Source organism: Pantoea sp. C1E2, from assembly GCF_056491465.1.
The window spans coordinates 859,844-917,514 of record NZ_JBSZHT010000004.1 but is presented as its reverse complement, the minus strand read 5'-3'; the positions used below and the strand labels follow the sequence as shown (position 1 = coordinate 917,514).

General features: G+C 53.3%; 55 protein-coding genes (2 of these 55 running past the window's edge). 26 read left to right on the top strand and 29 right to left on the bottom strand.

Going from position 1 to position 57,671, the window contains the following annotated elements; genetic code table 11:
* From ACXI0A_RS25765 to ACXI0A_RS25755, 3 genes are all read left to right on the top strand, one after another.
* Positions 1-901: the 3' portion of an MmgE/PrpD family protein gene (locus ACXI0A_RS25765; protein ID WP_476146085.1), read on the top strand. 416 nt of this gene lie to the left of the window's left edge; 901 of the gene's 1,317 nt are visible here — the last part of the coding sequence; its start codon lies beyond the left edge, outside the window; the stop codon is at positions 899-901.
* A 66-nt stretch (positions 902-967) separates the two neighbouring features.
* A complete protein-coding gene (locus tag ACXI0A_RS25760; RefSeq protein WP_476146087.1) occupies positions 968-1,672 on the top strand; it encodes an HTH domain-containing protein in 705 nt (234 codons plus the stop codon).
* Between the two features lie 163 nt (positions 1,673-1,835).
* Positions 1,836-2,150, top strand: coding sequence for a YicS family protein (locus ACXI0A_RS25755; RefSeq protein WP_476146089.1), 315 nt, complete (start codon positions 1,836-1,838; stop codon positions 2,148-2,150).
* A 177-nt stretch (positions 2,151-2,327) separates the two neighbouring features.
* Here ACXI0A_RS25755 and ACXI0A_RS25750 read toward each other — a convergent pair whose 3' ends face one another.
* The 6 genes from ACXI0A_RS25750 to ACXI0A_RS25725 form a co-directional block, all read right to left on the bottom strand.
* Complete coding sequence (locus ACXI0A_RS25750) at positions 2,328-4,304, bottom strand: alkyl sulfatase dimerization domain-containing protein (protein WP_476146091.1); 1,977 nt, start codon at positions 4,302-4,304, stop codon at positions 2,328-2,330.
* 524 nt (positions 4,305-4,828) lie between these two features.
* Entirely contained in the window at positions 4,829-5,962 is a 1,134-nt protein-coding gene (locus tag ACXI0A_RS25745; protein ID WP_476146093.1) for a membrane-associated sensor domain-containing protein, read from the bottom strand.
* A gap of 73 nt (positions 5,963-6,035) precedes the next feature.
* On the bottom strand, positions 6,036-6,683 hold the full coding sequence (locus ACXI0A_RS25740; RefSeq protein WP_476146095.1) for an anti-sigma factor domain-containing protein: 648 nt from the start codon (positions 6,681-6,683) through the stop codon (positions 6,036-6,038).
* Positions 6,680-7,234, bottom strand: a complete 555-nt coding sequence (locus tag ACXI0A_RS25735; protein ID WP_476146097.1) for a sigma-70 family RNA polymerase sigma factor — start codon at positions 7,232-7,234, stop codon at positions 6,680-6,682. Before ACXI0A_RS25735 ends, ACXI0A_RS25740 begins: the two co-directional genes overlap by 4 nt.
* A 43-nt stretch (positions 7,235-7,277) precedes the next feature.
* Positions 7,278-7,841 carry a fasciclin domain-containing protein gene (locus tag ACXI0A_RS25730; protein ID WP_058961750.1) on the bottom strand — a complete coding sequence of 188 codons (564 nt, stop codon included), beginning with the start codon at positions 7,839-7,841 and terminating at the stop codon, positions 7,278-7,280.
* Between the two features lie 147 nt (positions 7,842-7,988).
* Positions 7,989-8,213, bottom strand: coding sequence for a hypothetical protein (locus ACXI0A_RS25725; RefSeq protein ID WP_100704068.1), 225 nt, complete (start codon positions 8,211-8,213; stop codon positions 7,989-7,991).
* Between the two features lie 159 nt (positions 8,214-8,372).
* Between ACXI0A_RS25725 and ACXI0A_RS25720 the strand changes: the two genes are divergently transcribed.
* On the top strand, positions 8,373-8,756 hold the full coding sequence (locus ACXI0A_RS25720) for a VOC family protein (RefSeq protein WP_476146099.1): 384 nt from the start codon (positions 8,373-8,375) through the stop codon (positions 8,754-8,756).
* Between the two features lie 37 nt (positions 8,757-8,793).
* Here ACXI0A_RS25720 and ACXI0A_RS25715 read toward each other — a convergent pair whose 3' ends face one another.
* The 5 genes from ACXI0A_RS25715 to ACXI0A_RS25695 all read right to left on the bottom strand — a co-directional run bounded on the left by ACXI0A_RS25715 (position 8,794) and on the right by ACXI0A_RS25695 (position 15,207).
* On the bottom strand, positions 8,794-11,082 hold the full coding sequence (locus ACXI0A_RS25715; RefSeq protein ID WP_476146101.1) for a molybdopterin-dependent oxidoreductase: 2,289 nt from the start codon (positions 11,080-11,082) through the stop codon (positions 8,794-8,796).
* A gap of 35 nt (positions 11,083-11,117) precedes the next feature.
* A complete protein-coding gene (locus ACXI0A_RS25710; protein WP_476146103.1) occupies positions 11,118-11,879 on the bottom strand; it encodes an ATP-binding cassette domain-containing protein in 762 nt (253 codons plus the stop codon).
* The gene (locus tag ACXI0A_RS25705) at positions 11,872-12,795 is read right to left on the bottom strand and encodes an amino acid ABC transporter permease (protein WP_166934186.1); all 924 of its coding nucleotides are present in this window, start codon (positions 12,793-12,795) and stop codon (positions 11,872-11,874) included. The genes ACXI0A_RS25710 and ACXI0A_RS25705 overlap by 8 nt, the downstream gene beginning before the upstream one ends.
* Entirely contained in the window at positions 12,792-13,688 is an 897-nt protein-coding gene (locus ACXI0A_RS25700; RefSeq protein ID WP_476146105.1) for a transporter substrate-binding domain-containing protein, read from the bottom strand. Before ACXI0A_RS25700 ends, ACXI0A_RS25705 begins: the two co-directional genes overlap by 4 nt.
* Positions 13,689-14,016: 328 nt before the next feature.
* Complete coding sequence (locus tag ACXI0A_RS25695) at positions 14,017-15,207, bottom strand: cellulase family glycosylhydrolase (RefSeq protein WP_476146107.1); 1,191 nt, start codon at positions 15,205-15,207, stop codon at positions 14,017-14,019.
* A 329-nt stretch (positions 15,208-15,536) separates the two neighbouring features.
* Here ACXI0A_RS25695 and ACXI0A_RS25690 point away from each other — a divergent pair, with 329 nt between their 5' ends.
* The 3 genes from ACXI0A_RS25690 (at position 15,537) to ACXI0A_RS25680 (ending at position 20,044) form a co-directional block, all read left to right on the top strand.
* Positions 15,537-17,714: a FepA family TonB-dependent siderophore receptor gene (locus ACXI0A_RS25690; protein ID WP_476146109.1), complete on the top strand. Its 2,178-nt coding sequence runs from the start codon at positions 15,537-15,539 to the stop codon at positions 17,712-17,714.
* A 214-nt stretch (positions 17,715-17,928) separates the two neighbouring features.
* Positions 17,929-18,852 carry a myo-inosose-2 dehydratase gene (gene iolE, locus ACXI0A_RS25685; RefSeq protein ID WP_476146110.1) on the top strand — a complete coding sequence of 308 codons (924 nt, stop codon included), beginning with the start codon at positions 17,929-17,931 and terminating at the stop codon, positions 18,850-18,852.
* Between the two features lie 10 nt (positions 18,853-18,862).
* A complete protein-coding gene (locus tag ACXI0A_RS25680) occupies positions 18,863-20,044 on the top strand; it encodes a Gfo/Idh/MocA family oxidoreductase (protein WP_476147132.1) in 1,182 nt (393 codons plus the stop codon).
* Here ACXI0A_RS25680 and ACXI0A_RS25675 read toward each other — a convergent pair.
* The 3 genes from ACXI0A_RS25675 to ACXI0A_RS25665 form a co-directional block, all read right to left on the bottom strand.
* Positions 20,041-20,955, bottom strand: a complete 915-nt coding sequence (locus ACXI0A_RS25675) for an alpha/beta fold hydrolase (RefSeq protein WP_476146113.1) — start codon at positions 20,953-20,955, stop codon at positions 20,041-20,043. The genes ACXI0A_RS25680 and ACXI0A_RS25675 overlap by 4 nt on opposite strands.
* A 218-nt stretch (positions 20,956-21,173) precedes the next feature.
* Positions 21,174-21,617, bottom strand: a complete 444-nt coding sequence (locus ACXI0A_RS25670; protein ID WP_476146115.1) for a GNAT family N-acetyltransferase — start codon at positions 21,615-21,617, stop codon at positions 21,174-21,176.
* Positions 21,601-22,146 (bottom strand): GNAT family N-acetyltransferase, encoded by a 546-nt coding sequence (locus tag ACXI0A_RS25665; RefSeq protein WP_476146117.1) that lies wholly within the window; start codon positions 22,144-22,146, stop codon positions 21,601-21,603. The genes ACXI0A_RS25670 and ACXI0A_RS25665 overlap by 17 nt, the downstream gene beginning before the upstream one ends.
* A gap of 118 nt (positions 22,147-22,264) precedes the next feature.
* On the opposite strand from ACXI0A_RS25665, the gene ACXI0A_RS25660 reads away from it, so the two are divergent.
* Positions 22,265-23,182: an EamA family transporter gene (locus tag ACXI0A_RS25660; protein WP_476146119.1), complete on the top strand. Its 918-nt coding sequence runs from the start codon at positions 22,265-22,267 to the stop codon at positions 23,180-23,182.
* 2 nt (positions 23,183-23,184) lie between these two features.
* On the opposite strand, the gene ACXI0A_RS25655 is transcribed toward ACXI0A_RS25660, so the two are convergent.
* A complete protein-coding gene (locus ACXI0A_RS25655) occupies positions 23,185-24,072 on the bottom strand; it encodes a MurR/RpiR family transcriptional regulator (RefSeq protein WP_200572759.1) in 888 nt (295 codons plus the stop codon).
* Between the two features lie 417 nt (positions 24,073-24,489).
* On the opposite strand from ACXI0A_RS25655, the gene ACXI0A_RS25650 reads away from it, so the two are divergent.
* The 4 genes from ACXI0A_RS25650 (at position 24,490) to ACXI0A_RS25635 (ending at position 29,339) form a co-directional block, all read left to right on the top strand.
* Positions 24,490-26,619, top strand: coding sequence for a TonB-dependent siderophore receptor (locus tag ACXI0A_RS25650; protein WP_476146121.1), 2,130 nt, complete (start codon positions 24,490-24,492; stop codon positions 26,617-26,619).
* Positions 26,620-26,668: 49 nt separating this feature from the next.
* Positions 26,669-27,769, top strand: coding sequence for an ABC transporter substrate-binding protein (locus ACXI0A_RS25645; RefSeq protein ID WP_476147133.1), 1,101 nt, complete (start codon positions 26,669-26,671; stop codon positions 27,767-27,769).
* Positions 27,770-28,005: 236 nt separating this feature from the next.
* Complete coding sequence (locus tag ACXI0A_RS25640) at positions 28,006-28,176, top strand: KGG domain-containing protein (protein WP_476146123.1); 171 nt, start codon at positions 28,006-28,008, stop codon at positions 28,174-28,176.
* A gap of 269 nt (positions 28,177-28,445) precedes the next feature.
* Positions 28,446-29,339 (top strand): SDR family oxidoreductase, encoded by an 894-nt coding sequence (locus tag ACXI0A_RS25635; RefSeq protein WP_476146125.1) that lies wholly within the window; start codon positions 28,446-28,448, stop codon positions 29,337-29,339.
* Between the two features lie 43 nt (positions 29,340-29,382).
* Here ACXI0A_RS25635 and ACXI0A_RS25630 read toward each other — a convergent pair whose 3' ends face one another.
* Positions 29,383-30,255, bottom strand: a complete 873-nt coding sequence (locus ACXI0A_RS25630) for an EamA family transporter (protein ID WP_476147134.1) — start codon at positions 30,253-30,255, stop codon at positions 29,383-29,385.
* 207 nt (positions 30,256-30,462) lie between these two features.
* A complete protein-coding gene (locus ACXI0A_RS25625; RefSeq protein ID WP_476146127.1) occupies positions 30,463-31,368 on the bottom strand; it encodes a LysR substrate-binding domain-containing protein in 906 nt (301 codons plus the stop codon).
* A gap of 132 nt (positions 31,369-31,500) precedes the next feature.
* Here ACXI0A_RS25625 and ACXI0A_RS25620 point away from each other — a divergent pair, with 132 nt between their 5' ends.
* Positions 31,501-32,250 (top strand): SDR family oxidoreductase, encoded by a 750-nt coding sequence (locus ACXI0A_RS25620; protein ID WP_476146129.1) that lies wholly within the window; start codon positions 31,501-31,503, stop codon positions 32,248-32,250.
* Positions 32,251-32,521: 271 nt separating this feature from the next.
* Positions 32,522-33,064, top strand: coding sequence for a carbapenem self-resistance protein CarG family protein (locus tag ACXI0A_RS25615; RefSeq protein ID WP_476146130.1), 543 nt, complete (start codon positions 32,522-32,524; stop codon positions 33,062-33,064).
* 13 nt (positions 33,065-33,077) lie between these two features.
* On the opposite strand, the gene ACXI0A_RS25610 is transcribed toward ACXI0A_RS25615, so the two are convergent.
* From ACXI0A_RS25610 to ACXI0A_RS25600, 3 genes are read right to left on the bottom strand one after another with little or no spacing between them, the layout of a single operon-like run.
* The gene (locus ACXI0A_RS25610) at positions 33,078-33,737 is read right to left on the bottom strand and encodes an alanyl-tRNA editing protein (protein WP_476146132.1); all 660 of its coding nucleotides are present in this window, start codon (positions 33,735-33,737) and stop codon (positions 33,078-33,080) included.
* 54 nt (positions 33,738-33,791) lie between these two features.
* Entirely contained in the window at positions 33,792-34,166 is a 375-nt protein-coding gene (locus ACXI0A_RS25605) for an NUDIX hydrolase (RefSeq protein WP_476146133.1), read from the bottom strand.
* A complete protein-coding gene (locus tag ACXI0A_RS25600; RefSeq protein WP_476146135.1) occupies positions 34,163-34,753 on the bottom strand; it encodes an NUDIX domain-containing protein in 591 nt (196 codons plus the stop codon). The genes ACXI0A_RS25605 and ACXI0A_RS25600 overlap by 4 nt, the downstream gene beginning before the upstream one ends.
* Positions 34,754-34,835: 82 nt before the next feature.
* On the opposite strand from ACXI0A_RS25600, the gene ACXI0A_RS25595 reads away from it, so the two are divergent.
* On the top strand, positions 34,836-35,585 hold the full coding sequence (locus ACXI0A_RS25595; protein ID WP_476146137.1) for a DeoR family transcriptional regulator: 750 nt from the start codon (positions 34,836-34,838) through the stop codon (positions 35,583-35,585).
* A gap of 154 nt (positions 35,586-35,739) precedes the next feature.
* The gene (locus ACXI0A_RS25590; RefSeq protein ID WP_476146139.1) at positions 35,740-36,630 is read left to right on the top strand and encodes an oxidoreductase; all 891 of its coding nucleotides are present in this window, start codon (positions 35,740-35,742) and stop codon (positions 36,628-36,630) included.
* Between the two features lie 78 nt (positions 36,631-36,708).
* On the opposite strand, the gene ACXI0A_RS25585 is transcribed toward ACXI0A_RS25590, so the two are convergent.
* From ACXI0A_RS25585 to ACXI0A_RS25570, 4 genes are all read right to left on the bottom strand, one after another.
* A complete protein-coding gene (locus ACXI0A_RS25585; RefSeq protein WP_476146141.1) occupies positions 36,709-37,233 on the bottom strand; it encodes a GNAT family N-acetyltransferase in 525 nt (174 codons plus the stop codon).
* Positions 37,221-37,511, bottom strand: coding sequence for a type II toxin-antitoxin system TacA family antitoxin (locus tag ACXI0A_RS25580; RefSeq protein WP_224932971.1), 291 nt, complete (start codon positions 37,509-37,511; stop codon positions 37,221-37,223). Before ACXI0A_RS25580 ends, ACXI0A_RS25585 begins: the two co-directional genes overlap by 13 nt.
* Positions 37,512-37,773: 262 nt before the next feature.
* Entirely contained in the window at positions 37,774-40,092 is a 2,319-nt protein-coding gene (locus tag ACXI0A_RS25575) for a molybdopterin-dependent oxidoreductase (RefSeq protein WP_476146144.1), read from the bottom strand.
* 130 nt (positions 40,093-40,222) lie between these two features.
* Positions 40,223-42,355: a TonB-dependent siderophore receptor gene (locus ACXI0A_RS25570; RefSeq protein WP_476146146.1), complete on the bottom strand. Its 2,133-nt coding sequence runs from the start codon at positions 42,353-42,355 to the stop codon at positions 40,223-40,225.
* Between the two features lie 186 nt (positions 42,356-42,541).
* Here ACXI0A_RS25570 and ACXI0A_RS25565 point away from each other — a divergent pair, with 186 nt between their 5' ends.
* The 5 genes from ACXI0A_RS25565 (at position 42,542) to ACXI0A_RS25545 (ending at position 46,973) form a co-directional block, all read left to right on the top strand.
* Positions 42,542-43,447: a LysR substrate-binding domain-containing protein gene (locus ACXI0A_RS25565; protein WP_476146147.1), complete on the top strand. Its 906-nt coding sequence runs from the start codon at positions 42,542-42,544 to the stop codon at positions 43,445-43,447.
* Between the two features lie 121 nt (positions 43,448-43,568).
* Positions 43,569-45,467 (top strand): FUSC family protein, encoded by a 1,899-nt coding sequence (locus ACXI0A_RS25560; protein WP_476146149.1) that lies wholly within the window; start codon positions 43,569-43,571, stop codon positions 45,465-45,467.
* The gene (locus ACXI0A_RS25555; protein ID WP_476146151.1) at positions 45,461-45,655 is read left to right on the top strand and encodes a DUF1656 domain-containing protein; all 195 of its coding nucleotides are present in this window, start codon (positions 45,461-45,463) and stop codon (positions 45,653-45,655) included. Before ACXI0A_RS25560 ends, ACXI0A_RS25555 begins: the two co-directional genes overlap by 7 nt.
* On the top strand, positions 45,648-46,568 hold the full coding sequence (locus ACXI0A_RS25550; protein ID WP_476146153.1) for an efflux RND transporter periplasmic adaptor subunit: 921 nt from the start codon (positions 45,648-45,650) through the stop codon (positions 46,566-46,568). The genes ACXI0A_RS25555 and ACXI0A_RS25550 overlap by 8 nt, the downstream gene beginning before the upstream one ends.
* Positions 46,569-46,586: 18 nt before the next feature.
* On the top strand, positions 46,587-46,973 hold the full coding sequence (locus tag ACXI0A_RS25545; protein ID WP_476146155.1) for a hypothetical protein: 387 nt from the start codon (positions 46,587-46,589) through the stop codon (positions 46,971-46,973).
* 12 nt (positions 46,974-46,985) lie between these two features.
* On the opposite strand, the gene ACXI0A_RS25540 is transcribed toward ACXI0A_RS25545, so the two are convergent.
* The 5 genes from ACXI0A_RS25540 to ACXI0A_RS25520 all read right to left on the bottom strand — a co-directional run bounded on the left by ACXI0A_RS25540 (position 46,986) and on the right by ACXI0A_RS25520 (position 51,784).
* Complete coding sequence (locus ACXI0A_RS25540; protein WP_476146157.1) at positions 46,986-47,756, bottom strand: 3-hydroxybutyrate dehydrogenase; 771 nt, start codon at positions 47,754-47,756, stop codon at positions 46,986-46,988.
* Positions 47,757-47,770: 14 nt separating this feature from the next.
* Positions 47,771-49,162, bottom strand: coding sequence for a GntP family permease (locus tag ACXI0A_RS25535; protein WP_224932965.1), 1,392 nt, complete (start codon positions 49,160-49,162; stop codon positions 47,771-47,773).
* A gap of 66 nt (positions 49,163-49,228) precedes the next feature.
* Positions 49,229-50,413, bottom strand: a complete 1,185-nt coding sequence (locus ACXI0A_RS25530) for an acetyl-CoA C-acyltransferase (RefSeq protein WP_476146159.1) — start codon at positions 50,411-50,413, stop codon at positions 49,229-49,231.
* Positions 50,410-51,078 (bottom strand): 3-oxoacid CoA-transferase subunit B, encoded by a 669-nt coding sequence (locus ACXI0A_RS25525; protein ID WP_476146161.1) that lies wholly within the window; start codon positions 51,076-51,078, stop codon positions 50,410-50,412. Before ACXI0A_RS25525 ends, ACXI0A_RS25530 begins: the two co-directional genes overlap by 4 nt.
* The gene (locus ACXI0A_RS25520; protein WP_476146162.1) at positions 51,065-51,784 is read right to left on the bottom strand and encodes a 3-oxoacid CoA-transferase subunit A; all 720 of its coding nucleotides are present in this window, start codon (positions 51,782-51,784) and stop codon (positions 51,065-51,067) included. Before ACXI0A_RS25520 ends, ACXI0A_RS25525 begins: the two co-directional genes overlap by 14 nt.
* A 146-nt stretch (positions 51,785-51,930) precedes the next feature.
* On the opposite strand from ACXI0A_RS25520, the gene ACXI0A_RS25515 reads away from it, so the two are divergent.
* From ACXI0A_RS25515 to ACXI0A_RS25495, 5 genes are all read left to right on the top strand, one after another.
* Positions 51,931-52,830 carry a LysR substrate-binding domain-containing protein gene (locus ACXI0A_RS25515; protein WP_476146164.1) on the top strand — a complete coding sequence of 300 codons (900 nt, stop codon included), beginning with the start codon at positions 51,931-51,933 and terminating at the stop codon, positions 52,828-52,830.
* 649 nt (positions 52,831-53,479) lie between these two features.
* On the top strand, positions 53,480-54,178 hold the full coding sequence (locus tag ACXI0A_RS25510) for a LuxR family transcriptional regulator (RefSeq protein WP_476146166.1): 699 nt from the start codon (positions 53,480-53,482) through the stop codon (positions 54,176-54,178).
* A 19-nt stretch (positions 54,179-54,197) separates the two neighbouring features.
* Entirely contained in the window at positions 54,198-54,740 is a 543-nt protein-coding gene (locus tag ACXI0A_RS25505) for a fimbrial protein (RefSeq protein ID WP_224932960.1), read from the top strand.
* Positions 54,741-54,800: 60 nt separating this feature from the next.
* A complete protein-coding gene (locus ACXI0A_RS25500; RefSeq protein WP_476146168.1) occupies positions 54,801-55,538 on the top strand; it encodes a fimbria/pilus periplasmic chaperone in 738 nt (245 codons plus the stop codon).
* Position 55,539: 1 nt separating this feature from the next.
* Positions 55,540-57,671 carry the 5' portion of a fimbrial outer membrane usher protein gene (locus ACXI0A_RS25495; RefSeq protein WP_476147135.1) on the top strand. It continues 403 nt past the right edge of the window, so only the first 2,132 of its 2,535 coding nucleotides appear in the window; the start codon lies at positions 55,540-55,542; its stop codon lies beyond the right edge, outside the window.

The following is a 57,671-nucleotide window of genomic DNA, read 5'->3' as shown; positions in this document are numbered from 1 at the left end:
TGCGACGCTGGGCACCATTGCCGCAGCGGCCGCACTGGCGCGCTTACTGAAACTGGATGTCAGTGAAACTGCCACGCTAATCGGGATCGCTACCACTCAGGCAAGCGGACTGCGCGCGCAGTTCGGTTCCCCTGTCAAACCGCTCCACGCGGGTTTTGCGGCGGAACGTGCGGTTACGGCAGCGCAGCTCACGTTGGCAGGTTTTGATGGCAAACAGGATGGCGTGATTGAGTCATTTCTTACTGCCAACAGCAACGGTCAGGCGCAGCCAGAGAAATTGCTCAGCGGCTGGGGCGATCCGTGGCGTATCGTTTCGCCGGGTCTGGAGTTCAAGCCTTTCCCGACCTGCGCCGGAACACACAGCGCAGCGGAAGCTGCTCGCATCCTGCGTCATCGCTGGCTCTCCGAAGGTCATTCGCTGGAAGCGCTACTGGATAACATCACCGATATCAGCGTAGCTTTCCCGCCAGGTGGTGATATCGCAGCCTCCGTTACAGTGCCCACCAATGGCATTGAGGCGCGTTTCAGCCTGGAATATGTCATCGCCGCGATGCTAATTTATAACGATCTGCGCCTGGAGGATTTCGCTGAGGGCGATCTCAATCACGCAGTGCTGCCGCTGGCGGCGAAGGTGCGTCGTACGCCCGATGACAGCGCACCGCCCGATGCGATCAATCCCGCATTGCGTTTTCATCTGGTTACCCTTACCTTGCGCGATGGCACGCAGTTGCAACAGCGTCGTACCCGTCAGCAATCACTGGCCGATGGCGTCGACGTGGAGAGTAAATTGCGCCTGGCGTTGAGTCAGGAATCGGGCGGGCGATTGCAACAGTTGCAGCAGAGCAGCGCATTGCAGACAACCGCTGATCTTGCATCGCTGCAGCAGTTATTACGAATTTAATATTAAGGGGCGGCGCGCGGGCCTGAACCGTCCCTCACTGCCCGACTCTTAGCTTAGGCACATGCAATGACCAAAACCCAGCGACTGATGGAGCTTGTACAATTGTTACGTTGTCACCGTTATCCGGTGACTGCGCAGCATCTTGCGGAGCAACTCAGCATAAGCGTGCGCACGGTGTACCGCGACATTATCTGCTTGCAACAGCAAGGTGTGGAGATTGAAGGCAGCGCGGGGTTGGGTTATTTGTTGAAATCAGATGGACATCTGCCGCCGCTGATGTTTTCGCGTCATGAACTCGACGCACTGGCGCTGGGGTTGGACTGGGTCAGTCGCCACACTGATGCCGAACTGAAATCTGCCGCACAACATGCGCTGGCTAAAATCCATGCCGTATTGCCGGAACATTTATCCCATGCGCTCGATCATCAATCACTGCTGGTTGCCACACGCGGTGAAGTGTTGTTTGAGACCCATCTGCCTGAAATTCGCCAGGCAATTCATACGCGCAACAAGATAATCTTACGATACAAAGATCTCAAAGAGGCCACTTCCACCCGGGTAATCTGGCCGGTGGTGCTGGGCTATTTCGATCGCGTACGCTTACTGTGCGGCTGGTGTGAATTGCGCCAGGATTTTCGTAACTTCCGCGTTGATCGTATTGAACAAATTCAGGCGAGTGACGAAGTTTATCCAGGGACGCGTTTTCAATTACTTAAGCGCTGGAAGGATTACCACCAGTTGCGGGAGCAGAATGGCTACCGTGAGGCATGATGTTAGAACCGCACAACGAGCAGTATTTCATTTTGTTTTGCGCGATCTCTGATAACCATGAAAAAAACTTTCGAAACCACTGATCATCGACCACGCTTCAATGCATAGCATCGCCGCAGCTTTAGCACACTGCTAAAGCCTCAGCACCCTCAACGGAGGCTCTATGTTCTGGAAAATTGGCTCTTGCTCATTGCTGGTCATGGTTTCATTTATTGCAGTGGCGAAATCACCCTACAGCAACCTGTCTTACGCGTTACGAGAGCAGCAGATCATCACCGATTTGCGCGCTCACTGTCATCTGGCGCAAGAGATACCTAATGAACGCATTAAGCAGGTGTTTCTGAGTAGCTCAGAGAATCACGATGCGATTGTGAACGCCGCTGATGCCCTGAAGAAGAAGGATCAGTCTGGCTACCACCAGCATATTGAGCAGGTGAGCTGCCCAAAACTGGCAATGTTCTCGCAAGCTAAACCCTAGTTTCACATAGCGTCAAGTAGAGGATGCTCTCTCTCGCACCTGGCAGGTGCGAGCTGCCCGCTATAATGTGTGACAATGCCAGCCCAGGCGGAAAGCCTAAATGTCATTGTAGAAAGTTATCATTTCAAAACGTTGAGTAGCACAGGTTGCAGTCGCAACCTGTGCCAATCCCACCAATTATGGCGTGACGATATTGAACCAGAAGTTGAACTTGTCCATGCTGCCGAGAAGCTCATCCACCTTTTGACCGCTTCCGGTGATTTTCACTTCTCCCTTATCCTGAGCCTGCTTAAGGGTATCCTCCTTGAGGATGATCTTATTCAACGTTTCACGTGACAGGGCGAGCGAAGCGTCAGCATGCTGGTCCTCTGCATTTGCCGTATGGTTAAGCACGCCGTTTTCCAGCTCAAGTTTGTATTTGCCACCGTCCCCGCCAAAGTCCACGTTCAGCACAGACTTAAGGTTGGCCGCTTTTTCGCCGTTGATGTGTAGTGCGAGATAGTCAAAGAACATTTCAGGCGTCATGGCGCGCACTGTATCCGGGCTGGCCGTATTGGGCGTCGGCAGTTGCTTCACACCGTTCCGCAGTTCCTGCGCACCCGACAGATAAAAGTTGCGCCAAGGGCCGGATTCGGCCTGATAGCCAAGTTGCTCAAGAGCATCCGCCTCAAGCTCTCGTGCCGCTTTATTTTCTGGATCGGCAAAGACGACTTTGCTGACGACCTGTGCAACCCAGCGGAAGTTACCCTGGTCATAGTCACCTTTGGCTTTTTGCAGAATACTGTCGGCTCCGCCCATATACTCAACAAACTTTTTAGCTCCCTCTTCTGGCGGCAGTTCGTCAAGGGTGGCCGGATTACCATCGAACCAGCCCAGATAGAGCACGTAGGTGGCTTTGACGTCATGGCTTACCGAACCGTAATAGCCACGGTTGGCCCAGGTATGCGCCAGCGCCTCAGGGAGTTTGAACATGGCTGCAATTTCATCGCGCGTATACCCTTCATTCGCCAGTCGTAACGTCTGATCGTTGATGTAGCGGTAGAGGTCGCGCTGGCTTTTGATTAAGGTGCGAACGTTCTCATTTCCCCAGGTTGGCCAATGGTGCTGCGCCATCAAAATTTCGGCTTTATCGCCCCAGCGGTTGAGCGCGTCGTTGAGGTATTTCGACCAAGGTAGTGGTTCACGGATTTTTGCACCGCGCAGCGAATAGGTATTGTGCAGCGTGTGGGTCACATCTTCTGCGGTCTGGATGGTTTTCTTCTCTTCGATGTACCAGAGCATTTCAGCTGGCGCTTCTGAGCCAGGCGCCATCATAAAATCGTAAGTCAGGCCATCAATAGTACGCTTCTCACCGGTTTTCGTGATGTAGTCGGTAGGTGGAATGAGCGTGACAGTTCCTGCCGATGTGGTGGTGCCCAGACCCGCGCCCACCTGCCCTTTTGGATCGGGCTGGAGCAGATTGCCGTACATATAACTGGCACGGCGGCTCATTACGTTGCCCGCCATGATATTTTCAGAGACCGCAGACTCAAGAAATCCGGCCGGGGCATAAACTTTGGTCTTGCCGGATTTGACGTCTTCCTCGCTGACCACGCCGCGCACACCGCCGTAGTGGTCAACATGGCTGTGGGTATAGATCACCGCAATGACCGGCTTATTGCCTCTATTTTTAAAATACAGATCCATTCCGACTTTCGCTGTCTCTGCAGATACCAGTGGATCCACCACAGTAATACCGTCCTTACCTTCGATAATGGTCATATTTGACAGGTCAAGATTACGTATCTGATAAATACCGTCAGTGACCTGGAATAACCCACTAATATTAATCAGTTGAGACTGTCGCCACAGGCTGGGATTAACCGTTTCAGGAGATTTTTCACCCTCCTTGATAAACGAATATTTATTTGGATCCCAGATAATGTTTCCTGCATCACCTTTAATCACCGCATCGGGTATCGCAGCAATAAAGCCCTTATGGGCATCAGTGAAATCTGTTTTATTGTCGAACGGAAGTTCCTGATATAACGCATTATTGGCTTTGATGGTTGCTGGCGCAGCATCTTTCTGACTGGCGTCAGCAAATACATATACGGGTATTGAAGTCAGTATTCCGCACAGCGTGAGGCTACGGACAAGGGGCTTGAGTTTCATTTGACGACCTCAGATTGTTGAACGAAAAAATTAAATTTAACGAATAAAATCATTGAGGCCTGTCAGCAGCGTCCGTAGTTCTGACAGGATATACGTGGCGAAATGGATGAAACCATTAACATTTCGAATTAACTTTAGCTAAATATTTACAGGCGGCAAGTTTGACTTAAGTATTTTTTTAAATTTCAAGTCATGCGTGGTAATCTTAAATCAAAAGAACTTATAAAAATAAAATTAAAGAAACTTAAAATCATGAAGTTAACGTCTAAAACAAGCACCACTCATATCCGCATCATTAATTTAATTAGTTATGTGAACTAATTTCAGCATGGTTGCCTTTCAGGATGATTAGTATGGATTAAACTGCAAGATATGGATTTAAATGCTATATCAATTAAGGTTACAGAAGGTGCTCATCGCCGTTCATTGAGAAATAGGTCAACTTTATTAAACCCTATACCTATTTGTTAAAAGCCGCTGTGGGGTTAAAAGATTCCACTTAAGCCCCTTTTTATAACGACTATTTATACAGAATACCCATTGCGCCCTGCTTGTTTGGCGCGATACAACGCCGCATCGGCTGCGGCGATAAGTGCCTTTGCCGACGTATGCCCTGTAGAGATGCTCACCCCCATACTAATGGTGACGAATGAACTGACTTCTGATGCAGTATGAGGGATGGCGGCTGCGGCTAGCTTCACTTTGATACGTTGAGTGACAGTTATTGCCTGAGCGAATGTCGCTGTCGGAAGCAACAACACAAACTCTTCGCCGCCGTAGCGCGCCACCAGATCTTCGGGTGTGCGCACTGAGATATTAAGCACGTTAGCGATCTGCCTCAGGCAGTCGTCGCCAGCCTGATGGCCATAGTGGTCGTTAAAGCGTTTGAAGTAGTCCACATCCAGCATGATCGCAGCCAGCGGCTTTTGCTGAGTCACCATTAATGCCAGGTAATCTTCCAGTACGCGTCGATTGGCGACCCCGGTCAAGGCGTCCTGCTGCGCTAACGTTTCCAGACGCGATATCAGCAACTGATTTTCGCTGTGGCGCTGCCAGGCCAACGTAAACCATCGTTGCAGCAGCAGACTGCCGGAGATCAGGATCAGACAAAAGAACAGCCAGATCAGTAAGAAATGGGTATTAACCCCCTGGTTTAGATGCAGACTTGCCAGCAGTAGCGCCCCTAAAATGGGAACAATAAACAGGAATAATGTGAGGGGGAAAACATACAGCGCAGCCATCGCGGACAGCATCAACATCACGCTAAACGGATAAGCAAACGGTAATTGCCACTCGGCAACGAACTGATAAGCACAGACTGACCAGAGCACACCTTGCCAGCATAACAATATGGCGAGAATGAGTTTGCTGGTGGCCAGGGGTAATCGTCGTCTTTTTACGATCAGGATTGCTACCAGTGCCAGGACAATAATGCACAGCATTGAGCCGTCCACTGCCCATAGCGTGTGATGACTGGCCGGGAGATTTTGGTCGTAGCCTGGAAACAAGCTATTGCGTAGCAGGATAATGATGGCAAAACCGATGTTAATAAATCCCAGCCAGAGCAAATTCAGCGACAAGGCGTGAGCAACCATCTCGTCGCGTGTGTGCCAATCCTGTTTATCCCAATCGTCTTTCCTGCGTTGCAATGGAACCATGGTGTTATTCCTGACGACCTTGTGCCCATTAAGTGTATGTCAGAAATAAGATAACGCGTGCCATCCCAAAGGATTAGAGTAAACCGCTATACAATACCGGTCCCGTTGGTAATCCCGTCGGTGAACCGCCTTGTGGTTCCAGACTGATAGCGATGGTGCTCCCTGACGCCAGGGTTTTATTGTCCAGCTCAATCCGGGTGGCCGCATTGTTAGCCAGTAAGCCTAATGATATTGGCTGCTTGCCAGCAGGAATCAGCCAGAGTTGCAGGCTATTTGCAGCGTTGAGAGCGACAGGTTTGAGCGGAGTGAGTTGTAATAACTGACTGTCGCTGCTGCGGCTCACGACCCATTGACCCTGCTGCTGCGCATCGCCAAGAATGATCAGCGGCGCAAACTCATCCGGTCGATGGTTGTAATATGACACCAGCGTGAATGCCGCAAGTCCCGCTGCAACCAGCCAACCGACGTAAGGATTGGCACGCTTCACCGGCGTTTTGGCGGGCAGACTTAAGGTGATTTTTTTCCAGACGCGTTCAGGTGGTGTTTGAGGCCGCAAATGCGTATCTAAGCCGGTTAACATCGTCTGCCAGCTGGCAACTTTCGCAGCGAGTTCAGGCTCCTGCTGTAGCCGCCGTTCAAAGCGCAAACGGGCATTGCCGCGCAGTGTTCCCAATGCATATTCGGCCGCGAGCGCGTCATCATGTTGCTTGTTGTTATTCATAGGCCCACGCACTCCCGAAGATGCTCCATCGCACGACGGATCCAACTTTTCACTGACCCTACCGGCTGCTGTAACCAGGCTGCAATATCGCTGTGCGACATCCCCTGATAGTAAGCCAGCGTCACACTTTGCCGCTGCTCACTGCTGAGGTGCTGCAAGCAATGTTGTAAACGGGCCGCCTGCGAATCATCGAACGGCTGCTCTGTATTATCAGTATCCGTTTCCTGAGTACTGTCACTGTATTCCTCTGACGCCAGCGCTTCACGTGCCTGCCCACTGCGCAACCAGTCGATACAGCGGTTACGCACAATATGCGTCATCCATGTCATGGGCGCGCTGAGTGCGGCATCATAGCTGTCGGCTCGGTTCCAGATGGTGAGGAAGCAATCATGCAGCACTTCTTCCGCCCAGGCTGGCTGACGCAAGGTGCGCAATGCAACTGCAAATAAATGCGGAGAAGTGAGTCGATACAGTTGTTCAAATGCCGGGCGATCGCCTTGCGCAATCGCCCGCAATAATTTCACCAGCTGTTGAGCCAAAACGTTATCCATGTTTTTCCCGGAAGGCATTGAAATGCCTTCCGAGTATAGACAATTACTTAGGCATCAGGACGGTATCGATAACATCGATCACACCGTTTTTCTGATTCACATCATAAGTACTGATATTGGCCACATTGCCCATACCATCCTTCAACTGAATATTGTGAGGACCGTTGCTCATAATCCATAAAGGCTGCCCGTTAACGGTTTTCAGTTCCGCGTGACCGCCACCTTGTTTGATTTTCATCTCCAGCGCTTTCATGTCGTATTTACCGGCCACGACATGATAGGTGAGGATGCTGGTCAACTTAGCTTTGTTTTCTGGTTTCACCAGACTATCCACGGTGCCCGCAGGCAATTTCGCAAACGCAGCATTGGTTGGTGCGAACACGGTAAATGGACCTTTGCCCTGCAGCGTGTCGACTAATCCCGCCGCTTTTACTGCTGCTACCAAAGTGGTGTGATCTTTAGAATTGAGGGCATTTTCAATGATGTTTTTCTGCGGGTACATGGCGGCACCGCCGACCATAACAGAATCAGAATTCATGGCTGCGAAGGTGGTGGCAGTGAACATTAACGCGCCTGAGATGACTGCAGTGGTGATTAGCTTTTTCATCATAAATCCTCGTTGTAGGGGAGCGAAGGAGTTGCTCACAACGGGATATACGTAAGGAGGGTCACAACTGGATGCAGGGTGGAGAAAATATTTTTAAAAAAATCACAAGACGGCCAAAACAGCCGTCTTGTGTGCAGTCACCTGCGGTTAAATCTGGTCTTCTGGCTCGAGCGCGTCCTGAATCGCATCCGCCAGGTTGGAGATCTCATTGGCAACCGCCTGAAGATCCCACGACGCTTTTGAACCGCTGGCAGAGGTTGAGGCACTGACGGATTCCTTCGCCACAGCTAAAGCGGCCGCCACAGCGATGGTCCGCTTGTGTTGTTCCGGCGTCATACCCATTGGGGGTGGTGCAAAGTAGTCATTGACCATTTCATCTCTCCGTTTACAGCGTTCAATAAAAATAAATCCTGCGTGCATTATCAGGAAATTGAGCGCGAGTGCGACTAAAAGTTCACGCAACTCTCCTGACAGTTTTTGTCATAGCTGTTTCGTAACATGCAGCGGTAAACACACAAGGAGAAAAAAACCATGTTCACCGCTGATATGACCATTATTTACGTGCCGAACGTTGTGAAGAGCGCCGACTTTTATGCATCGCTGTTTGATATCAAGCCAATTAATGTCGCGCCCACTTTTGCGATGTTTGTTTTTGAGAACGGATTCAAACTGGGTTTGTGGTCGAAATACACCGTTCAACCGCCTGTGGATACCCAACAGTTTAATGCCAGCGGCGAAATCACCTTCAAAGTGCAGCAGAAAGCGGACGTGGATTTCCTCTATAACGAATGGGGTGCTTTCCGCGAAATCACCATTGTACAGTCACCGACCGAGATGGATTTTGGCTACACCTTTACCGCCATCGATCCTGATGGGCACCGTTTACGCGTGATGTGGTTGCAGCTGGAAGATTGATGTTCTGGGGCGGCCACGCGGCCGCCCATACGAGAAGCTATACTTGCGGCGGGATAAACGCCTGCACCGGCGTCAGTTCTCCGGCGTATTTGCGTACCTGCACCACAGTGATCTGCCCACTGCAACCCTGAGTCAGCGACGACGTGCCAATATCCAGCGTCAGTACGTTGGGATTACCATGGCGACATAACGGCCGCAGCGCGGTGGGGTCGACAGGATCGTACCAGGCACCCGTGGGTAGCTGCACCACTCCCGGCATCACCGTGTCGGTCACGCGCGCGCTGGCGAGCACATGGCCGCGCTGATTGTATAGCTCGATAATCTCGCCGTCGTTAATCCCCAGCGATGCCGCATCATGCGTGTTCAGGCTGCACACCTCACGCCCATCACGTTTGCCGCTCAGGCTGTAATCACCGAAATCCAGCTGGCTGTGAAGACGCGTCGCGGGCTGATTAGCGATCAGCCAAAACGGATGGTCGGCATCGGGTTTTTGCTGTGGTTCTCGCCACACCGGATGTCCCGGACAGTTTTCATAATCAAAACTGGCGATAGTCGCCGAGTAGATTTCGATTTTTCCACTCGGCGTTGGCAGTGGTGATGCCTCGGGATCGGCACGGAAGGCGTTCATCATCCGTCCACCGTCTTTGAGCTGGGGCAATTCCAGCACGCCCTGCTGCCAGAATTGTTCAAAATCGGGGATTTCGACCTGATGCGTTGCCAGCTTTTGCTGCAACTGCGCGTAATGATGTTTTAGCCAGCCACGTGTATCACGGCCTTCGGTAAAGGCTTCTTCGCATCCCAACCTGCGCGCCAACTCGGCGAATATTGTGTAATCGTCTTTGGCTTCACCGTGTGGTTGTGCAACCTGCTGCATGGCAAACAGATGGCGATCGGTCGGCGCCCCACCCACATCCTCGCGCTCTAACGTCATGGTGGCGGGCAATACGATATCGGCATGGCGCGCACTGGAGGTCCAGGCAATCTCATGCACAATCAGCGTATCCAACTGGCAAAATGCCTGACGGAGTCGCGCCAAATCCTGATGGTGATGGAACGGGTTGCCGCCCGCCCAGTAAGCCAAACGGATATGTGGATAGGTTAAACGACGGCCGTTGTAGTCGAACGGTTTGCCGGGATTGAGCAACATATCCGAAATACGCGCCACCGGGATCAGACGATCAATGCCATTTTTGCCTTGCGGCAGTGCCGGGAAACTCACCAGGTTGTGGTGCTTACCGTAATGGCCCAACGCGCCCAGCGCATAAGTGTAACCGCCGCCCGGTAAACCCGGTTGTCCCAGCGCGGCGGCCAGCACCAGCCCGAGCCACACCGGTTGCTCACCGTGTTCCGAGCGTTGCAGCGCATGCGCAACGGTAACCAGAACGCGTTTGCCGGGTAGCTGGCGAGCAAAATCAGCGATAAATGCCGCGCTGACGGCGCAGATATCTGCTGCCCAGGCGGCGTCTCTTCGCGTGCCATCCTCTTCACCACAGATATAAGCGACCATTTCCGGCCAACCCACGGTGTAGCGACTGAGGAAGGCTTCATCCGTCAACTGCTCTTCAATTAATACGGATAAAACACCAAGAATAAAGGCGGCATCGGTGCCAGGACGCAAGGCCAGCCACTCACCTCTGGCTTCCTCAGGGAGATCACTTTTCAGCGGGCTAACTGAGATAAAACGCGTGCCGCGCTGTGCCGCCTGCTGCATAAAGCCACGCTCGGTGTGCTCACTTAATCCGCCGCTCGCCACCTGTGAGTTTTTTAATGCCAGACCACCGAATGCGATGACAATTTCACTGTGTTGGGCAATCTCTTCCCAGCTTACGCCGCGACGCGCAATCTCATTCATGTCGCCGACGATATGCGGCAGCAGCACCGATGCAGAGCCGGAACTGTAGCTGTTCACCGAACGCACGTAGCCACCCAGCGTGGTATTCAGGAAGCGGTGCACCTGGCTTTGCGCATGGTGAAAACGTCCGGCGCTCGACCAGCCATAAGAACCGCCAAAAATACCTTCCGGGCCATGAGTGTCGCCCACGCGCTTCAATTCACGCGCCACTAATTCATAAGCCTGTTCCCAGCTAACCGCAACGTATTCATCATTGCCACGGCGCTGATCCGGGCCGGGGCCATCTTCCAGCCAGCCACGACGCACCATCGGGCGCGAGACGCGTGCCGGATGATTAAGCGCAGTGCGAAAGTTTTGCAGCAGCGGGCTGGGATCGGGATCGCCTTTGAAGGGTTCGATAGTGAGCTGATCGCCCGATTGCTGGGCATGAAAAGCGCCCCAGTGGGCGCTGTGCATTACCGGTTTTTGCGTCATCACTGTTCCTGGCTGTCAAAAATGAAAAACGGTGCTTAGAGCACCGTTGCAATAAAGTTTCTTACGCGCCCGTTTTCCGGGTCGTCGAGGACTTGCTGAGTCGGCCCGGCCGCCACGATTTTGCCGTCTTCCATAAACACAATGTTATCGGCGACCTCGCGTGCAAAACCAATCTCGTGCGTCACAATCACCATGGTGATGCCGGAGTGTGCCAGCTGTTGAATCACCTGCAGCACTTCGCCCACCAGTTCGGGATCCAGCGCTGAGGTTGGCTCATCAAACAGCATCACGCCGGGATCCATCGCCAGCGCACGGGCGATCGCCACACGCTGCTGCTGTCCACCGGAGAGATTTTGCGGCCACTCATCTTCTCGTCCTGCCAGCCCCACCTGCTTCAGCAGCGACAGCGCTTTACTGGTCGCCTGTTGACGGTTTTGCTTTTTCACACGCATTGGCGCATCAACGATGTTCTGCAAAACAGTACGGTGCGGGAACAGGTTAAACTGCTGGAACACCATGCCAATTTGCGCACGCTGGCGAGCAATCTCACCGCTGCTTAATTCGTGCAGTGCCTGGCCTTTCTGTTTATAGCCAATGATTTCGCCACCGATGCGAATGGTGCCACCATCCAGCTTTTCCAGATGGTTGATGCAGCGCAGCAAGGTGGATTTGCCCGAACCCGAAGGACCGAGGATAACCGTGACCGAACCGGCGGGAATATCCAGATTCACTTCGTCCAGAATCGTGACGCCGGAAAAGCGTTTGGTGACTTTACGTAAGGCGATCGCTTCAGCCATTGCTCACGCTCCTTTCAGGTTTCTGCGCGCTAAAGCCCGGCAATGATTTAAACAGGCTCCGTTTTTCACGGCGCGTGACGCCACGGCCAAAATAGCGTTCAACATAGAACTGACCAATCGACAGCACCGAAGTCATCAGCAGATACCACAGCGTCGCCACCAGCAGCAGCGGAATCACTTCATAAGTACGCTGATAAATGATCTGCGCTGAGAACAATACGTCCTGCAAGGAAATCACTGACACCACCGCCGTGGTTTTTAACTGACCAATAATTTCATTACCGGCGGGCGGCATAATCGCGCGCATCGCCTGCGGCAGCACGGTATGACGGAAAATCTGCGCCGGGCGATAACCTAACGCACGCGCCGCTTCCAGCTGACCATTGCCCACGCTCTGGATACCGGCACGCACAATTTCAGCGGCATAGGCCGACTGATGCATCACCAGCGCGATCACCGCCGCACTAAATGGGCTCACCAGCGCATTAGATTGGGTGCTCCACAACTCGCCCAGGCCTGGGATTGAGAGTGAAATCGTTGGATACAGCGCCGCAATGTTGTACCACAGGAACAACTGCACCAGCATTGGCACGCCACGGAAGAACCAGGTGTAGAACCAGCTGACGCCCACCAGCACCGGATTCGATGAAAGGCGCATCAGCGCCAGCACCGTACCAAAAGCAAAGCCCAGCACCACCGAAATCGCGGTTAGCTGCAGCGTCATCAGTACGCCCTGCAGGATCGATTCGCCGGTGAAGTTTTCCGCAATCACGCTCCATTCGAAGCGTGGATTGTTAATCATCGAGTGCGCCATTGCCACGACGCACAACAGTACCACCAGCGCACTCAGCCAGCGTCCGTAGTAACGTTTGCCGACGATCCGCAGATCGTCGGTGTGGTCACGAACATCACTCATTGAAAGATTTCCTGGTTACGTTTGGATTCTTTGACTGCGCCAAAACCGATACCCCAGTTGTCGAGGATCTTTTTGTAGCTGCCATCTTTGATCAGCGAGTTAAGCGCGGCCTGTACAGCTGGCTCCAGCGCAGAATCTTTCGGGAAGGCGACAGAGACTGGCGCGTCATGCACGGTGATTTCGCCGCTCAGCGTAATAGGCTTAATCACCTTCGCCTGCCACAACAGACCTTCGTACGGGCCCAGGAACATCGGCACGCGTCCGCTAACTACGGCTTGCACACCGGCTGGACGATCCGGGAAGACTGACACTTTGATTGGTTTTTTACCCGCTGCTTCACAGGCTTTGCTGGCTTCTTCCAGGCGAGTCACCTGAGTGGTGCCTGAACCTGCGCCAACTTCCTGACCGCACACAGCATCCAGGGTTTTGAACGGTGCCACATTGGCATCTTTGCGCGAGATAATGCCCAACAGGCTGGCGTCGTAGTAGCTGACGAAATCGATAATTTTGGCGCGGGTCGCAGTGGCATTAATGTTCGAAAGCGCAACATCATAACGACCGGTTTTCAAACCTGGAATGATGTTGTCAAAACCGCCGGTGTCGCGCCACTGGACCTGAATCCCTAAGCGTTCACCCACGGCGTTCATCACGTCAATTTCACGGCCGGCCAACGTTTTGTTGTCTTCTTTATAGAAGGTCGTCGGCGGCGTGTTTGGGTTGGTTCCTGCCACGATATAGCCGCGCTTAACCACATCCTCAGGCAACAAGCTTTTCAGCGCAGGATCGGCCTGAACATGGATTGAGCTGTCAGTCGGAACGGATTGATCGGCGGCAAACGCGGTGTGCGCACTCAATGCAAGTGCAAGCAAGGTGATACCTTTGGCGAGTTTCACTGGAACCTTCTCCTGATATATATAAATGTTTCCCTGTTGGGAAAAGGCGTTGAGGTAGCGATGTATTTTTCTTCTTCCTCACCATTCGGTGGAAAGAAATTTTCATCCTCTGAACGTCCCGGAGCCATTCTCAGTAAGATGTGCAGCGATCACAAATGCGAAAAACGGATATCTATTGCCATATTTCGGGAATAGAACGTGGTGCCCGTGGTGACGGGGATGACCGCGCCAATGATGGCGCGGTGTCAGGTGAGGTATTCAGATTTAGTCAGGTATTCAACGGCCTGCTTTTACCATGGCTTATGATCGTTTTCTTATTAGCAAGACATTATCGTTCTAAGCGTTTGCGTATAGGCTCGAACTCTTTAGTGGCGTGACGCGGTACGGTATCGGGTAAGTTCTGCTCGGCAGCCTGCCAGTATTGCCACGGCACTTTTTTATCTCCCAATTCGTAATCCATGCCATCCCAGCTGTCTTCCCGGAAGCTATAGAACGCCCAGTGAGCCTGCTGCTGATCCAGCACCGTTAATACATCCTCCAGATACTGTGTGCAACCTGGCAAGGTGCGTACACAACCAAACTCCCCTACCACCATTTGATGGCGTGCCACGCCGTGCACTTTTGCCCACGCGAACGGCAGCGCTAAATATTCTGCCACGCGTTGCGCATCCCACTGTTGCTGGGCTCCTGCGTAAGGTACTTTGCCGGGATAAGGCCACGGTGTTGCCCGTTTAGCATTCGGTGCACTGGTGGCGGAATAAGGCTCGTACATATGCACGCTATACAACACGCGCTTGTCCTCAAGCGCCTTCGGCCAATAACTGAAGGCATCGGCTGCTGCATACCAGCCACTGTCCACCATCACCGGCGTTTGCTGATCGACTTCGCGGATAGCAGCGATCACTTCACGATAAAACGCGGGCAAATCGCGTGCGCTACCCTGATGCTGTTGATACCACGCTTGCATCGCTGTCGCGGAGGCGTGTTCGGCTAATCCACCCATTTTCTCCGGTGCTGGCTCGTTAATAATGTTGTAAGCCGCAATCGCAGGATGACCTTTCAACGCGGTGGCCAGATCGCGCCAGTAGCGCGCGCTCTGCTGCCAGAATTGTTTGTCCTGCCACAAACGATCGTCGAACTGGCCACCGTTGTTCTGCGACCAGCGCATGCCTGGCAACGACAGTGGCGTTATTACCACTTTTAGATTTGCTGCCTGTGCGCTATCCAGCACTTTCTTCAGCGTCGCAATGTCCTCTGTGACCAACCCTTGATACTCGTCGGCACTGCCGAGCAGGAAATCTCGCTGCTGCGTTGGCCATTTATCCCAGGAGAGTCGAACCCAGGAAGCACCGTAGGTGTGTAGAGCGTTGAAATAGGCGATGTCGGGTGGAATACGATTAAAGCTGTTACCGCCATGCTGAGGTTTAAGCCAGAAATCCATCTTTTCGGTGGCCCTTACCACCGGGTTAATCATCAAAATCAGCAGCAGGAATGTAAAGGTTTGTATGATCCGGCGCACACTTTCTCCTTAATTTATGCGAGTCCTTAGCACCCTTTTTGGTGCAGGCTCGAAACTAAACTGATTCTCATATAGTTACCGTGCGTTATCACTGATTTTAGCTGGCTGATTTGTAAGGATTTGATGACACTTTGATGAACGCTTTTCCTTCGCAACATTTTTACCCGCATACCTCACCCTTGCTTTACGTTTCTTCACGCTTCGCACGCATTTAGCACCAATCATGGAGAAAAAAAGGAGACGCTGATTTAGCGCATATACAATGAGAAACATTCTCATTATCATGCGCATTTGCTTACATATGTTAATACTTCAGGGAGAAGATTTAAGTGAATGTAACTTTATATGTCAGGAAACGCCCTCTTGCGCTGATTGTGGCGGCCTTGCTTACCTCACCTGCTTATACCGCGGAACCCACGGAAAAACTGGCTGACGATGAATCGATGATCGTCACTGCGGAACAGGGTTTGAAACAGCAGCCTGGCGTTTCCACCATTACCGCTGAAGACATCAAGAAAAGCCCACCGGTTAACGACCTCTCCGATATCATCCGCAAAATGCCGGGCGTCAACCTGACCGGTAATGGTGCCAGCGGCAGCCGTGGTAACAACCGTCAGATTGATATTCGTGGCATGGGCCCGGAAAACACCTTAATCATGATCGATGGCGTGCCGGTGAGTTCGCGTAACTCTGTGCGTTACAGCTGGCGTGGCGAGCGCGATTCGCGTGGTGACACCAACTGGGTGCCCGCCGAAATGGTCGAACGTATTGAAGTGATTCGTGGACCAGCGGCCGCGCGTTACGGTTCGGGTGCAGCGGGTGGCGTGGTGAATATCATCACCAAGCGCCCAACCAATGACTGGCATGGCTCGCTGTCACTGTTCACTAACCAGCCTGAGAATGATAAAGAAGGTGACACGCGTCGCGCCAACTTCAATTTAAGTGGCCCGCTGGCAGGCGATGCGTTAACTATGCGTCTGTATGGCAACATCAACCGCACTGATGCAGATGCGTTCGACATCAACACGGCAGAAAATGGTTCCTACGCGGCCGGTCGTGAAGGCGTGCGCAACAAAGATATCAACGGTGTGTTGTCATGGAAAATCACGCCATTGCAGGTGATTGATTTCTCATACGGCTACAGCCGTCAGGGCAACATCTACGCCGGTGATACGCAGAACAGCAACAGTAATGCCAGTGCCGATGGTCTGGTGGAATCGCTGTATGGTGCAGAAACCAATCGCCTTTATCGCCAGAGTTACGGTGTCACGCATAACGGTATCTGGGATTGGGGAACCTCGAAATTAAACTTCAATTACGAGAAGACCAATAATACCCGCCTGAAGGAAGGTACCGCGGGCCGTACTGAAGGAATGATTAACACCGATGAGTATGCGACCAGCCGACTGGAGAGCTACCGTGCCGGCGGTGAAGTCAGCTTCCCGCTGCAACTGTTGGTGGATCAAACCGTCACTCTTGGTGCGGAATGGAACCGTGATGAGCTGAACGATCCGGCTTCGATGCTCACGCAAACCGCGAACGGCGTGACGCTGCCAGGCAGTTCAGGCGATCCCTCTCAGCGCAGCAGCAAAAACGACGCGACCATCAGTTCTCTGTTCTTTGAAGACAATATCGCCGCCACTGATAGCACTGAGGTTATTCCCGGCCTGCGCTTCGATTATCACGATCAGTTCGGTGCGAACTGGAGTCCAAGCCTTAACATTTCTCAGGGCCTGGGCGACAACTTCACGCTGAAAGCCGGTATCGCGCGCGTGTTTAAAGCACCAAACCTGTATCAATCAACGCCGGGTTACCTGCTTTCGACACGCGGCAACGGTTGCCCAATCGGGCTAACCCAATGCTATCTGCTGGGTAATGGCGATCTGGATCCGGAAACCAGCGTTAACAAAGAGATTGGCATTGAGTTCAGCAACGAAGGCTACGTAGCGGGTATCACCTACTTCCGTAACGACTACAAAAACAAAATCGTCGCTGGCACCGATCCTGTTTATTCTGAGGCGGGCTACAACGTGCTGCGCTGGGAAAACGGCGGCAAGGCGATTGTGGAAGGATTGGAAGGTAATCTGACCATCCCATTAGTTGCCGATACGCTGGAATGGCGTACCAACGCGACCTATATGTTCCGTTCAGAAAGCAAAGACACCGGTAATCCGCTCTCTATTATCCCAGAGTTCACCATTAATTCTCAGCTGGAGTGGCAGGCAACGCAGGATCTGAGTGCGAACGTGAACTGGACACAGTATGGCCGCCAGAAACCGCGTCAGTTTGCGGAGACGAACACAGATGTGACCAACATGACCACCAAAGAGATCAAGCCATATTCAGTGGTCGGTCTTAACGTGAATTACGACATCACCAAAAATCTTCGCGCTAATGCGGGTATCACCAACCTGTTTGATAAACGTATCTATCGCGAAGCGACCGGTGCAATCACCTATAACGAACCGGGCCGCGCCTATTACGCTGGCGTCACCATGTCGTTCTAAACGCATGTGGGCGGCGCAGTCGCCGCCCACATCAATTCGGCTGTTCGCCACTCCGCTATCCCTCTGTTTACTCATCTATTTTCCCAATTAACATCACTCACTATTTTTTGACTTTTTACCTTCAAAATTTGAAGGTTTTACATCAAATAACACCTCGCTGCCCCACCTCGCATCCGGTAATTTCTTCGCTATCTTCCCTACAGGATCAAAGCAGATGATTAAAGATGCGTTTTACCGCACGGGGCATCCCGCTCCTCAACTTGGCGTCAGCCCGCTCTCCTGGGTGAACGAAGTGCTGCATTATCTCGGCGCAGGCACTTCCGCAAAGACCTGTTTAAGCGAGGCCAGACAAGCCGGATTTCAGGGCGTCGAATTGAGCCGCATATTCCCGCGTGAACCGGGTGCATTGAAGCAGCTGCTGTCAAAACATCACCTGCAGCTGGTGTCAGGCTGGCACGACGGATTCCTCACCGAACGCAGCGTTGAGCAGGAATTGGATGCGGTGCATAACCATGCCGCCCTGCTCCAGGAAAATGGTGCCAATGTGATGGTGTACGGGGAGTGTGGCTGGATGGCTGAAAACGCCTTGGATGTGCCGCTGAGCACCCGACGTCTGCTGCCGGAGAATCAGGTTTCCGCCTATGCCGATCGCCTCTCCCGCTTTGCCGAAGCGCTGTTTGACCAATACGGTTTACGCCTTGCCTACCACCACCACCTGATGATGGTGGCCGAAACGCTGCCGGAAATCCGTGCGCTGATGGGTGCCTGTTCGCCCGCGGTAGGTTTGCTGCTGGATACCGGCCACGCCACCGCCGCCGGATTCTCCTATACGCAACTCATCGATGAATTCGCCGAGCGCATTTGCCACATCCATCTGAAGGATGTGCGACTGGATCGCCTGCAACAGGTGCGAGCCACCGGCATGACCTTCAACGAAGCGGTGCTCGCCGGGATGTTCACCGTGCCAGGCGATGGCGGTATTGATTATCGGCCGCTGGCGGAGTTTATCACTCGCAGCGGTTATCAGGGCTGGATGGTGGTGGAAGCTGAGCAGGATCCGGCGAAAGCCCCGCCGTTAGAAACCGTGACTCGCGCACAACGTTTTGTTGACCAACACATTTTACCTGCAAACGCTTAAGGACCCGATGATGGCTGGAAAAACACTGAATGTTGGCCTGATCGGTTCAGGCTTTATGGGCCAGGCACATGCCGATGCGTGGCGTCGCGCGGGTTTACTGTATCGCAACCTGGCGCTGCAACCCGTTCTGCATACCCTGGCGGATGTCACGCCTGCACTGGCCGAAGAAGCGGCTCGACGCTACGGTTTTCAACACAGCACAGCGGACTGGCAATCGATGGTGAACAATCCTGAGATTGATATTGTCGATATCACTACGCCTAACAGCATGCACTTCGACATGGCGTTGGCCGCGATTCGTTCGGGTAAACACGTTTACTGCGAAAAGCCGCTCACCGTTTCGCTGCAGGAAGCGCAAACCTTGACGCAGGAAGCCGAGCGCGCTGGCGTGAAAACCATCATGGCGTTCAATAACATCAAAACGCCCGCAGCGCAGTTGGCGAAACAGATGATTGATCGGGGTGATATCGGCACACCGACCCGCTTCCGTGGTTGGTTCGATCAGGGATTTTTCAACGATCCTGAGCTGCCGTGGAGCTGGCGCTGCTCGCGTGAACAGGCCGGTTCCGGCTCGCTCGGTGACTTAGGCTCACACGTGGTGAGCGTGGCGCAATATTTGATGGGACCGATCAAGAGCGTGGTAGGACAGGAGCAGTTGTTCATTGAAACGCGTCCTGCTGCGGGCGGCGGCTCAGGCTATGGTGCCCAGGCGGATAAGCAGGCTGCGCGTTTGAAAGTGGAAAACGACGATCAGTTCCAGGCGCTGGTCACTTTCGAGAGCCGCGCTGGTGGCGTGATTGAATCTTCACGCATTTCCGCAGGTAAAGTGTTCGGCATTGCATGGGAAATCTCGGGCACCGAAGGCACCATCATCATGGACGGTGAGCGCTTTAACGAACTGAAGATTGCACGCTATGGCGACGCGAAACACGATCGCGGCTTTAAAACCATCTATGCCGGTTCTCAGGTCGAACAATTCGGAGGCTTCTTTGGCTTCGATTTCGCTGGCGGTGGTCTGGGATACTTCGATGTGAAAGTCATCGAAATCTATGACCTGATCAAAGGCCTCAGCAGTGAAGCCAGTTGCTTCCCGGACTTCCGCTTTGGCCTGGAGAATCAGCAGATCATCGAAGCGATGGTGCGCTCCTCTGCCAGCGGTGAACGCGTGGAGATCGCCAGTCTGCGCAACTAAATAAAAAACTCGCGCAATGCTTCAGCCAGCGCCTGCGGTTGCTCATCCGGGATGAAGTGACCGCAGTGCGCGATTTTGATGCCTGAGACCTGTGCCGCAAACTCTTTGAGCGGGATAGCCATATCGGGGATCGAGCCTTGATCGGCACTCACCGCCAGCAACGGCACCGTGAGTTTGCCGTTATCACGCAGCAATGCACGGTTTTGTTCGGCAGAGATGCTCACTTCGCGATACGCCGCCATGCCTGCGCGCAATGCCCCGTTCTGTTGCAGCAACCGCGTATATTCCGTCATATCTTCCGCGTCAAAAACCATGGGACTGACGGCTTTGCGTTTCAGAAACCACTCCAGATAGATCTCTTCGCGCCCAGCAATCAAGGCTTCAGGCAGATCCGGCAGCAGATGGAAGGCAAAATGCCAGGTTTTCCAGGCCTTATCGGGCGTGGCAGGCAGTGCATCTGGCAGGGTCACACCCGGAATGCCCGCATCCAGCAGGGCAAGTTTCTTGATCTGATTGGCATAGTGCATGGCAAACGGCCACGCCACCCACGCGCCAACATCATGCGCAGCAAGATAATAGTGATGGATGTTCAGTTGCAGCAGCAGGCCTTGTACTTTCTCAGCCAGAGAAGTGGTGTCGTAACCGCTGTAAGGCTTGTCAGAATCCCCCTGGCCAGGCAGATCAGGCGCGATAATGGAGTAACGATCGCCGAGCAGAGCCATCACCTTGCGCCATGCAAACCAGCTTTGCGGGAACCCGGCTAACAGCACCATCGTTTCACCCTGCGGGTTGCCGCCGCTGACGTAATGCAATCTGACTCCGTCTACCGTGGCGTAGTGATGGAAAAAATCAGGCAGGCCGGCAACGGGTTGCGACCAGCGTGATGTTGATTTCAATTCTGAGGCATTCATCGGTTTATCCTAAAAATTGGAAATGATTACTTCCTAATTGGTTAAAGTTTTAGTCGGTTAGGTTCAAAACATCATCGTTCCAGGACTGGCATGGGTGGCCGCGTGCTCGTGTAGAGATATTGTTTGCGGTAGGGAAAACACCATTTAGGAAATGATTAATTCCTAAATGGTACAGGAGGGGATGAAGGCTTGGCAAGCGATGCTAGTGAGATCCCGAATTAAGGCGCAACACGATACTGAACAAAATCCGTTCTGGTTGCGACCTGATCATACAGCGCTCGGGCACGGTAATTATTCTCGCGCGTCATCCAATACACTTTCGAGCAGTTCAACGCCTCAGCGGCAGCATTCACCGCTGCGATTAACGCGCGCCCCGTGCCTTGCTTACGCCCACCTGGGCTGACGAACAGATCCTGCAGGTAACAATAGTCACCCAGGGCCCAGGTACTGCGATGGCAAATAAAATGCACCAATCCCGTTAACTTGCCCTGCTCTTCCGCCACCAGACAATGCATCGGCTCACCTTCCGCAAGCAGTCGTTGGAATGTCGTTTGACTGACTTCTTCCGTGACTTCACTGACATAAAAGTCGAGATAGCCCAACCACAGAGATTTCCACTGTGCGTAATCCTCTGCAGTGAGTTTTCTAATCACCTGTTCCATTTATTTCTCTCCATTGTTGGCGTGTTATGTTGAACATCAAGCTGGCGGGCGGATCCTGTGGATCAAACACCCGTTCAAGGAAAGTCATCCCGACCTTTTCCAGTACGCGGCGCGATGCGCTGTGATTCTCGCGCACTACACCTACGATTTCTCTCAGCTTTAGGTCTTCAAAACCGTGGCGGATAGCGCGCAATGCCAGTTCCGTCGCATAACCATTTCCCCAGGCATCCGGTTCAAAACGGTAACCCAGATTATTGGTTCTGCGCCCGTTGAATTCGCTGACAAATACGCCACCGAAACCAATCACATGCTGCGGATTGCTTTTCTCCATGATGGCCCAGTCATCGAAACCATGAATAGCGCGATCTTTAATTCTGCGTAGTAATACTTCTCGCGCATGATCAATATTGGGATATGGCCCGCGCGGGTAAAATTGATGTGTTCTCGCATCGCCATAGATGCGAAAAAGCGCCTGCAAATCCGTGCGCTCAACCGGCCGATACAGCAACCTCTCAGACTCCCAATGCATTCAATCCCTCGCCTTATTTTATGATGCAGCGAAATAACATAGCACCGCGACATCACTTTGAGTGTTAAGAATTTTTGCTATGATGTCAGCCCATCTTTCTAATGATTGAATCTGAACCATGCGAACATCGGACTCGTTGCGACTTCTGCTGCTGGCGGCTATTTGGGGAGCCAGTTTTCTGTTTATGCGCATTGCCGTTCCCGCTCTGGGTGCGGTGAATACCGCTTTTTTGCGCGTGTTATTCGGCGCGTTGGGTCTAATTGTCGTGATGGCAGTGCTGCGCATTCCACGCCGCTTCGAAGGCAAACTAGGCTGGGCGATGTTGCTGGGGGTGATTAACTCAGGATTACCTTTCCTGATGTATTGCCTGGCCGCTCGCGTCTTGCCCGCAGGCTACTCCGCGATACTCAACGCCACCACGCCATTAATGGGCGTCGTGATAGGCGCCGCGTTCTTTAATGAACAACTTACCGTGAGTAAAGTGCTGGGCATGCTGGCCGGTTTTGTTGGCATAATGTTGATAAGTACCACTGGTGAAGGGGAGCTATCGCACGCGCTGATACTCGGCATTGCGGCTTGTCTGGTTGCCACCGCCTGTTATGGTTTTGCCGGCTTTCTGGCCAGACGCTGGATTGGATCGCGCGGCGGGCTCGATGCCACGAAAGTGGCATTCGGCAGCCAGTTAGGTGCCTCGCTGTTCCTGCTGCCTTTCTTTGTCTTTACCGCGTCGCAAACGTCTGCAGCGAACTGGCAAATTCCTGAAGTCTGGGCCTGCATCCTGGCCGTCGGTTTTATTTGCACCGCGCTGGCTTATATCATCTACTTCCGCCTGCTGGCCGATATTGGCCCGCTGCGCACCCTCACCGTCACCTTCCTGATCCCGCCTTTTGGCATCCTTTGGGGCTGGTTGGTGCTGGACGAGCAGATCAACCAGGGCTTTATGGGCGGTGCATTGTTAATTGTACTGGCGGTATGGCTTGTTACGCGCAGCGGAATGGTCAAAGCCGCCACGCCGAGCACCACTGGCAGTAAATAGCGCTATTTTTTACTGGTGGGCTTCAGCGAACGATTAAGATCCTGAATGCGTTTCATGGTTTTTACCGTGCGCGATGAAGTCGCTGAAGCCACCGACAAAATCAACATCTCCAGACACACCAGTACGGTGCCATGCAGCGGCATGCGGCCGTTCTCCCCACCGCGCGGCACATTAATAATCACATCTGCTTCTTTGGCAAAGGCTGAATCTAAGGCGTTGGTCAGCAAAATCACCGGCATCCCCAGCCGCTTAGCCTCTTTCAGGGTGGTCAACCCTTCTTTATGGGCAGATTTCTGCGCCATCATGATCAGCACATCCCCACGCTGTAAGGTGATCAGTTGTTCAGCGAGCGCGATGCCTGAACGATTGAGCGTGACAGCAGGAATGCCAATGCGCGTGAACAGGCGGGCGCTGTAATCCGCCAGAATTCCTGAGGCATTGATGCCAAACAGCGCCACCTGACGCGCGTCGATCAACATCGCGACAGCCTGCGCCACCGCTTGCCGATTGTGGGGTTCCGAGAGTGCATCGCAGGCGCGTTTATGGCCACCCAGCACAAAATCGATGCCCGAATTGATGTCACACGACAGCTCGCTGACGGTGGCACTCATCTTCTCTTCTGAATTCATCGCCGGGCCAAACCAGGCTTTCAGCGTGGTTTTCAAATCACGCAAACCGGCAAATCCTAACGCCTGAACGGCACGCACCACGGTGGCATCCGAAGTGTGAGTGGCATCGGCTATTTCCATCGCGGTGGCATCTAATATTGCCTCACGATTGTCGTGGATATATCGCGCGACCGATTGAAGACTGGACGATAATGACGGCGCACGTGCGCGATAGCGTTCACCTAATACATCAACTCGATTTTTTATTTTATTTACGGCCATCTTTTTACCTGTTTGTCTTCAGGGTGTAATCTTGTCTCAATCTCAAGTATCGCATTGTAGTGTTTTTTTCATGATAATCCAGCTTTCCGTTTGGCATCCCTTCTGTAAAATCGCGCATAACACTCCAACTCAAAATCAGTTTATATTATTGTATTTATGACATTTAATACAATTAAAGCATTGTGATCAGTGACACTCGCCGAAGAGATTTTTGCTGTAGTATTCACGCCATTATTTCCGTTTACTACTACATTTTTTCATGTTTGAATGATTCTCAATAACATCACGCAACCTGATTTTACGCAGCATGATGCGCAGAGAAAGGATATTTATTGCACTTTTCTCCCCTAAAAAAATTTAACGTCAGCTTCGTTTCATGGACGAAATTAATTCCGCACCAACACCAGGTTTATTTAAATGAATAACAACAAGAGTTTCGCTGTTAAAGCACAATGCCATCCGGCCATTATCGCCGCAATATACGGTTTCACCGTTTTCACCGCAGCAGGCAGTCTGGCAGCGGAAAGCAGTAATACCCTGACGGTCTCCGCGCAGGAAAATAGCTCACAAGGCTATAACGCCACCAGCAGTTCGGTCGCCAGTAAAACGCCTACCCCGCGTCTGAACGAAGCGCAATCGGTGAGTGTGGTAACTCAACAACAGCTGGAGGATTATCAGGCCGCCAGTCTCACCGATGCGATGCGCTTTGTCAGTGGTGTCACAGAGGGCAATACCCTGGCAGGCACTGAAGATGGCTTTGTGCGTCGTGGATTTGGCAGCAACTCGGATGGTTCGATCTATCGAGACGGCATTCGAAGCAGCCAGGGATTGAATTTCGATGCCACTACCGAACGTGTAGAAGTGCTGAAGGGCTCTGCCTCCCTGCTCTATGGCATTCAAAATCCAGGTGGCGTGATCAACCTGGTGAGCAAAAAACCGCAATATGACTGGCACACCAAAGTCAGCGGTCGTTCCTCCAGTGAAGGCGGCGGCGCTGGCACCGTCGATGTGACCGGCCCGCTGGGCAACGGCTTTGCCTTTCGCCTTATTGCCGAAAAGCAGAATCAGGATTACTGGCGCAATTTTGGCAGTGACAAACATACGCTCATAGCGCCCTCGTTACAGTGGTATGGTGAAAAAGCCAGCTTCCTCGTGAGCTATGAAGATTATCAATACGATATTCCTTACGATCGTGGCACCGCTTTCGTCAACGGCAAGCCGCTGGATATTGGCTACAAGGATCGTCTCGACGACAAGGCCAATCACGCCTGGGGCCACAACAAAACCCTTAATGCGCATTATGACTGGCAGTTCAATGATGACTGGAGCACGCGCGTCACTTTTGGCTGGAATCAGCGCCAATATGACAATAATGAAGTGCGCGTCACCGCCATCAACCCAACCACCGGCGTCGTCACGCGTCGTGCCGATGCTAACCGTGGTTTCAACCACAAAACGAAATACGTTTCATGGGATCTGCTCGGTTCACAACAGTTGTTGGGCATGACCCACGATGTGGTGATCGGGACTGATTACGAGATGAACCAGACTTACCGTGCGCATCAGTATCAAGGGAAATCCAATACCGGCTTTAACTTTACCGATCCGCAATACGATATCCTGTCGCCGGTCACCAACAGCACCACGGAAAATACCGCCAACGCCAATAACCTGAACCGCATTCATAGCCGTTCGGTTTACGCTAAAGACAGCATCTCACTCACGGAACAGTGGATTGCGGTACTTGGCGGACGCTATCAGCATTACGAGCAGCGCGCGTCCAAAGGTTTCGATCCGGTAGTGGAAACACTGAACAGCGAAGGCAATAAATTCCTCCCGCAGGCGGGTCTGATCTATAAAATCACGCCGGATGTGTCGCTTTACACCAGCGTTAGCAAATCCTTTACCCCTTCCACCGATGTGGACGATGACGGCAACGTCGGTAAACCGGAACAGGGCACCACCTGGGAAGTCGGCAGCAAATGGCAAATCTCACCAAAGCTGTTTGCCAGCGTCGCGCTGTACCGCATTGATGAACGTGACATGTCGCTCAGCATTAACGGCACGACACGGGCGATTGATAAAGCGCGTTCGAGCGGCGCAGAGTTTGAGCTGAACGGCGAAGTGCTGCCGGGTTGGGATCTGAGCGCTAACTACAGCTACGATAAGGCTGAGATCGTTGATGATGGCGTGAATTCTGCCAATAATGGCAATCGACTGCAAAACGCGCCGCGTCATTCTGGCGCACTTTATTTAAGCCACAATCTCAGCATCAACGGCATTCCCGGTGATTTCCGCGTCGGGAGCGGTGCTCGCTATGTCGGCTCGCGCGCGGGCGATCCTGAAAACAGCTTCACCATGCCGGATTACATGGTGGCGGACAGCTTTATCGCCTGGAACAATCAGCTGTTTGGCGAAAAAACGCAGCTTAAGCTGAACCTTAACAACCTGTTCAACAAACACTATTACACCTCCAGCGGCGGCAATCTGCGCGTGCGTGAGGGTGAAACCCGTAACCTGATGGTCGAGGCCAGCGTTGAGTTCTGATTCCGTTGTTAAAGCGGGCGCCCGGCGCGCCCCTTCCCTTTGTGGACCGATGCTGATGGTGCTGGCCTGCTTCTTACTGGTGCTCAGTAGCGCCGCGCTGGCAAAGACCGTCACGGATATTGACGGTAATCAGGTGGATATTCCTGACCATCCGCAGCGCATTGTGCTGGGTGAAAGTCGCATGCTCTACACGCTGGCGCTGCTGGAGCCAGGCAATCCTTTTCAGCACATCGTTGCCTGGCCACAGGATTTGAAAAAGTACGATAGCCAGACGTGGAACAGCTTTGCACGCCAGTTCCCGCAAATGTTGAAAATCCCTTCGCTGGGCTCGGGTGGCCCGAATGCCATCAATCCTGAGCAGATCCTGGCACTCAAACCCGATGTGGTGATCCTGCCAAGCCTGGCACGTTACGATGATGCCGATCTGCGTCTGGTGAGTATGCTGAAGGCCGCGCATATTCCGGTGGTGAAGATCGATCTGCGTGTGCATCTTCTGAAGAATACCCGTCGTAGCGTGGAGATTTTTGGTGAGGTGCTGAATCAGCAGGCCCGCGCTCAGGCGTTTAACCGTTTTTATGACGCGCATATGCAGGTGATTCATGACCGGCTGGCCAGTTATCACGGCGCTAAGCCTTCGGTATTGTTGCAGTTGCACCTTGGCCGCCGTAATGAATGTTGTGTTACCGCGATCAACGGCAGCCTGGGCGAACTGTTAAACGCCGCGGGCGGTGACAATATCGCCGCGAAAACGCAGCACGGGGTGTTTGGTCGCTTAAGTGAAGAAATGGTGATCGCGGCACAGCCGAATTACTATTTCGCCACCGGATTTGGCGATAACGATGTGCAGGGTTTGCTGAAGCTGGGGCCTGAAGTGGCGCTGCCTGCGGTGCAAAGTAGCTTTGCCCAACTGACTGCGCAGCAAAACGGTTTGCGTGAATTAGCCGCACTACGCAACGCCCACTCCGCTGTTATCTGGATGAATTTTTATCTCAGCCCGTGGCACATCGCGGCGACAGAATTTATGGCGAAAACACTCTATCCGCAGCTGTTCGCGGATGTCGAACCCGAACAAACGTTAAAGCAAATCTTCCATGATTTCCTGCCCATACCTTACAGCGGGACCTATTTCGCCCAAATTCCTGCAAGATAATCGAACTTACGGTTCATCGAAGCGTTAATTACGCTTCGATTATTTTTATTTATTTTTAATCCCCACAATTCATTCGCTTAAAAATTTAAAGCTGAGATCAGCAACTTTAATCTCTCATTACACTGCCGCCGCGCTTGTTAATATTCACAGTGGCACTAACCTTAATTTGCAGTCTGGACATAACGTGTGAGTTTATCCACGATTATGTAATCGCAATGCATTAATGAGGACATTTTATGGCCGAGCATAGAGGCGGTTCAGGTAACTTCGCAGATGATAAACAAAAAGCATCTGAAGCGGGTAAAAAAGGCGGACAAAGCAGCGGCGGTGGTAATTTTAAAGATAACCCCGAAAAAGCCTCCGAAGCCGGGAAAAAAGGCGGAAAAAGCAGTAACAAAGGCTCTTAATCCGCATCGGGCGCGCTAGTCGCCCTACCGACAAGGATGCCGATCCGTCCCACTGGCAAAAGAATAAGTGCAATGACGATATATGACTGACGTCTTGCGCTTATTCTGTACTCTTCTTCCCTTTCCCATCATGCGTTTTATCCACATCGTCGTAGTGATAATAACGGCTCGCTTAATCTGTAAAATTTCAATTGGTCACTTTTTGACGTGACATATATCACATTTATGCCAGGCTTAATTTATCTATAGCGAAGAACATGGAGATTACGATGAGTTCATTTACTAACAAAACGCTGCTCACACATCAATATCCGACACCTCCCTTCAAAAAACAATTACAGGATTTCCCTGGACTGGCCGCCAAAATGGAACCACGTCCGGATCATGGTGAAACCAGCTATCGTGGCACCGGCCGTTTAACCGGTCGTAAAGCGCTGATTACCGGCGGCGATTCCGGTATTGGTCGTGCAGTGGCCATTGCTTACGCGCGAGAAGGCGCCGACGTGGCGATAAATTACCTGCCCGATGAAGAACAGGATGCGGCAGAGGTGATCAAACTGATTGAAGCGGAAGGTCGCAAGGCGATTGCCATTCCGGGTGACATTCGTTCCGAATCATTTTGCCAACAACTGGTGAAGGAAGCGGCAACGAAACTTGATGGTCTGGATATTTTGGTCAACAACGCCGGACGTCAGCAGTTCAATGAATCGATTCGTACCCTCTCGACGGAAGATTTTGACGCGACGTTTAAGACTAACGTTTATGCCATGTTTTGGATAACAAAAGCGGCGCTGGAGTACCTACCGGCCGGTTCATCGATCATTAACACCTCGTCAGTGCAGGCGTACGATCCCAGCGCGATCCTGCTGGATTACGCTCAGACCAAAGCGTCCATTGCGGCCTTTACTAAAGCTTTAGCCAAGCAACTGGGTAAAGACCACATCCGCGTAAACGCCGTGGCGCCGGGCCCTTACTGGACTGCGCTTCAGGTTTGTGGCGGGCAGCCGCAGGAGAAAGTGGAGAAATTTGGTGCTTCCGCGCCACTGGGTCGGCCCGGTCAGCCCGCTGAAATTGCGCCGCTCTACGTGACGTTTGCGGAAACCACCAACAGCTTCACCTCCGGACAGGTTTGGTGTTCTGATGGCGGCACCGGTACGGTTTAACTGCGATTAAGGGCGCATCCATTTTGGTGCGCCCTATTCGATCTTACCCCGACGTTTTCAGGCGCGATTTGCGGAACACCAGCATAATGCCGAGCAGAATAGCCAACATTCCCATTACACCCGACCACGGTAGCGTATTACCTAACAACAGGTAATCCAGCACTGCCGTTATCACCGGAACCAGATAAAACAAACTGGTGACGTTAACGATGCTTCCCGCACTCAGCAGCCGATACAGCAGCAGCTGCGCCACCACCGAGATCATCACCCCAAGAAACAGCACGGAAATCCAGAAGTGCAACGTAAAGTCGATATGGAAGGCCTTGACTGGTAGCAGCAGCGCACATAGCGCCAGGCTCACTGCGTATTGAAGCGGCAACACCTGTGCCGGATGCTGGGACACTTTTTTCTGCATGATGGCACCAAACGTCATACACAGCAGTGCGCCGAGAGCGAAGACTATGCCGCTCAACGGCAACTGCGACGCCGCCAGACTGCGCCACACCAGTAAAATCAATCCCGCTAAGGCGATCAGTAATCCCAGTAATCGCGTGCCCTGCATGCGCCTTTCCACGATGCAAAGCGTCAGGATTGGTTGTATGCCCATGATGGTGGCAATCAAACCAGGCGTTACTCCCTCGGCCATCGCCTGGAAGTAACATACCGAATAGGCACCAATCAAAATCAAACCGGTACACATCACCGTTTTTCGGCTGCCCGCATCGGGCAACCAGCGACGTCGAAAAATGCCCACCAGCATTAATGCGGCAAGCGCCACACTGAAGCGCACGATCAACAGCGCCATCGGTGAGGCATTGTCTAAACCCAGGCGAGAGAAGATGGCCGCACTGCCCCACAGCAGCACGAAGCCCGACGTCGCCGCTTGCGACGTCAAAGACGAAGAACGCATGAAAATGCTCCTAAAACAAACGTTGTAAATTTAAGCGTGAAGACTTCCGGTTCTTAGCGAACCACAACGAATGCAGGAGGCGGTGGCGGACAGCAGATCGCATACAAGCCATGTTCGTATGACGGGGAAAGTGCAGCTGAATGTGTCATTTACGCAGGCCTGTAGTGAAAATGGGGGGTTAAGAAAAAAATTTAACAGATCGCTTTGTGTGTGTCATCCATTGAGTCGATCAGGGAATACCTCACGCAACCATTCAATAAACACGCGTAGACGCTGGGTCAGATGGCGATTTTGCGGATACACCACGTGAAACGGATAGCTGGCGGGCCGCCAGTCTTTCAGTATTTCGACCAGCGCGCCTGACGCTAAATCTGCGGCTGCTGCGTAACGGAATGTCTGGATGATACCTAATCCCGCCACTGCCGCCGCCTGGTGGGCATTACTCTCATTAATCCCAATGCGATGATCGATTTTCATTTCCTGTTTCTCATTCCCCTGCATAAAGCGCAGCGGAAAAGCGCGTCCGCTTTGCGGGGATAAATAGCTTATCCAGCGATGCCCATTTTTTAGCTCCTGCGGATAAGCTGGCACGCCGTAGGTTTTGAAATAACCGGGTGCCGCGCAGGTGATCATCTCTGCATCACCAAGATGACGCGCCACCAGCGATGAATCACCCAGCGGCCCGCCACGAATCACGCAATCGACATTATCGCTAATCAGATCCACAGCCCGGTCCGACACGCCGAGGTCGAGGCGAATTTCAGGAAATCGCGCGACGAAATCGGGTAACAGAGGGATGAGCACCTCTCGCGCCGTTGAACCGCCAATATCAACGCGCAGATATCCGCGCGGCGTGCCATTCACCACGTTAAAAGCACCGTCGATATCTTCCAGGTCACGCACGATACGCAGCGCTTTGTCGTAATAATCACGTCCTTCAGGCGTGACGGTCACGCGGCGTGTGGTGCGCTGTAACAGACGTACACCCAGATGACCCTCAAGCTCCTGTACCAGTTTACTCAACGTGGCATTGGGCATATCCAGTGAATCGGCCGCGCGGGTGAAATTCCCCGCCTCCACCACGCGCGCGAAGGCCCGTATTGCCAACAGTTGGTCCATGCTGATTATCCATACACAGAAATAGTGATTTCGATTTTACACCATTTATCACTAAACCGCGCAGGGTTACATTGCCTCCCATGCACTGCAACGCAGTCATCACACACTTAAATCCATTTTGGGAGAACACATATGAACACTTCATTAAACGGTAAAATTGCGTTAGTCACCGGCGGCACCAGCGGGATTGGTTTAGCTTCTGCCCAGGCGCTAGCGGCGCAGGGCGCACGCGTGTTTATCACCGGTCGTCGCCAGCCAGAACTGGATGCCGCCGTCACGCTTATCGGTGCACAGGCAACCGGCATCCGCGCTGATGCTTCTGTGCTAAGCGATCTGGACGCTGTGTATGCGCAGATTGCACGCCAGGCGGGCCATCTGGATATTCTGTTCGCCAATGCTGGCGGCGGCGATATGTTACCGCTCGGTGCTATTACTGAAGAGCACTTTGACCGTATCTTTGGCACCAACGTGCGTGGCGTGTTGTTTACCGTGCAGAAAGCGCTGCCGCTGCTGAGCGACAAAGCCTCGGTGATTTTGACCTCGTCCACCACTTCGGTTAAAGGCACTGCAGGATTCAGTGTTTACAGCGCCAGTAAAGCCGCCGTGCGCAACTTTGCCCGCTCATGGGCGCTGGATGTGAAAGATCGCGGCATTCGTGTCAACGTCGTTAGCCCTGGTCCGGTTCGCACACCTGGTTTGGGCGATTTGGTACCTGAAGATCAGCGTCAGGGATTATTCGATGCGCTTGCCGCGCAGGTGCCATTGGGCCGCCTGGGAGAACCCGGTGAGATTGGTCAGGTGGTCGCGTTTCTTGCGTCCGATGCTTCGAGCTTTATTAATGCCACCGAACTGTTCGTGGATGGCGGCATGGCGCAGGTATGAGTTGAGAGTGAGGGAAAGACGTCATTACTAAATAAGTATTCCTGCGGCGAGGTGCGTAATGGATGACGCGCTTCGTGAATGATTCCATTCCAATCTAATTATTCCCTTCACCCTTTCACATCCCCGTAAAAACACACATAATTCAGCGTTATTGGAGAGTAAGCAGTTTTAGAATACGCCAGTAAGGCTATCAGGCAGCGATGCCATGCTGTCTTTCAATATTGAGGTTTTGATACCTTCTATTGTCTTAAACCAGTAAGGAAAGCGTGCAGTGAAGCTAAAGACTTTTGCGTTTATCGTTCTGTCATGTTGCACCGTTTTCGGCGCTCAGGCTGCTACGCGGATCGAGTTGCAGACAGGGGCAAATAATATCGATCTTAACCATGATGGCGTCCCGGATTTGCTGGTCTCAGCGACCTTTGACAATAACACCTCGCATCCCAGCCAGACGCTATCTGCCTTCATCAATAAAAATGGCAACTGGTATATTTTACCCGTTCCGGATGACGATGGATTTACCTGGTCGGATTTTCGTCTTGCGGGTTCCGCTGACAAAATCATTGGTTTTGAACTGCACAATATCCAGGGCGTTTATTACCTGATCCGCGCGATGAAATTCTCTTCAAATCAGGACAATGATGATCTGACTGAAGCCGCGAAAATAAAATTCTCTCGCTATCGGGTGGCGGAAAGCAGCGAAGAGCCTGGCGCTCCCGTTTTTTATTGGCAGCTGTCTGGCAGTTATACCACCTCACAAACGTATAGCGATGTTGATCAGGCTTTCGCACAATTAAACGTGGGTGAATTTAAATAGCGCAGTGCAGGCGTTAATTCGCCTGCTCATCAATACGCACTTCATACTGCACCGAAAGTTCACCCTTCTTCTCTTTCACGCGGGTAATCACAATATCGCCAACATCACTGGTACGTTGCACATGCGTGCCACCGCAGGCATAGGGTGTGAGATCGCCCCAACTGACCATTCTGCATCCAGCGTCATCCCTCAGCACGCGCGCTAAATCCTGCGCCACCAGCGCATCTACACCTTCGGCGATTGCCGCTTCATCAACGGCTTGCGGCTCGCCCTGCGGTTTGAAAACGATACGTCCATTGCCAGGCCGATGATCGCCTTTGTAACCTAACCAGCCAAACTTCTCTCCGGCATAAGCAATCAGATGCCCCGCAGAATGGTAACGGGTATGCAGCTCTCGCAGTGCCGCATCAATTTGGATATGCACGCAACCCAGCGCCACTTGGCGGTCAGTGATATGGATTAACTCACCCTCTTCCTGGATGAGCTGAAGCAAGTTGGCATCGCCTATCCTGCCCCGGTCAGCGGGTTGCCCGCCGCCTTGCGGATGGAACAGTGTTGCCGCCAGTTGCACACGAAACTGCCCGTCTTCCTGCGCTTCACAACGCACCACTTCTGTATCCATTTCCAACAGATCGCTGAAGTAATAGGTTCTCTCCGTCACCACTTCATCCATACCGACATCCCCGCCATAGCGATCAAGTTGATTAAAACAGCTAACCTTATCCGTCTATATGTATTCTGCTGAGGCTTGAACCAAGGGGATCTGCTCAATATCATGGAAAATACTTAGCCCCAAAGCCCTACCCACTTGCACATCCTTATCCGCGCCCGTTGAGGCGCCAGGCATGCGTAAAATGGCATCACAGCTTTGAATTAAACGATGTGCGACGGGATAGAGAAAGGATTCACTGATTTCATCCCCGATCTCTTGCGAACCCGCTGCACTCGCAAGCGGTAACGCCAGCCATTCCCCAATCACGGGCGTGTGACCTTTTTGATAAATCTGTAACGCCATTTGATCGAGTTTCTGCATGTTTCGCTCGATCAATTGCCTGTCGCCATCTGTACCACTGCGAACCGGGCCTGCAATCAAAATCATCATTGCGCGTGCTCCTCAAATTGTCTGTTTAACGCCAGGTGTTGCAGCAACATGATGGTCTTAGCATCCTGGATTTCGCCGTGACGAACCGCCGCCATGGCGCGAGTGAAAGGCCACTCCAGCACTTCGATATCTTCACCCTCTTCCTCAAGGCCGCCGCCCACATGCTTCCTGTCGCCATCGCTATACTCCGCGATAAAGAAAAACAGCTTCTCCGTCACCGATCCCGGACTCATGTAGGCCTCCATCACCTTCTCGACATTTGTGACGGTGTAACCTGTTTCTTCCTCTGCTTCGGCAATAATGCGATTTTCCGGCGAAGCGTTATCCAGTAAACCCGCAGCTGCCTCAATCAAATAGCCATCATGTCCATTGATATAGATAGGAAAGCGGAACTGCCGGGTCAGAACCACCGTCTGTTTTTGGCGGTTATAAAGTAAGATCACCGCCCCATTACCACGGTCGTAAGCTTCACGACTTTGTTCTTGCCAACTGCCGTCGGCACGCTGTAACTCGAAGGTGTACTTCTTTAAGGTGTACCAGTTATCAGATAACAATTGCTCACGAATATTGCGCACTTTTTGCTGCATGATTAACCTCCCGATGGCTGACAAAACAAACGTTATCATGCATAATCGTGCACATACAAGCAAAAACACGAACGAGAAACTCATGCTTTCAAGCCAACGTAAACAACAGATATTGACGATACTTGCCGATGAGCAGCAAGTGATGTCAAGCGAACTTAGCCAGCGCTTTAACGTCTCTGAGGACTCTATACGCCGTGACTTAAGGGAGTTAGCCAGTGAGGGATTACTGCAGCGCGTACACGGTGGCGCGCTGCCGGTTTCTGCCGCTATCGCGCCTTTCGAAACACGCAAAAACGTGCAAATAAGTTCTAAGCGCCTCATCGCGCAAAAAGCGGTTCAACTCATCCAGCCGGGGCAAGTGGTGATCATCGATGGCGGTACGACCACAGCGGATATGGTGCAACTGCTGCCCAAAGAACTGGCCTTTACCGTGGTGACGCACAGTCCGAGTATTGCGGTCGCACTGGTTGATTTCCCGTTGGTTGAGGTGATCATGATTGGCGGCCAACTGTATCGTCACTCGGTGGTGGCCGTGGGATCAGCGGTGCTTGAAGCCATTGCGCGCATCAATGCCGATCTGTTCTTTATGGGTGTCACCGGCGTGCACAAAACGGCAGGGTTAACTACGGGTAACTACGAAGAAGCGGGTGTGAAGCGTGCCCTGGCGGCGCGTGCGGCAGAAACGGTAGTGATGGTATCGAAAGAGAAGCTCAATTCAGCATCGGCGTTTGCCATTGGTGATCTGACACTGGCCAGCACGCTGATCGTTGACGGGGAACCTGACGCCGGGATGCAGCAACTGCTGCAACAGAAACAGATAGCCTTGCTGTAATTCACCCTGTTCAGGCAGGCATGAAGTCACTATCCCGCGCTGCTATTTCTTTTTATGGCCGATGGCATCCTCATCATTCGGTCACAATGCCAGGATGTAATAGTGAGTTTTCGTTGAACCTAAGTCAGCACAGGATAAACAGGAGAATAGCCGCATGTCTGAGTTTCCAACCATTGCCCTTGTCGGACCCGGCGCCATCGGCACCACTGTGGCAGCCGCGCTGCATGAAGTGAATCGCACGCCACAACTGTGCGGACGTACGGCGCATGCGCAATTGCTGCTGCGCCACGAAGACGGTGAGATTGTGGTGCCTGGCCCGGTGCTGAACAATCCCGCAGACATTGCTACACCCTATGATTTGGTGTTTGTGGCAGTCAAAACCACCCAGGTTGCGGAAATTGCCCCCTGGCTGGCGGTGTTATGCGATGAAAATACGGTGGTATGCTCACTGCAAAATGGTGTGGAGCAAGTCGAGCAGTTGTCGCCGTTGGTCAATGGCGCAACGGTGCTGCCATCTGTGGTGTGGTTTCCAGCCCAGCGCCAACCTGACTCATCGGTGTGGTTGCGCGCGAAACCGCGCCTGACCTTACCTGATGTCGAGCAAGCACAACGGATTGTGCAAGTGTTGCAAGACTCGCGCTGTACCGTCGAACTGGAAGTAGATTTCCTCACCATCGCCTGGCGCAAACTGTTGCAAAACGCCGTCGCGGGTTTGATGGTGCTGGCCAATCGCCGCGCTGGGATGTTTCAGCGTGAAGATATCACCGCGTTGGGCCTGGCCTACCTGCGGGAATGTCTGGCCGTGGCGCGTGCTGAAGGAGCCAACCTGAGCGACAATGTGCCACAGGAGATTATGGCTGGCTTCCATCGCGCCCCGGCGGATTTAGGCACTTCGATCCTGGCGGATCGTCAGGCCGATCGCCCGCTTGAATGGGATATCCGCAACGGCGTGGTGCAGCGACGTGGCAAAGCACAAGGCATCGCGACACCGATCAGTGATGTGGTTGTTCCACTGCTGGCGGCGGGGAGTGATGGTCCGGGTTGACGCGTACGAAAATTGGCAGATTTACGCCAGATTGGTCAATTTAATTCAGGGTGAGCTTTATTTAACTGCATGAAGAGTTCAAAGCAGAGCCGCAATACTGGTGACGGGGATGAAAAATTTATATTCCCCGGTTTCCGTTTTTAACGGAATGAATCCCATCTTGTCGCGGTAAAAAGGGACGAGTGTTTCGTCTTTCGCTTCCACCATGACAGCATAGATTCCGACTGCATCAGCAGCAGCATATGCAATGCGGAGGGCATGAAGGACGAGTTGAGTACCCATCCCTCTGCCCGCAATACGTTTATCAACCGCCAGACGGCCGAGCGTTATACAGGCCGTTTCACGGTAAGGCACTTGCTTTTGATACTGGCGTGTCATGGTCGATTTAGCGTAACTGCCCCCAGCAATAGTGTAAAAACCCATCACTTCAGGGATATCGTCATCTGTGACCAGTAGATACGCTTTGAGGACATTTGCCGCATGTTGAGCCGCGAGTTGTTTCTTGAGGAAATGATCTAATTCCGGTCGCCCACAGTAGAAGTTTTCAACATCGAATGGCTTCTCTGGTGAAAACTTTACTATCTCTAATTTTACCTTTCCCATTCCCAGGTTGACTCCTCGCGACTGAGTTCGGCCGCCCGGCGAAGACGTTCAGCTGGCACCGGTGGATTCTCAAGCGCTGACATAACTGCATTCCATGATTCTTCGGTCAGCTTGATACGACTATGTTCACTGATAACGGATTCCGCGCGTTGTGCAGCAGAATCTGCAATAAATTGGGAGACGCTGACGCGGCTCAATTGCGCTGCGGTTTCAATTTCACTTTTAACATCTGGACTAATACGCAGCTCAAGACGTTCTGTTTTCGCTAAAGTGGGCATAATAGTTTCTCTTGCTGTATCTCGTCATGACCAAAACTGTCGATGTTAAAGAGTATCAGCTTAACGCTTTGTACGGAACCATTCCGTACAAAGTAGTTGCTTAAACTTTTCATTACGTTCATCCATGTCACGTTAGCCTGCTAAAACTACGGTATAGATGCGCCGGATAATAGCCATGATTTAAGGTAGATGAGCAGTTTGTGAGCTCTTTCCAAAATACTGTCAAATACGTGCGACGCCTGGATGGGGAGCCGCGTACTGATTACATCCCTTGCTCACTAACAAAATTCGGCGGATCAAATGCCGTGATTTCCGGCAACGGACCCTGCCAGAGCGCAATCTCTACCCAGCAACTTTGCGCACTGCATCCCTGCCCTAAACGTGAACTGCCGCGATCCTCGGTGAGCACATTAGGGTTGCCATGTTTATCGAGAGAATTGGGTGAACTGGCATCGATAGGGTCGTACCAGGCACCGGTGGACATCTGCACTACGCCCGGACGAATCTCGTCACTCAAATGCACGCCAGCCAAAATCTCACCGCGCTGATTAAACACTTTAACCACTGCACCTTCAGTAATGCCGCGCTTGGCTGCATCCTGAGGATGTAGCCATAACGGTTCACGGCCTTGTACTTTGCTGCTACGGCTCAAACTGCCGTGGTCATACTGACTGTGAAGACGAGTGCGCGGCTGGCTGGATACCAAGTGCAGCGGCCAGCGGCTGGCGGTTTCCTGCTGCGCAGCGGCTTCGGGTTCATACCAGAAAGGATGGCCGGGACACTCTTCGTAACCAAAGTTGGCCACCGTTTGCGAGAACAGCTCAATCTTGCCTGATGGCGTGTTCAATGGCGCGGCCTCAGGATTATCACGGAAATCCTTCAGGAAGATATGAGGCGCATCGGGTCGATCGTATTCGATCATCCCCTGCTGCCAGAAGTCGTCAAAAGTCGGCAGTTCAATGCCGTCAGCCTCGGCACGCGGTCGTGAAATCTCGTAGATGTGACGTATCCACTCTTCCGCGCTGCGCCCTTCGCTGAAGCTATCGCCAAAGCCCATCTTCTCTGCCAGCGCGAGGAAGATGGCATAGTCGTCCCGCGCTTCTCCTTGCGCGGCAATGTGCTGGCGCATGGCAATCATGTAACCATCATTGCTAGAGCTACCGATATCGTTGCGCTCCAGCGAGGTCGTCACCGGGAACACGATATCGGCAAACTTGGCCTGCGCCGTCCAGTACTGCTCGTGCACCACCACGGTATCGGGCTGGCGCCAGGCTTCTATTAAACGATTGATATCCTGATGATGATGGAACGCATTACCGCCGGCCCAATACACCACGCGAATATCAGGATAGGTGCAATTGTCACCGTCGAATTGATACTTTCCGCCCGGATTGAGCAGCATATCGGAGAGACGCGCCACCGGGATTTTTTCATCGATGGCATTTTTACCAGCCGGGAAGCGTGGCCCAGAAAACGTCCGGCGAGTGGCGCCCGCGAGGTTGGTGCTGGCATAGGCAAATCCTAACCCACCGCCTGGCGTGCCCACCTGACCAATCAGTGCCGCCAGCGCAACGGTGGCCCAAAAGGTCTGCTCGCCCTGGAACGCACGCTGAAGCGACCAGGCGATATTGATCATGGTACGTTTAGCGACCATAGTCCGCGCCAGATCTCGAATGGTTTCGGCTTCCACGCCGGTGATATCCGCCGCCCATTCGGGCGTTTTGACGACACCATCTTTCTCGCCCTGCAGATAATCACGATACTGCTCGAAGCCCACGGTATGGGTCGCGACAAAGTGAGCGTCATACAGGGATTCAGCAACCAGTACCTGACTGAGCGCCAATAACAACGCGGTATCGCTACCGGGTTTCAGTGACAACCAGCGGTGATTAGTGACGCCAGAGAGATCGTTTTTTACCGGGCTGACATTGATAAACTCGGTTCCATTTTTCTGCATTTCAGCCAGCCAATGCTGCAGCGCATGATCATTGGCTGCCCCGCCGTTGACCTGCGAATTTCGCAGTGGCAAACCACCCAATGCGATGAAGAGTTCGCAGTGTTCTGCCAGTGAAGACCAGTGCGTGTGCTGCTTCTGCATCACATCCAGCTCACCAATGATATGCGGTAACAAACGCTCAGCCGCCGCCAGGCTGTAAGTGTTGGTGCTGTCGGTATAGCCACCTAGCTGATTAAAAAATCGATGCAACTGACTTTGCGCGTGGTGAAAACGCCCGGCGCTCGACCAGCCATACGATCCCGCATAAAACGCCTGATTGCCGTGCGTCTGTTTCACGCGCGTCAGCTCATCCGCCACCAGCGCGATGGCTGTTTCCCAGCTCACTTCCACAAAAGGTTCTTTGCCACGTCCCTGACGCGCATCGCGTCCGTGTTGCAGGTAACCGAGACGTACGGCAGGACGGCGGATGCGGCTCGGGCCATCCACCCCACCCACCAGTGACTGACCGATTTTGGACGGATTGCGATCCCATTCAACCGGCTCAATCGCGGTTAACGCGCCGTCAGTAGTGGAAACGCGATAAGTGCCCCAGTGCATTACGGCAAGGTTGTGATGTGTGGTCATGAAGTGATTACGTCGCAGGCTTATTGTGGTTTTGATGGCTTAAATTACCACAATGTAAAATGCGCAGTAATCATCTCCATGAGCCAAATACTGATTAATGCTTAGCTTTCCCTAGCATTTACCTTGCCCACTAAAAACGATAATTCACCGTCAGCGTGACATTGCGTGGTTCGCCATACAGCACCTGATTGTAGAAGCCGTTCATCACCGTATAGCGTTGATCAAACAGATTATTAATGTTTACCGCCACATCCGCCTGCGGCGTCAGCGAATAGCGTGCCATCAGAGCCGCCAGCGCATAGGATTTTTGCGTTGCGCGCGTGCTGCCTGAAGGGCTGGTGGCGGACAGCCAGCTGCTGCTTTGCCAGTTGACGCCAGCGCCGACGGTCACAGGATAAAAACGCCCCGGTAGCTGCCAGGTGCTGAACAATCGCGCCGTGGTGCGCGGCAACTGCGGGTTCAGGCGCGAGCCATCGCTTTCTGACGCCGCATAATTTGCCAGCCCGAGCGACATATTCCAGCCGGGTAATATCTCGCCCTGCACATCAACCTCAATCCCTTTGGAGGTGGTGCCGTTGACCGCTTTATAGGCCTGACTGCCGTCTGGCAGCAGCGCGCCGCTATCGAGCGTGGCAACGTTGTCGAGATGCGTATCGAACAGCGACAACGAAGCATTTAAACTTCCGTCAAGATAACGCCCTTTTATACCAACTTCACGATTGTTACCGCGCGTAGGTTTCAACACGTGGTTGTCACTGTCGCGATAGGTTTGGGGATTAAAGATGGTGGTATAGCTGGTGTAGAGGGAATAGGTCGGATTGAGTGCGTAAACCACGCCAACATAAGGTGTGATCGCCCCTTTCTTCTCATCATTAAAATCCGTGCTGCCGTCGCTCTGGTTAATTTTGTATTGGCTGACGCGCGCACCGACAATCAGTTTCACCGGATCGGTCAATGAGAATCGGAGCGCACTGTATAGCCCGCGCTGAGTGATTTCGGTGTGCGTGCGGGTCCAGTTAGCCTGGCTAAAGTCCGGCTCCGGGTAATCACCGTTCCACTGATACAAACTGCCCATAGCAGCGGAAGGATAGACAAAGCCGCTGCTGTTCTCGTCGGTAACACGTTTTGAAGCCATCATCCCTATCACCACTTCATGCTGACGTCCCAGCAAGGAAAAAGGGCCGCTGGCTTGCATGTCCAGACTGTTCTGTCGCGAGGTAGCGTTGCTGGCCAACGCAATGGGAATCACCCCTTCACCACTGCTGCGATCGGGATAACCCAGGCTGGAGAACAGCTTTGCATCCGAGTGGGTGCGTTGCTGCGTCAGGTTAGTTTTGAGCGACCAGCCGTTTTCGAAATGCTGATCCAGGCTGGCAAAGGCGGTGCGCAAGGTGTTATTCCAGTGGCTCCAGTCGGCTGCCGAATTGACCGAGCGCGACCACTTGGTTTCTAATCCATCACTATACCAACGCGGTACACCGCCCCAGGTGGTGCCAGTGGGTTTGATGATCTGCGCGTCGTAACCCACGCTCAGCGTGGTGTTATCGGTGAGATCGGCCTCAATCACTGCATATAAGGCCTGCTTTTTTTGCTGATAGCGATCCAGCCAGCTGTGGCGATCCTGATAACTGCCCACCACGCGCGCGCGGACCCGACCATCGTCCGTGAGCGGTGTAGAGACATCCATCATGCCACGATAGTTATCCCATGAACCGGCGCTGACGGAGGCCTGCGCCTGGAAACTATCGCTGGGTCGCTTACGTACCAAATTAACCGATGCGCCTGGGTTGCCGGCTCCGGTTAACAGTCCCGTCGCGCCCCGCACCACTTCAATGCGATCGTAAAACGCGGTATCAAGAAAACTGGCACCGTCGACAAAACTGGTGGGCACGCCGTCAAACTGGAAACTGTCGATGCTGAATCCGCGCGAGAAGAAATCAACGCGCTCACTGTCGAGCGTTCGTGAAGTGATGCCGGTGGTGGCCTCCAGCGCAGATTGCACGCTGGTGAGTTGTTGGTCGTCCATACGTTGCCGGGTCAGCACTGTCACCGATTGCGGCGTCTCTTGCGGTGACAACGAAAGTCCTGTCGCCGCGCGCGTTTCGCCGGTGGTATAGGAGAGCGTGTCTTCGGTGGTGATGCCCAGTGAACCGCTGCCCTCTACCAGCAACGTATTATCATCAGCCATTGCCAGCGCCGAACTGGCCAGCAGCATAGCCGCGAGCGGTGCTTTATGCGGTAAATCCCAAAGTTGTTTCATCATTTTCCCGATTGGTGGCTCATTACAATGGTCCATACATTCAAACGAGAATCATTTTCATTTGTGACTGAGGGCGGGTAAATGCCGTGACAAGCACTTGATAAGTGCAGCAAACGCACGCTTTTAATCGGATTGTTAACCCGCTGGCGTTCGCGTTAGGATGCGCCTTTCCCCTTTCGTGAGGCTGCGATGAAATACCCGGATCTTAATCTGCTTCTGGCGCTGGATATCTTGCTGGAGGAAGGTAGCGTGGCTGCCGCAGCGCGACGAATGAATCTCAGTGCTCCGGCGATGAGTCGCACGCTGGGGCGTATCCGTGACACTCTGGGCGATCCTGTTTTTGTGCAGGCGGGACGAAAACTGGTGCCGACGCCACGTGCGCTGGCGCTGCGAGAACAGGTGCGCAGCGCGGTAGAGCAGGCCACGCAGGTGCTAACGCCAGGCGAACATGTGCAGTTGCAGGAGATCACGCGTCGATTTAACGTGCGCGCCAACGATACCTTTGTCGGGTTGTATTCTGGTCGATTGCTGGAGGCGATGGCGCAGGAAATGCCGCGCGCCGTGCTGTATTTCTCTCCGGAAGAGGATGATGTGGATGTGGAGACGTTGCGCAGCGGGCGTATCGATTTGTTCATCAGCGCTGCCCGCCAGCTGGGGCCCGAAATTCGCGTTCAGCCGCTGTTCACCACCCGTTTTGTTGGCATGGCCCGTGAAGATCACCCTATCTTTGCGCAGGACATCACGCCGGAGCAATTGACGCGCTGGGGGCACATCAGCATTTCCCGCCGCGGCAAAGCCAATGGCCCTATCGATCGTGCGCTGGGAGAGCTGGCGCTGCAACGACATGTGTCACTGATCGTCGCGACGCCATACAGCGCAATGTTTGCGCTACAGGACACCGACCTGTTGCTGCCACTGCCTGAACATCTGGCGCGCAGCGCATTGACGAGCGGGTTGCGCGTCCGGCTGTTTGAACTGCCGGTGCCACTGGAAACCGTGCTGCTGACGCAAGCCTGGCATCCGCGCTTTCAGCAAGATGCTGCCCACCGCTGGCTACGCCAAACCATTCGACACCTCTGCAGCGAGGATGATTGACCACGCGGCTACGCATCTTTAATGCGTGCGCCAAACGCACGCATCAATTCTAAAAACCTCACTTTTCTGCATCATTCCCCTTCTTTACAGTGACGCCTCACTCACCAATGAAGGGAAGCCGATGAATAGCGCCCTGTTTTTTCCTGCCCCTAAAGTCCTTGCGCTGCTCAGGCATTGTGATCTCACGACGCCTCGCGCCACTTACGTGCTGCGCGCCTTGCTGGCGGCCAACCTGGCGCTGGTGCTGGCCTATTGGCTGGAGTTAGACATGCCCTATTCGGCTGCAAGCACCGTGTTACTGGTGCTGAACCCGGTACAGGGTGCCGTGTTGGGCAAGGGAAAATGGCGTCTGATTGGCACGCTAGTCGGGATGGTGGCGGCGCTGGTGATCATGGCACTGTTTGCGCAACAGCCCTGGCTGTTCGCCCTTGCCGATAGCCTGTGGCTGGGGATGTGTGTGATGGCAATGAGCGTGTTACGTCACTTTCGTGCCTCCGGTGCGGCGGTGGCAGGCTACACCATTGGACTGGCCACGCTCGGCGCGATGCAATATCCCGATCTGGCGTTTGAACACGCCGTTGGGCGCGCCTCAACGGTAGCGGTAGGCGTGATGGTGCTCGGGCTGGTCAGCGCGCTGTTTAGCCGCCGTAGCCTGAGCGTAAAGGTCGAAGCACTGCTGTGGCACCTGACTCAACGCACGGCAGCGTTACTCACCCTGCCCGACCGCGATCACGCACAGCGCCAGCTGCTGGCCGAACTGTATGGCGTGGATGACCTGCTGGCCGCCGCCCGTCAGGAATCGGTGACGCTGGCGCAGCAGGCCCCTGCCATTCGTCAGGCAATGGATTTGCTGCTGGTGATCGCCACCACCGCATCGACTGGCGACTATCCGCACTGGCAGAAAGTCGCTGAGGCACTGAGCCAGGGTCACGCGGGAAACGCTGAAGCGCAGTTACACCTGCGTTTTGCACTCCACAATGGCTCGATCCCCTCACAGGAAGCAGCGCAAATCGGCAACCTGCTGCAGGTACTATCCAACCTTTCCCGCCTGCATCAAACACCGTCACGCCCATCCCCGCCGGCCATGGCTTTTCATCGTGACTGGTCAGGCGCACGACGTAACGGCCTGCGGGCAGCGTTAGCGCTGCTGGCGGCTTCCGCGCTGTGGATCGGCAGCGGCTGGCCCGCAGGAGATATTATGCTGTTAATCATGGCCCCTTACTTTGCCCTGCTCTCCACCTCGCCTCACCCCGTGGCGGGCGCGCGTAAATTCATGCTGGGCACGCTGTTTGCGCTGCCGCTGTCATTTATCTGTACCTTTATGCTGCTGCCGCTGATCAACGGTTTACCCCTGTTATTGCTGGTACTCAGCCTGTTTTGGTTGCCCGGTATTTACGCCACCAGCATGCCGCAGCACATGCTGAGCGGGCTGGCGTATTTGGTGGGATTCAACACCCTGACGGCGGCCGCCAATCCGATGGTTTACGATGCCACGCAGTTCCTCAACTGGTCGCTGGCCTGGTTGATAGGTTGCGCCCTTACGCTGCTGGCCTTCCAGCTAATGCCGCGCAACCCGGATCGTCATGCTGCACGCCTACAGGCACAGATTCGTACCAGCCTGCTGGCGCTCTTCGCCGGAAAACAGGTGTCTGCACCGCGCTGGATCCAGTATCAGCAGCATCGCGTGGCGCAACTGGCCGGTTTATTGCGTGCGCGGCCGGAGGTGCAAAAGCAAGCCATTGAGCAAGGGCTGTTAGCGCTGAATCTCGGACGCGAATGGTTTTCGCTGGCGGACAGCGTTGTGCCACTGGAGCAGCAGCCGTTTATAAAACTCACCCGACAGCGCATTGCCCAGCGCCTTCAGCAGCCATCACTGGCGGCGAAGCATGCTGCTCGTGCCGCACGTCAGTTGGCAACACATCCATCCCCTGATAGCGCAAATCTCGCCGCACGCTTAAGGGCGATCGCCACTCTGCTGCGCAGTGATGCGGAATACCTATCCGGGAGCAAACCATGCTGAGTGAAGTCGCGATTGCGGGCATCTACCTGCCACCATTTTTTATCTATCTCTGTGCCACCTTCCCACTTTTCATTGGCGTGCGCTTTTGTCTGTTGCGCTGTGGCGTATTGCGCTGGGTCTGGCATCCCGCGTTAGTTGAATTTTCCCTTTCCTTCATCTTGCTGGCGGTACTGATTCTCTATGTCTGATCTCTCTTTTAGCTGGAAAGCGTCTTTAAAAGCGTTGTTCACGTTGGCGATGGTCGCCGTCGCGATCATTTTGGCCACGCTGCTGTGGCGCGCCTATGTGCTGGCACCCTGGACGCGCGATGGCCGGGTGAGTGCGCAAGTGATCCGCATCGCCCCGGAAGTGTCGGGCACGGTGAGTGCAGTCGCAGTAGCAGACAATCAATGGGTCGCTAAAGGGACGGTATTATTCCGTGTCGATCCAGCGCGATTCGATCTGGCCGTGGCCGACGCGCAAGCCCAGCTGAATGAGGCCAACGCCACGCTGCAGCAAAAGCGCGAGGAAGAAAAGCACCGTCAGCAAATGGGTTCGCTGATGGCAGCGGAAGATATGCAACGCGCGCGTGAGGCATCGTTGGTGGCGCAGGCACAGCAGCAACAGGCCGCTACCGCACTCGCACTGGCCCGACTCAATCTACAACGCGCCACGCTGCGTGCCCCCGTGGATGGCTACGTCACCCATTTGCGTTTACAGCCGGGTGATTATGTGGAAGCCGGCACGCCGGATATTGCGCTGGTGGATGCCCATAGCTTTTGGGTGACGGGTTATTTCGAAGAGACCAAATTATCGGCGATGCGAATTGGCGATCGCGTCAATATCCGTCTGATGGGGCAGCAGGCACTCTTGCATGGCCATATCGCCAGCTTTGGCCGGGGCATCAGTGACAGCAACCAGTTATCGGACAATCAAGGCTTGCCCAGTGTGGAGGCAACATTCAGCTGGATCCGCCTGGCACAACGCATTCCCGTGCGCATTGAATTCGACGCACTCCCTTCTGATCAATTACTTACCGCTGGCATGAGCTGCAGCATTGCGGTGGCAGACAGCAGCACGCCACAAGGCCGTTTAACCTCGCTGCTGACACGCTGGCTCTAACCGAAACAAGGAGAAGTTATGCAACAAAACACCGAGACTTTTACCGTGCTCAATGTGAACCGCTTTCCCATGGTGATCCTGAACCAGCAGGCCGTTAGTGATGGCTATGCCGATCAATGGGCGCAGGAAATGAAACAGTTAATGGAACAGGGCGAGCCTTTTGTGATGGTTTACGACCATATGCGCGTTGACGAAAGCGATGCCGATCGCGAGCGACGTAGCCGCTGGCTGATTCAGCATCGCAAAAACCTCAGTCAAATCTGCCGCGGCATGATCAGTATTGAATCCGATGCGCAACGCTGTGAACAACTGGTGAAAATGCGCAAACTGTTTGGCATTCAGCATCAGGTCGTGAGTTCAGAGCCTTATGCATTGGCGCTGATCCAACAGTGGCTGGCGAAGTAACAGCACTACGTATTACTGCGCCAGCCAGCCGCCATCCATATTCCAGGCCGCACCGCGTACCTGCGCACCGCCTTCACTGCAGAGAAACAGCACCAATGCACCTAACTGCTCTGGCGTAACAAACGCCTGAGCAGGTTGTTTCTCAGACAATAACGCCAGGCGCGCGGTTTCGGCATCCTCGCCGGCCGCAATGCGTTTATCGATCTGCTGTTGCACCAGCGGCGTCAGCACCCAGCCCGGACAGATGGCGTTGCAGGTGATCGGTGATTGAGCGTTCTCCAGCGCGATCACTTTTGTCAGCCCCACCACCCCATGCTTCGCGGCGACATAGGCGGCTTTCTCTTTCGATGCTACCAGGCCATGCACGGAAGCGATATTAATGATGCGCCCCCAGTGACGTGCCTGCATGCCGGGCAAGGCGGCGCGACTGGTGTGGAACACCGAAGAGAGATTGATGGCAATAATCGCATCCCATTTATCCACTGGAAATGACTCCACCGGCGCGGTGTACTGAATACCGGCGTTGTTCACCAGAATATCTACCGCACCATAGTTCGCTTCCGCCCACTCAATCATCGCAGCGATTTGTTGCGGATCGGACATATCTGCCGCGTGATAATCCACTGTTGCCCCGGTGGCCGCGATAACTGCTTTCGCGTGTTCCACTTCACCGAAACCATTCAGAATCACCGTGGCGCCCGCCAGTGCCAGTTGCTCAGCGATACCTAATCCGATCCCGCTGGTGGATCCGGTTACCAGTGCCACTTTTCCCACTAATTGCATCGATTCATCCTCCTTCAGACAATGCCGGTGAGGTAAAACACCCCAATCACAAACAGCACGGCCAGGCTTTTGATAATGGTGATGGCGAAGATGCCACCATACGCTTCTTTATGCGTTAACCCTGTGATCGCCAGCAAGGTGATCACCGCGCCGTTGTGTGGCAGTGTGTCCATCCCGCCGCTGGCCATTGCCGCCACGCGGTGCAGCACTTCCATTGGAATACCCGTGGCCTGCGCCGCCTGCACGAAGTGTTCTGCCATCGCCGCCAGCGCAATACTCATCCCGCCCGATGCCGAACCGGTGATCCCCGCCAGCACGGTAATGCTGATTGCTTCATTGAGCAGCGGATTGGGGATCGCCTGCAGCACGCCAGACAACACCACAAAGCCCGGCAACGCGGCGATCACCGCTCCAAAACCGTATTCGGATGCAGTATTCATCGCCGCCAGTAAGGCACCGGCCACCGCTGTGCGGCTGCCTTCTGCCAGACGACCGCGAATGTTGCGCCAGCCAAAGATCAGCACCACCAGAATGCCGCTAAGCAACGCAGCCTGTACCGCCCAAATCGCGGTGGTTTTCTTAATATCGGTGAGGATCGGCGTGGGATTTCCCGGCAGTGTGACGCTGCTCTGTGCGCCGTACCACGACGGGATCCACCAGGTGAAGCAGAGATTGAGTACTCCGACCAGAATCAGCGGCAGAATGGCGATCAGCGGATGCGGCAAACGGATATCTTCCGCCGTTTCTGGCTCATTCTTCAGGTCTTTGCCATAAGGTTCCTGGTTGGCCTGTGCCCGACGACGTTGACGATCCAGCCACAGTAAGCCCACCACAATAATAAACAGCGATCCAATCAATCCCAGCCACGGCGCGGCCCAGGCGTTAGTGCCGAAGAAACTGCCAGGAATGATGTTCTGGATTTGTGGCGTGCCGGGCAGAGCATCCATGGTGAAGGAGAATGCACCCAGCGCCACCGTGGCCGGGATCAAGCGCTTAGGGATGTTGCTCTGACGAAACAGTTCGGCGGCAAACGGGTAAACGGCGAACGCCACCACAAACAGCGACACGCCGCCGTAAGTCAGCAGTGCGCACACCAGCACAATAACCGGGATGGCATGGCGACGCCCCAGCAGCGCAATCGCCGCCGAGACGATTGAACGTGAGAAGCCGGACAGCTCAATCAATTTGCCAAAGATGGCCCCCAGTAGAAATACCGGGAAGTAGAGCTTCACAAAGCCCACCATCTTTTCCATAAACAAACCGCTGAACACCGGCGCGACCGCAGCCGGTTCGGTTAACAGCACCGCTAACAGCGCGGCAATCGGGGCGAACAAAATTACGCTATAGCCGCGATAAGCGGCTAACATCAGCAACCCAAGCGCAGCGAGGGCAATAACGACACTCATGTTGCTTCCTTATTATTTTGTAGGGTTGAAGGTAAAGACATTGCCAAAAATTTGAATCGGTCCGCCTCAATCCGGGCGTTCAACCGCCAGGGCGACGCCCATGCCGCCGCCAACACACAGCGTTGCCAGACCGCGCTTCAGCTCACGCTGCTGCAAGGCATGAATGAGCGTCACCAGGATGCGACAGCCGGAGGCACCAATCGGATGGCCGAGCGCAATGGCACCGCCATTGACATTGACCCGTTCCGCCTGCCAGTTAAGCGCTTTGCCTACCGCCAGAGCCTGTGCGGCAAAGGCTTCATTAGCTTCGATTAAATCCACTTCATCCAGCGCCCAACCTGACTGTTTCAGGGCTTTGTTGGTTGCAGCCACTGGGCCAATACCCATCACCGCCGGATCCACGCCGGCAATGCCGCTTCCGGTCAATCGCGCCAGCACCGGCAGTCCTAGAGCAACGGCGCGTGATGCTGACATCAACAGCACGGCGGCCGCGCCATCATTCAGGCTGGAAGCGTTGCCTGCGGTCACGCTGCCGTCCTTTTTGAACGCCGGATGCAGGCGTGCCAACCGCTCTGCTGAACTGTCCGCGCGAGGCTGTTCATCCTCACCGATCACCAATGTCTCGCCTTTAGCCTGCGCCACCGTGACAGGCGTGATTTCGGCACGAAAGGCGCCCTGTTGCTGTGCCGCCACCGCTTTCTGTTGGGATTGCAAGGCAAAGGCATCCTGATCGGCACGGCTGATGTGGTATTCATCGGCCAGATTCTCGGCGGTAATCCCCATGTGATAATCGTTAAACGCATCCCACAGACCGTCGTGGATCACGCTGTCCATCAGTTGACTGTGCCCCAGACGACAGCCGCCACGCGCATCCGGCAGCAGATAAGGAGATTGGCTCATGCTCTCCTGACCGCCTGCGATGATGATGTCAGCGGCACCGCTTTGAATTGCTTGTGCGGCCTGAATCACCGCTTTCAGCCCTGAGCCACACACCATGTTTAGCGTGCTGGCTGGCACGCTGTAAGGCACACCCGCCGCGATAGCCGCCTGGCGCGCAGGGTTTTGCCCGCATCCGGCGGTGAGCACCTGCCCCATGATGACCTCATCAATTAGCGCAGGATCGAGCGAGGTTTTTTTCAGCAGTGTCGCAATCACCTGCTGGCCCAGATCCGCTGCGGTAAGAGACGCCAGCGCGCCGTGAAAACGGCCAATTGGCGTGCGGGTAGCTGCCACAATCACACATTCGTTCATGATGCCTCCTTTGAAAAATGCATTTCACGGACATCATCAGCGATGCGTAATTGCCCGGCCGTCTTTGCACGGATCTCATCCAGCGTGACTCCCGGCGCGTACTCACGTAGCACAAAAGCGCCCCCTTCAATCTCCAGCCAGCCGAGTTCAGTAATGACTTTGCGAATACAACCGACACCCGTCAGCGGCAAGGTGCATTTGGACAGCAGCTTTGATTCACCATGTTTAGAAGCGTGCGTCATCATCACGATGATGTTTTCTGCACCCGCCACCAGATCCATCGCACCGCCCATGCCCTTGACCATTTTGCCGGGGATCATCCACGACGCGATATTGCCGCTGACGTCCACTTCCAGCGCGCCCAGCACGGTCAGATCAACATGGCCGCCACGAATCATCGCGAACGACTGCGCCGAATCGAAGATTGCCGCACCCTTTCTTGCGGTCACCGTCTGTTTGCCGGCGTTGATCATGTCGGCATCCAGTTCGGCTTCAGTGGGAAACGCCCCCATACCTAATAAACCGTTTTCCGACTGCATCATCACGTCCATGCCATCAGGCACGTAGTTGGCCACCAGCGTTGGCATTCCAATGCCGAGATTGACGTAATCGCCGTCGCGCAGCTCCTGTGCCACGCGCTGCGCCATCTGTTCACGCGTGAGCATACGCACCTCCTTCACTCAGGGTGCGTTTCTCAATGCGTTTCTCGAAATTGCCCTGAATCAGGCGATCGACATAAATGCCCGGTGTATGAATAGCTGCTGGATCCAGTTCACCTGGCGCCACAATCTCTTCAACTTCAACAACGGTGACGCGCGCTGCCATTGCCATCAGTGGGTTGAAATTCTGCGCGGTGTGGCGATAGATCACGTTGCCGTACCAGTCTGCTTTCCAGCCTTTCACGATGGCGAAGTCACCGCGGATTGCTTGTTCAAGAATGTAATGTCGCCCGTCGAATTCTCTGACTTCTTTGCCTTCTGCCACGGGCGTCCCGTAACCCGTGGCGGTGTAGAATGCGGGGATACCGGCACCGCCAGCGCGCACTTTTTCCGCCAGCGTGCCCTGCGGCGTGAGTATCACTTCCAGTTCACCGCTGAGCATTTGCTGCTCGAACAGCGCGTTTTCACCGACATAAGAGGCGATCATGGTTTTGATCTGCCGATTCTCCAGCAGCAGACCGAGACCAAATCCGTCCACGCCGCAGTTGTTCGAGACTACGGTCAGTCCCTTTGTCCCCTGCTGACGAATCTCAGCGATGAGGTTTTCTGGAATGCCGCACAGGCCAAATCCCCCCGCCAGCAGCGTCATGTCGTCTTGCAATCCAGCCAGCGCCTGCTGATAACTGGTGACGCGTTTGTCTAATCCTGCCATTGCTGTACATCTCCTCAGCTCACCGAATAAAGCCATCCTCGCGTCACAAAAATGATTTGTTAATTTTGTTTTTATTGGCCTTTCATTTGTTTTTTTTATTAGTATTCCGTTAATCATTGTTTTACATAAAGTTAACAAATCCAAAAATGAAAATGACTATCAAGCAGTTACGCGCGTTCTTAGCGGTCGCTCACACTTTGAGTTTTGCCCAGGCCAGCGAACGCCTGGCGATTTCGCAACCGGCATTGAGCCTGGCGATCAGCGGATTAGAAGAAGCGTTAGGTGGGCCGTTGTTTATGCGCACCACCCGCCACGTATCACTGACGCCGGAAGGTGAGATCTTTTTCCCGCTGGCGCGACGGCTGCTGGCGGATTGGGAAAATGCCGAAGAGGCGATGCATCTGCGTTTTACGCTGCAACTGGGGAAAGTGTCGATTGCCGCCATGCCCTCTTTTGCTGGCAACCTGCTGCCTGCGGTACTCAAGGTCTTTCGCCAGCGCTATCCTGGCGTCAATATCGCGGTGCATGACGTGATCAATGAAACGGTGCTGGAGATGGTGCAGGAGGGGCGCGTGGAGATGGGTGTGGCGTTCGAACCCGAACTGGCTGATGCGCTGCACTTCACACCGCTCGGCAGCGACCGCTTCGTTGCCGTGGTGCCCGCCGATAGCCCGCTAGCAAAAAAGTCACAGTTGAGCTGGCGTGAATTACTGCATCTGGATTTCATAACCTTGCAACGCCCTTCAGCGGTGCGTCTGCTGCTTGAGCAGTCACTGGCACAGGCAGGCAGAAGACTCGACGTCGCTTATGAGAGTCACCAATTGGTCACCGTGGGCAAAATGGTCGCCAGTGGTTTGGGGGCCAGCGCGGTGCCTGCGCTTTGTATTCAGCAGATGCGTGAGTTGGGCGCGGTCTGTGTGCCGCTGGTCGCACCTCAAATTGAGCGGCGTGTAGGCATTTTGCGCTTGAAGCAGCATCAACTCTCGCACGCTGCTGCCGCTTTGGCGCAAACCATGAGTGACGAATGTCGCTGGCCCGACTTGTAAAGCCGGTTTAATCACAACCTAACCTCAACCAGACCCTGTTTCCTGTGCCGTCGGTTGAAGCACTTATGCAAATAGTGATGAATTAAATAAGCATCAGCCATTAACAATCGATTTATCCCAAAAAAATAATTCGTAGTTAAATCATTGTGAATGGGTCAAATCCATATTCGCTTTGATTAATTAAACTAACCAAATTTGGTACAAGATTGCTAATGACATGTAAAAGGATTTATCTGATCGGACATTTTAAGATCAAATCCGCCCCGCATTAGGTGTAAGAATAATCTTAACAGGGATAAATACCCCCCCTCCGCAAGGTGAACTTCGTTAATAAATTACTTCGTTGCACTTTACCCCACAGATTAGAGGCAGTTTTCATTACATTAAATTCAAATTAGCACGCTGAAAAATCAATTATTACACCCGAGATAATCAGACTAAACGCTGACGAACATTAAATTATTTAGCAATTAATGCTATCTATTTTTTGATCCTGGCGGCTGATTTTCATCATTAATCCTGGGTGATCTAGAAATTTCTTAACTCTATAGAGGTATGAAGCGATGACTTGCATGCCAAGTTGAGAAAAGACAATGACATTTTAAAAATCACTATCCAGTGCAACCTAAGACTTTTCTGAGGATAGGAAATGACTGATTTTCTTAACTCGTTGAATAAGAACAATTATCCTGCCAGGATATCCGCAGCTCTTACAGGAGCGGATGAGTTTGTTATGAAAAATACAACACGAGAGGAATTACGCTGTGCCAGTTGTAAATATGGCTGCCAGCTGACGAACCGAAACAACGATATTCTTAATCGCTGCCCGATACAAAAAATTGCGATTTGGCCGGGGAACAATCATTTCCTGATTAAAGGCGTGCTGTCATTAGTGGCGGGTCGCTATGAAAGTGTGTTTTGCCGGGGATGTATATTCGTTGATTTTTCGCGAGAAAACTTACGTTATCTCACCAACAAGCACTGGATTGATTATCTGAAATCCACTGGGCTAACGATTGTGCTGGTCTCCGATCGCGCGCTGGCCGCTCTGGCTGCACATTGGATAAAGAGAGAGGGAATCCACTCCGTTATTTATTGTGATGACCGGTTAGAAGATATCAAGAAAGTGATTAACAGTACCTATTATGGTTTAAAAGGAGGAGCAACAAGGAGAGTTAATGCACTGTCAAATGAAGAAGTGACCTTTCTGGATTTAGCCTTAAAAGGTAATTCACTCTCTGCCATTTCGATAGCAATGAACCATGAGATGAAAAAGATTTACAACATCAAAGATTCGATTCGACGAAAGACCGGTACCAGCCTTAATCAGCTGATCTCGGGTCACTAAGTAAAAAGGATTACACGAAATGACGCAAACACATAAAACACTGCTTTCACTGGTTATCACCGGTGCCCTGTTCTCGGCCTCTGCGGTTGCAGCCTCCGATAACACCATTAACTTCCAGGGTGAAGTGGCTGATGAAACCTGTTCCATCTCGGTGAATGGCAATGCTGCCTCACCGGTGGTACTGATGCCAACCGTGAGCAAATCCGATCTGGCTGCCAGCGGTGATGTCGCCGGGCAAACTGCCTTCACTGTAGGTCTGACCGGATGTACCGGTAACTCGGCTTCAGCGACGAAGATTTCAACGGTGTTCGTCGGCAATAACGTGACGGCCAATGGCAACCTGGCGAATACCGGCACGGCGCAAAACGTTGAAGTTCAGCTGGTGGACAGTAAAGACGCGGTGATTAACCTGACGGGCGGTTATACCGGTGATGGCGACCTGACCCTTGCCGCGGATGAAACTGAATCTTCAGCGACCTATAACGCACAATATTATGCCAATGGTGTAGCGGCCGCCGGGACCGTGGCTGCTTCATTACAATATGCGGTGACTTACCAGTAATAAATAATCAAGGTACGTCCGGCTATCCGGGCGTGCTTTGAATTCCACGAGACAATCTGTATGTATTTACGCAATACCCTTGGCGCTTTATTACTTTGCGCGATGTCAGCGACGGCGGCAGCAAGCGTCACGCTGTTGGGGAGTCGAATTATTTATCCGGCACCCGCCAGCTCCATCAATATTCAATTTAAGAATGACGATAGCATCCCCTATGTTATCCAGACCTGGTTTGATGATGGCGATATGGATGCCAAACCACAGCAGATTAATCACGTGCCATTTATTACTACGCCACCAGTATTTCGTATTCAGCCGAAATCAGGGCAGGTCGCGCGCATTGTGGTCAGCCAAACAGACAAATTGCCTCAGGATCGAGAGTCCGTTTACTGGTTTAACATGCTGCAAATTCCACCCACATCACAGGCCGCCACAGACAAAAATGCCATGACGGTGATGCTACGCAACCGGGTGAAATTGTTTTACCGTCCTGCCGCGATAGATAAACCGGGCAATATTTTATCGAATATTAAAGTCCGCACGCTGTTCGATCCCCATAAAGGCAGCGGATTACAGATCGATAACAAACAACCCTGGCATGCTTCATTCGTCGCCATATCGATGCGCATGACGGGAAAGAATTATGTGTGTGAACCCGTAATGGTTGCCCCCTTTTCAACGCACACCTGCTGGTTCAGCCATACAAAACAACGCTTACAGGGTGTAGGCAGCGTCAATCTCGACGCCATTAACGATCAGGGAGCCAGAATAAGTGAAAGTTACCCCATCAACTCCCAGTGAATTGAAACTCCCCTTATTCTTTTTGACCGTTTCATTCTATTTCTCAACACCCGTATATAGCGAAGAATATTATTTCGATCCCTCGCTATTTAAAGGATCCGCCTTCGGTCAGAACATTGCGCAATTTAACCAAAGCGACTTGCCGGCGGGTCATTATCTGGTCGATGTTTATGTCAATAATGCACTGGTGTCATCCAGCGTGAAGCTGGAATTTTTGCCCCCGGCACAAGGAAAAGAGGTCGAGCCATGCTTACCCTTTTCGCTGGTTAAAATGCTGCAATTAAAAAATGTTCCAACACAGCCAAAAGATCGCCAGTGCGCCCCGCTTGCTGACTGGACGCCACAAGGGAACTGGAATTTTGATGCCGCCGCGTTACGCCTGAATATCACGCTGCCCATGTCAGCGCTTAACCGCACGCCGCGCGGTTATATTCCGCCCGAACAGTGGGATGACGGGATGACCGCGTTATTTCTGCGGCACAACACCAACTACACCTGGACGGAAAACAGCGCGGCCGCCTACCGCTATCAATATTTGTGGAGTGGGATCACCGCAGGCACCAACGTCGCCAACTGGCAGTTACGTCATCAGGGCAATCTACGCTATCTCAGCAGCAGTGTGGGTGGCAGCAGCTATCGCTACAACAAGGTAAGAACCTGGGTGCAACGCCCATTGACGTCGATCAATAGCCAGCTTTCCCTTGGCGATAGCTACACGGACAGTTCGCTGTTTGGCAGCCTGCCGTTTAATGGCATTAAACTCGCCACTGACGAACGTATGTGGCCGCAAGGCATACGCGGTTACGCCCCGGAAATTCGTGGTATCGCCTCCTCTAACGCCCGAGTTGTGGTGAAACAGTTGAATAAGGTGATCTATGAAACCGTGGTGCCACCTGGCCCCTTTATCATTGATGATCTGAACAATACCCGCAGCCAGGGGGATTTTGACGTCGAGGTGATTGAAGCCAACGGTAAAATTGCTACCTTTACGGTGCCCTACTCCTCGGTTCCTGATTCGGTGCGTCCGGGCAACTGGCATTACTCGCTGGCGCTGGGCCGTGTGCGCCAATATTACGCCGTGAATAACGCTTTTTTTGAGGGCGTGATGCAGCGCGGCGTGAGCAACAGCTTGACGGCAACCGTCGGATCACGGCTGGCAGAAGATTACCAGGCCTGGCTACTGGGCGGCGTCTGGGCATCCGGAATCGGTGCGGTGGGTCTGAACACCACGTTTTCGCAGGCTAAGGCTGAAAATGATCAGCGCACCTCCGGCTGGCGTGCGGAGTTGAGTTACAGCAAAACCTTTCAGAGCGGCACCAATCTGGTGCTGGCCGCCTATCGTTATTCCACCCGTGGTTTTCGCGACCTGCAGGATGTATTTGGAGTACGGCGTCAGCAGCAAGCGGGCATTAGTTACTACTCTGATTCGCTTAATCAACGTAATCGCTTATCGGCCACCCTCAGCCAATCACTGGATGAATATGGTCTGGTGAGTTTAAGCGCCAGCACGGCCGACTATTACAATAATCAGTCGCGCATCACCCAGCTGCAGCTCGGCTATACCAACAGCTGGCGCAATATTAGTTACGGTATCAACGTGGCGCGTCAACGCACCTGGTGGAATACCCAGCAAGGCAACGTGAGCGTCAACGATAATGTCGACAGCAGCCGCCAACAGCGATACAGCGAAAATACCCTGTCATTCAATATTTCAGTGCCGCTTAACTGGGGCGCGGGTCTTTCGTCTGTGGCCTACAACTATAACCAGTCGAAGCAGAGTCAGTCTTCGATGGTTTCACTGACGGGGTCAGCCGGTGAACAGCGTGATTTCTCTTATTCGCTTTATGGCGGAACCGAACACTACCGCAATGGCATCAGCGGAGAAGCTAACTCTTTTGGTGGCAACCTGCAGCAAAACACCCGTTTCGGCGCCATCCGCGCCAACTACGGCCAGGGGGATCACTATCGACAAGTCGGTTTAGGCACTTCGGGAACGTTACTGCTGCATCGAGGTGGTCTCACCGCAGGTCCTTACACCAGCGATACGTTCGCGCTGATCCATGCGGAGGGCGCGCAAGGTGCGGCGGTGCAAAACGGACAAGGCGCAGTGATTGACGGCAATGGTTATGCACT

Coding starts and splice junctions, on each gene's coding strand:
- ACXI0A_RS25640 (WP_476146123.1), top strand. CDS start 28,006: ATGGCCGAGCATAGAGGCGGTTCAGGTAACTTCGCAGATGATAAACAA.
- ACXI0A_RS25745 (WP_476146093.1), bottom strand. CDS start 5,962: ATGGTTCCATTGCAACGCAGGAAAGACGATTGGGATAAACAGGATTGG.
- ACXI0A_RS25585 (WP_476146141.1), bottom strand. CDS start 37,233: ATGGGAAAGGTAAAATTAGAGATAGTAAAGTTTTCACCAGAGAAGCCA.
- ACXI0A_RS25520 (WP_476146162.1), bottom strand. CDS start 51,784: ATGGCAGGATTAGACAAACGCGTCACCAGTTATCAGCAGGCGCTGGCT.
- ACXI0A_RS25610 (WP_476146132.1), bottom strand. CDS start 33,737: ATGGATGAAGTGGTGACGGAGAGAACCTATTACTTCAGCGATCTGTTG.
- ACXI0A_RS25515 (WP_476146164.1), top strand. CDS start 51,931: ATGAAAATGACTATCAAGCAGTTACGCGCGTTCTTAGCGGTCGCTCAC.
- ACXI0A_RS25760 (WP_476146087.1), top strand. CDS start 968: ATGACCAAAACCCAGCGACTGATGGAGCTTGTACAATTGTTACGTTGT.
- ACXI0A_RS25650 (WP_476146121.1), top strand. CDS start 24,490: ATGAATAACAACAAGAGTTTCGCTGTTAAAGCACAATGCCATCCGGCC.
- ACXI0A_RS25740 (WP_476146095.1), bottom strand. CDS start 6,683: ATGAATAACAACAAGCAACATGATGACGCGCTCGCGGCCGAATATGCA.
- ACXI0A_RS25665 (WP_476146117.1), bottom strand. CDS start 22,146: ATGCATTGGGAGTCTGAGAGGTTGCTGTATCGGCCGGTTGAGCGCACG.
- ACXI0A_RS25525 (WP_476146161.1), bottom strand. CDS start 51,078: ATGCTCACGCGTGAACAGATGGCGCAGCGCGTGGCACAGGAGCTGCGC.
- ACXI0A_RS25670 (WP_476146115.1), bottom strand. CDS start 21,617: ATGGAACAGGTGATTAGAAAACTCACTGCAGAGGATTACGCACAGTGG.
- ACXI0A_RS25530 (WP_476146159.1), bottom strand. CDS start 50,413: ATGAACGAATGTGTGATTGTGGCAGCTACCCGCACGCCAATTGGCCGT.
- ACXI0A_RS25725 (WP_100704068.1), bottom strand. CDS start 8,213: ATGGTCAATGACTACTTTGCACCACCCCCAATGGGTATGACGCCGGAA.
- ACXI0A_RS25710 (WP_476146103.1), bottom strand. CDS start 11,879: ATGGCTGAAGCGATCGCCTTACGTAAAGTCACCAAACGCTTTTCCGGC.
- ACXI0A_RS25560 (WP_476146149.1), top strand. CDS start 43,569: ATGAATAGCGCCCTGTTTTTTCCTGCCCCTAAAGTCCTTGCGCTGCTC.
- ACXI0A_RS25510 (WP_476146166.1), top strand. CDS start 53,480: ATGACTGATTTTCTTAACTCGTTGAATAAGAACAATTATCCTGCCAGG.
- ACXI0A_RS25565 (WP_476146147.1), top strand. CDS start 42,542: ATGAAATACCCGGATCTTAATCTGCTTCTGGCGCTGGATATCTTGCTG.
- ACXI0A_RS25550 (WP_476146153.1), top strand. CDS start 45,648: ATGTCTGATCTCTCTTTTAGCTGGAAAGCGTCTTTAAAAGCGTTGTTC.
- ACXI0A_RS25600 (WP_476146135.1), bottom strand. CDS start 34,753: ATGCAGCAAAAAGTGCGCAATATTCGTGAGCAATTGTTATCTGATAAC.
- ACXI0A_RS25540 (WP_476146157.1), bottom strand. CDS start 47,756: ATGCAATTAGTGGGAAAAGTGGCACTGGTAACCGGATCCACCAGCGGG.
- ACXI0A_RS25735 (WP_476146097.1), bottom strand. CDS start 7,234: ATGGATAACGTTTTGGCTCAACAGCTGGTGAAATTATTGCGGGCGATT.
- ACXI0A_RS25680 (WP_476147132.1), top strand. CDS start 18,863: ATGGCTGGAAAAACACTGAATGTTGGCCTGATCGGTTCAGGCTTTATG.
- iolE (WP_476146110.1), top strand. CDS start 17,929: ATGATTAAAGATGCGTTTTACCGCACGGGGCATCCCGCTCCTCAACTT.
- ACXI0A_RS25605 (WP_476146133.1), bottom strand. CDS start 34,166: ATGATGATTTTGATTGCAGGCCCGGTTCGCAGTGGTACAGATGGCGAC.
- ACXI0A_RS25660 (WP_476146119.1), top strand. CDS start 22,265: ATGCGAACATCGGACTCGTTGCGACTTCTGCTGCTGGCGGCTATTTGG.
- ACXI0A_RS25705 (WP_166934186.1), bottom strand. CDS start 12,795: ATGAGTGATGTTCGTGACCACACCGACGATCTGCGGATCGTCGGCAAA.
- ACXI0A_RS25635 (WP_476146125.1), top strand. CDS start 28,446: ATGAGTTCATTTACTAACAAAACGCTGCTCACACATCAATATCCGACA.
- ACXI0A_RS25535 (WP_224932965.1), bottom strand. CDS start 49,162: ATGAGTGTCGTTATTGCCCTCGCTGCGCTTGGGTTGCTGATGTTAGCC.
- ACXI0A_RS25545 (WP_476146155.1), top strand. CDS start 46,587: ATGCAACAAAACACCGAGACTTTTACCGTGCTCAATGTGAACCGCTTT.
- ACXI0A_RS25570 (WP_476146146.1), bottom strand. CDS start 42,355: ATGATGAAACAACTTTGGGATTTACCGCATAAAGCACCGCTCGCGGCT.
- ACXI0A_RS25505 (WP_224932960.1), top strand. CDS start 54,198: ATGACGCAAACACATAAAACACTGCTTTCACTGGTTATCACCGGTGCC.
- ACXI0A_RS25720 (WP_476146099.1), top strand. CDS start 8,373: ATGTTCACCGCTGATATGACCATTATTTACGTGCCGAACGTTGTGAAG.
- ACXI0A_RS25755 (WP_476146089.1), top strand. CDS start 1,836: ATGTTCTGGAAAATTGGCTCTTGCTCATTGCTGGTCATGGTTTCATTT.
- ACXI0A_RS25730 (WP_058961750.1), bottom strand. CDS start 7,841: ATGAAAAAGCTAATCACCACTGCAGTCATCTCAGGCGCGTTAATGTTC.
- ACXI0A_RS25500 (WP_476146168.1), top strand. CDS start 54,801: ATGTATTTACGCAATACCCTTGGCGCTTTATTACTTTGCGCGATGTCA.
- ACXI0A_RS25580 (WP_224932971.1), bottom strand. CDS start 37,511: ATGCCCACTTTAGCGAAAACAGAACGTCTTGAGCTGCGTATTAGTCCA.
- ACXI0A_RS25750 (WP_476146091.1), bottom strand. CDS start 4,304: ATGAAACTCAAGCCCCTTGTCCGTAGCCTCACGCTGTGCGGAATACTG.
- ACXI0A_RS25625 (WP_476146127.1), bottom strand. CDS start 31,368: ATGGACCAACTGTTGGCAATACGGGCCTTCGCGCGCGTGGTGGAGGCG.
- ACXI0A_RS25555 (WP_476146151.1), top strand. CDS start 45,461: ATGCTGAGTGAAGTCGCGATTGCGGGCATCTACCTGCCACCATTTTTT.
- ACXI0A_RS25575 (WP_476146144.1), bottom strand. CDS start 40,092: ATGACCACACATCACAACCTTGCCGTAATGCACTGGGGCACTTATCGC.
- ACXI0A_RS25655 (WP_200572759.1), bottom strand. CDS start 24,072: ATGGCCGTAAATAAAATAAAAAATCGAGTTGATGTATTAGGTGAACGC.
- ACXI0A_RS25595 (WP_476146137.1), top strand. CDS start 34,836: ATGCTTTCAAGCCAACGTAAACAACAGATATTGACGATACTTGCCGAT.
- ACXI0A_RS25620 (WP_476146129.1), top strand. CDS start 31,501: ATGAACACTTCATTAAACGGTAAAATTGCGTTAGTCACCGGCGGCACC.
- ACXI0A_RS25590 (WP_476146139.1), top strand. CDS start 35,740: ATGTCTGAGTTTCCAACCATTGCCCTTGTCGGACCCGGCGCCATCGGC.
- ACXI0A_RS25645 (WP_476147133.1), top strand. CDS start 26,669: ATGCTGATGGTGCTGGCCTGCTTCTTACTGGTGCTCAGTAGCGCCGCG.
- ACXI0A_RS25715 (WP_476146101.1), bottom strand. CDS start 11,082: ATGACGCAAAAACCGGTAATGCACAGCGCCCACTGGGGCGCTTTTCAT.
- ACXI0A_RS25675 (WP_476146113.1), bottom strand. CDS start 20,955: ATGAATGCCTCAGAATTGAAATCAACATCACGCTGGTCGCAACCCGTT.